Below are 55,777 nucleotides of genomic sequence, written 5' to 3' on the forward strand. Positions count from 1 at the left end.
GCTTGTTCTAACCTCACAGAACACTCCTTATCACGGTTAGGCATCTACATAGGTAGATGCTTTTTTTATGTTGATGACTGAAAATTATTTATCAATATAATGTAGCAAGCATATTAGGACTATTAGGGGAAGATTACTTGTACAAATAACAGTATGCTTAATTAAAACAGTGAAATATAAGGAGTGAGGAATAAGTGCTAAATATTTTAGTGGTTAATTTTCCAGCAGAGGGACATGTAAACCCTACATTAAATTTAGTAAAAGCCTTTACTGAACGAGGGGATCACGTACATTATATTACAACGGCAAACTTTAAGGATAGAATTGAAGATTTAGGAGCTACTGTACATACTCACCCGGATCTATTAAAGGAGATTTCTATTGATGCTGAAACCTCATCTGGGTTAAATGCTTTCTTTCATGTGCATGTTCAAACTGCTTTATATATATTAGAAATTACGAAACAATTATGTGAAAGTATAAATTTTGATTTCGTAATTTATGATATATTTGGCGCGGGAGAGTTAGTAAAGGAGTATTTACAAGTTCCAGGTGTAGTTTCCTCACCTATATTTTTAATTCCTTCAGAGTTTTTGAAGACATTACCTTTTCATCCAAATGCAGATATACCATTCCAACCAGAGGAGATCTCTGAAAAATTACTAAATCAGATGGAACATAAATTTGGAGTAAAACCAAAGAATAATCTTCAATTTATGAATAATAAGGGTGATGTTTGTTTTGTATACACAAGTCGTTATTTCCAACCTAATAGCGAATCGTTCGGAGAAAATAACATTTTTATTGGACCGAGCATTTCAAAGCGTAAAACAAATATAAAGTTTCCACTGGAATCACTTAAAGAGAAGAAAGTTATTTACATTTCAATGGGAACACTGCTTGAAGGACTCGAATCATTCTTTAATACTTGTATTGATACTTTTTCAGATTTTGATGGGATAGTTGTAATGGCAATTGGTGATAGAAATGATATTTCAAAAATAAAGCAAGCGCCAGATAATTTTATAATTGCTCCATACGTACCTCAATCAGAAATATTAAATGAAGCAGATGTTTTTATTACACATGGTGGTATGAATAGCGTACACGATGCCATTCATTATAATGTCCCATTTGTAATAATACCGCATGATAAAGATCAGCCTATGATAGCGCAAAGATTAACTGAGCTTGAAGCGGCACATAGACTATTGAAAGAACATGTTAATGTGCACACTTTAAAAGAGGCTGTAATAGATGTTCTTTCAAATGAAAAGTATAAACATGGTATAAGAAAACTTAATGATAGCTTTTTAGAATGTGGTGGTTCAAAAGAAGCAATTGCAGTTATTGAATCTCTTTTAAATAAAGTAAAACTTTAATCGGTAGGGATTTTACTACCCATAAATAGCGGGATAAATAGTCGTAACTGTATACAAGCATAGAGGTTCTCACCTTTATGCTTGTATATTCTTATCCAGCAAATTGCACAGCAGTATTTGCATGTAAAAAAGCAGTATCAAAAACGGGAACAGTAAGATCATTTTGGGAGATGAGTAAAGGTATTTCAGTACAGCCTAATAATATACCTTCAGCGCCGTTTTGAATTAATGATTTTGTAATTTGTAATAACTTTTCTTTAGATGTTTCTGAAATGATCCCTCTACTTAATTCATCTAATATGACATGGTGGATAAAGGTTCTTTCCTCTTCATTTGGGATAATTGTCTCAATGTTATATTTCGCTAATCGTGATTTATAGAAATCTTGCTCCATCGTTTGTTTTGTTCCTAATAGTCCGATACGTTTTATATTCTGTTCTACCATTTCTTTAGCACTTACATCACCAATGTGAAGAAGCGGGATAGATATTGCTTGTTCTACCTCCTCGGCAAATAGATGTACAGTATTTGAACACATTAATAAACATTCAGCCCCAGATTTTTCAACTTTCTTTGCAACTGTAACTAGTTCATTTTTCACTTCTTCATATTGATGGTTTTGTAATAAAGTAGTTACTTCACCAAAATCCATACTATATAAAACTAACTTTGCATTTTGATCGTATTGAGAGAGTGTAAGTGTATTAATATGTTTATAGTATAATGATGTAGATTCCCAACTTAATCCTCCAATCAAACCAATAACTTTCATAATGCATTCCTCCCGAAACGATTTTGAATTTATTATTTCATAATTCCGATAAGAATACAATGATTTAAATGATCCATTTAACAAAAAATAAAAATAGTAAGAAAAGTGTTGAAATTTATATTCTTTAGTGCCATAATACGAATTACAAATTAATACTTATCCAGAGAGGTGGAGGGAACGGCCCTAAGAAACCTCAGCAACCCCTATGCAATTTTATAGGAAGGTGCTAATTCCGCAGAGGACACGTTGTGTTTTTTGAAAGATAAGAGGATTCTTGAACGTGAAAGAAAATGACCTCTTATATAAGAGGTCATTTTTTGTTGTATAGAAAGGGAGTGTAGATGCATAATTCATTTTTAAATTAAATATAGAGTAATAAAAGTTGACTAATATGAGAGGGGAATTGTAATGAACAAATTATCAACAAAGTTAGTAGTAGCAATCGGTATTGGAGCAGCATTATACGGGATATTAGGACTTTGGGGATTTTCTATTGCACCGAATACATTTATTAAACCAGCATTAGCTATATTAACTGTTTTTGGAGCATTATTTGGTCCAGTGGCAGGACTGTTAATCGGACTTATCGGTCATACCGTAACAGATACGATTGCTGGATGGGGGATTTGGTGGGGCTGGGTTATTAGTTCAGGGATTATTGGTTTTTCGATGGGTCTTATTCAAAAAAGAGTTGGTTTTAGTGTGAAAAACGGGTCGTTTAACAAGGGGGATATTTCTTATTTAGCAATTACTGGGCTAGTTGGTATTGTCATTGCTATTATATTTGCTGGGGCATTCGATATTATTGTGATGGGAGAACCATTTGACAAAATTGTTATCCAAGTATTAGGAGCAACAATTTCCGATGTTATCGTTTTCTTAGTACTTGGATTGCCACTTACAATTGGCTTGGCAAAATCTAATAAGAAACATACACATTTAAAAATTGAAAAGTAGGGATGTTAACATGCAACCAATTATTTCGTTTGAACAATTTACCTTTCAATATGGGCATGCTGCGCAGCCTACTTTAAGTGATATTACCTTTCATATATACCCTGGGGAAAAAGTACTAATTGCTGGACGAAGTGGTTCAGGAAAGTCGACATTAGCTCATTGTATAAATGGGCTAATCCCATTTTCTTACGAAGGGACTAGTACAGGTAACGTTTTAATTGCCGGTAAAGATCCGAGGGAAGGAAGTATTTTTGAACAAAGTAAGCAGGTAGGAACAATTTTGCAAGATCAAGATGCTCAATTTATTGGTCTGACAGTAGAAGAAGATGTAGCTTTTTATTTAGAAAATGAATGTGTAAATCAAGATGACATGAAAAAGATTGTTTCCGACTCATTAAGAAAGGTGAAGATGCATACGTTTCATAAACAAAGTCCACATGAATTATCAGGAGGTCAAAAGCAAACAGTTTCTCTTGCTGGTTTATTAACAACAAATGCGGATATATTATTGTTCGATGAACCGTTAGCGAACTTAGATCCACTAAGCGCCGTACATACGATAGAACTTATGAAAGATATACATGAGCAATATAATAAAACGATTGTTATTATCGAACATAGGATAGAAGAAATTTTAAAGCTGGATTTAGACAAAGTTATATTAATTGATGAAGGTAAAGTCTTTGCAATAGGAACACCAAAAGAAATCTTAGCGTCAAATATATTACCATGTATTGGCTTAAGAGAGCCTATTTACATCGAAGCATTAAAGAGATTACATTTTGATCGTAATAATGACGTAATATATCCAATGGAAAACCTTCAAAAAGAAAAGGTAGGCAACGTTCTAAAAGAGTGGATGGAGAAACAAGTCATATTAAAAGGTAATACTAAAAACAAGGAATTACTTAAAGTGGAGAATTTATCATTTTCATACCCTAATAAACAAAAAGTATTAGAAAATGTAAACCTTTCAATATATGAAGGAGAAATTGTAGCACTGTTGGGACATAATGGAGCAGGGAAATCCACATTAGCTCATAGTCTTATAGGCATAAACAAAATAAAAAATGGGAAAATCTTGTTAGAAGGTGAAAATATTAGTTCTTGGTCTATTCGTAAACGTGGGAAAATCATATCTTACGTGATGCAAAATCCAAATCATATGATTACACAGTCTACTGTTTTTGAAGAAGTTTCATTTACATTAACATTACATAATTTTTCTAAGGAAGAAATTAAGAATAGAGTAGAAAGAACTTTAAAAATTTGTGGTTTATATCCATTTCGTAATTGGCCAATTCAAGCACTAAGCTATGGGCAAAAAAAGAGATTAACAATCGCATCTGTATTAACAACAAATCCTAAGCTTATCATATTAGATGAACCGACAGCGGGACAAGATTATTATCACTATAAACAATTTATGTCTTTTATTAAAAAACTAGCTAAAAAGGGAATTTCATTTGTTTTTATCACTCACGATATGAATCTCGCACTAGAATATGCAGACCGTGCAGTAGTTCTACATGAAGGGAAAATTATTGCGGATAATACAGTGTCTAATGTATTTGGTGATCAAGAAACGTTACAAATAGCTAACTTAAGAGAGAGTTCTTTAACCAAGCTTGTTAAATTTAGTGGGATTGCATGTCCGGAAAAATTTATGGAACTTTATTTAGATAGTAATAGGAGGGAGGAAGGTGCATAGTACATATTTTCATCGTATGGATGGGGTAGTGAAATTGTTTTTATTTATTTTTTGTATGATGCTTACTTTTTTGTTTTTTGATTTTCGGGTGTTGCTAATACTATTTATTATTGGATGTATCGGACTCAGCATTGCTAAAATTCCATTTCGTAAAATTTTAATTGTTTTTAGTGTCATATTTACATTTAGTTTATTAAACTCTGTCATGATTTTATTTATTACACCAACTTATGGATCTGAATTAACTGAATCATATACCGCGTTTTTACATATTGGATATGCAACGATTACATATGAAACATTATTTTATGCAGCTACACTTTCATTAAAGTATTTTACGTTATTACCATTTACACTTCTTTTTATTTACACGACAGATCCAAGCGAATTTGTAAGTAGCTTAAGTAAACTTGGTATTCATTATAAGATTACATATGCAGTAAATATTGCACTACGTTATATTCCTGACATCCAGTCTGAGTATAAAATTATTAAACACGCGCAAGAAGCGAGAGGCGTGGCTTTTGAAAAAGGAGAAGCAAATATATGGGTTCGTATGAAGAACCGTTTTTTAATTTTCTGGCCGCTAATCATTCATTCTCTAGAAAGAATAGATACGATTTCAAATGCAATGGATTTAAGAGGATTTGGAAAGAAGGATAAACGTACATGGTTTTATACAAGTAAGGCGAAACGTGAAGATTTCATCGTTTTATTTGCCGGTGTTTTCATATTCATTGCTGCGGTATATTTAAAATTAAACGTATTTCAAAACTTTTGGTATCCATTTTAAAGCACTCTTTAAACGAGTGCTTTTACTTATTTTTATGTAGACATGCTCAAAAAAGGGATATACACATAATGTATAATACGAACCAGTTAAAATGATCAACTACCTATTAGTTTTCAAACCAAAAGGAGGAAAAAATATGAGTTACGGTGGTTCTTGTGGTTTTGGTGGAGGTTTCGCTTTATTAGTTGTGTTATTCATTCTATTAATAATTGTAGGATGCAGCTGCTGGGGCGGAGGATACTAATTTTTAATTAGTCTTCACAAATGTAAACTAAAAAAACATTGAAGATACTTATGTATCGAAACAAATAAAAAAGGAGCAACTATGCTCCTTTTTTATTTGTTTAAATGCGTATGCTTACTATATTTCGGGAACGTAATCGTTAAAGTCGTTCCTTTACTAACGATACTTCGGATTTTTAAACTTCCATGCATCGTCTCAATAATCTTAACAGCAACCATCGTACCTAAACCAGTTCCTTTTGTTTTTGTACTAAAATACGGTTCACCGAATCGATGTATTTGCTCCTGTGACATTCCAACTCCGCTATCTTCAATTCGTATTTCAACTTTACTATTATTGATAGATGAGGAAATATTTAAGGTACCACCATTAGGCATTGCTTCAATACTGTTTTTTATTAAGTTTAAAAAACATTGTTGAAAGTGCTGTTTATTACCAACAATGGTTGCCTCAGAAAAATCCTGTGTAATATGTATCGTATTCATATTACACAATGGCAATATCATATTAATAACTCGATTTAACTCTTGTTTTACTGAAATTTGATCTAATTTTTCTGGAGCAGGTTTGGCAAACGTTAAGTAATCATCGATAATTTCTTGGGCACGATTTAACTCTTCAAGTATATGTTTAATATATTCGTCTCTTGATTCAGGAGTTAAATTTGGTGTTTTTAAAAGCTGTGTAAATCCTTTTACAACCGTTAAAGGATTCCTTACTTCGTGCGATATACTTGCAGCGAGTTGGCTAACAATCTCCATTTTTTCCATTTTAATTAATTTTGAGCGCATTAATACAGCATCTTTTATAACTTCATTTATATAAACAATAAATAACATTAAAGTAGTCGGTAATACCATGAAATAAATAATATACAAATTATTCACTTCAAAATCTGATAAAGTTAATACAATTACAGTTGTAAATATTGCTAGGAAAAAGGTTAAAAACATGGAAAAAGCTACTTTAAGCTTTCTATTATATGTATTAAATTTTGAAGATGCGAGTGCTGTAACGATGAACATTATTCCGTAAACAACGACTGTCAGCATATTAAAGCCATAAAATATAAATCTTGTAATTAATAAAATTGTAAACAATATGATACCGACAGGGAATCCACCATAAAGCGTACCTATTATGACCGGAATTTGTCTTAAATCATGAATACAACTTTCATCCATATAGATAGGGTATCGCATACATAAAATAAGCGGGATACTAGAACAAAGGGTAATCAGTAATATTTTGTATTTTTTCAAATAATGCCTGCTATCATATATGAAATAAAAAACAAATATACTACATAAAATGTATAGAAGATTATTTAATACGTTTTGATTAATATAAACAAAGTCCATAATATTTGCCTCGTTATTCAAAATTTACTTAACATATGTATTATACATGATAACATATGTTAAAGTGAATAAACCTTGTTAATACAAGATTTGTTTGGCTTTTTGTTATAAAATACAAACAGTTTGCAAACGTTAACTATCCAATGATACTTTTACCAAAATTTTTTACTCCTTCTTCCTGTATGTTCGGTAAAACATGAGAATAAATACTAAGAGTTAATGAAATGTCAGTATGACCTAATCTCTCACTGATAATTTTAGGGTTAACTCCTTGTTTCAATAGTATAGTTGCGTGTGTATGTCTTAAATTATGAGTTTTAATTTTTTTCACTGCTGCATTTTTTATTTCTTTATAAAAATTTCCCTGAAAGCATTTCTGTATAAACCCCCAACCGATTTATTACAATTAATTAAATCTAAATCTTGATAAGCAGAAACCATTCGTAATTAGAAACGTTTGGATGAGATTTTAAATAAATATAAAAATACTAAAGGAGAGTAAGCTATGAAAAAACAGGTGTTGCAAGAAAAGTGGACGAGCTAGGTCGTGTAGTAATTCCAGTAAGGGTTTATTTGGGAAGTGGCTTTAAAACTGATGTTGTCGAGTACATGCGGTAGTAAAAGGGAGAAGGATATTTGAAAAAAGTAGAAATTGATGTTGGTAGCAACAAACTTTTAATAGTGAAGGGCGGAAATGTAACAGTAGTCATCCACCAATGAGTGGATTTGGTGAGCAAGTCGCGGTTTGGATAAACGGTAAAGTTGATCGTGTAGATGTGAAGTGAAAATCGTAATAAAAAAGAGCCATGAGTGGAAAGGCTCATAGCTCTTTGTATAAGGGTAATGATTTTATAGGTAAATATTATCATGTAATTCCAAAAAAACAATTTCAGTAAATTGATTGGTATTTGATTTGGATTTTATAGAAAGAGAGCAGCTAACAACAGCTAGCAGCTCGGCAGGTTCTGTAAGACAAAACAGAAAAGAATATTAACAGAATATAGAGGTTTATCCTGGTTGTTTGAACGTAGTTAAAGAAAGAATATCACATACTATCAATGTTAATAAAAACTATCTGTGGCTTTCATTTATTTATTTATTTTATTCACAAATAGTTCCAGTAGCTATTCCGGTTGGAGCGACACCTACTGGGATATTAGTGATAACAGTATTCGTAGCAATATCAATAACGGAAACAGTATTACTAGCTTGATTTGTAACATATGCTCGAGTGCCATCAGGTATGATAGTTACTTGATCAGGGGATAAACCAACAGAAATTGTATCAATCACAGTATTTGTCGCCACATTTATTACAGATACATTATTGCTAACTTTATTTACAACGTAAATAAGATTTCCACCCGGTGTAATATCTATACCAACAGGTTCGGTACCTACGTTAATTGTATTAATAACTGCATTGGTAGCGGTGTTAATAACAGAAACAGTATTGCTGTTTTGATTTGTGACATAAGCACGAGTACCATCTAGTGTGAAGACGATTATTCTAGGACGAATACCGACAGGAATGGTAGCGATAACTGCATTGGTAGCAGTATTAATAACAGAAATTGTGTTGCTTAATTCGTTTGCAACATATGCAAAGGTCCCATTTGGTGAAACAGTGATTCCTTGTGGAGCGAGGCCAACAGGAATGGTAGTGATAACTGCATTGGTAGCTGCATTAATAACAGAAACAGTATTATTACCATGATTTCCAACATAAACAGTTGTGTTATCTGGAGAAACAGCTACACCGATTGTATCAGTTCCAACGGGAATGGTAGCGATAACAGTATTCGTAGCAGTATCAATAACGGAAACGGTATCAGAAAAAATATTAGTAACATAGGCACGAGCTCCATTTGGTGAAACCGTTACTTCAAGTGGTGCATTACCTACAGTAATTGTATCAACTACTATATTTGTTCCGGTGTTAATTACAGATACTGTATCATTTGTAGGGTCATCTATGAGTCCTGCATTTGTAGCATATACTAGGAAATTACATGCAGGTCCGGTTGGCCCAGTAGGTCCGGTCGGTCCAGTAGGTCCCGGTGGTCCTTCCGGCCCTTCCGGCCCTTGGATTCCTTGCACACCTTGAGGTCCAGTGGCTCCTGGTGGTCCTTCCGGCCCTTGAATTCCTGGCACACCCTGAAGTCCAGTGGCTCCTTCCGGTCCTTCCGGCCCTTGAATTCCTTGTACACCCTGAGGTCCAGTGGGCCCTTCCGGTCCTTCCGGTCCTTGAATCCCTTGGATACCCTGAGGCCCAGTAGTCCAGGAATTCCCATTCCGGTCCCTGAACCAGTAGGCCCAGGTGGTCCTGGTGGTCCTTGAATCCCTTGTACACCTTGAGGTCCTTCCGGTCCTTCTGGTCCTTCAGGCCCCTGAATTCCTTCTACACCTTGAGGTCCTTGAGGCCCTTCAGGCCCCTGAATTCCTTGCACACCTTGAGAACCCTGAGCGCCTCTAGGTCCAGGAAATCCTCTAGGTCCAGTGGCTCCAGTCGGCCCCGGTGTTCCGATGTTACTTAATAGCGAACTATTTAAGATTCCTTGTAAAATTAAGTTGAATGTTTGCTGTAATAAGGGGTCCGATATATTTGAACAACTTATAAGTGAAGACAAGCTTTGGAATAGAAATTGGAATAATGCTGAGATTTGAGTGAGAGATGCGGTAGGTAAAGAATTAATTAATTGATTTATAGTTCTTATAACTAAATTTCTATTTGGTGTATTTGGTTGTACTGCTATTAATAAATCATTTAATGCCTGTAATGCTGATTGGAGTATTTGTATAGTTGTTGGATTTGGTGTTGTGAAAAAAGAAAGGATGGCTTGATTTAATTGATTTATTATTTGCAATAATTCTTGTTGTTGAGCATTCGAGAAAAAAACAGGTGTACAGCAATTACTTTGATCACAAGGGGATATAGAAACAAAGCAGGGTTGCTGAAATTTATCACACGAATTTGATTTTCGATTATATCTTATAAATACCTCCTTTAAAAAATTAAATGTTAAGTAATTTTTGGTAAATTATTAGCAACTGAATTTGTAGGTATATGTTTAATTGAAATGTTTTTTCCTTCAAAGTATATGCCAATAAAATTGAGGTGTTCATATGGGGGATATAGCCAATACTTGGTTGCTAGGAGGAAATTGTAATAGAATAATGCATTAAAAAGAACAAGTAATAAATTAAATAAAAGCTTTATTTTGTTATAGATAAATAGGTGACTCAGCAATTGTGCTAGTCGAGTCACCTATTACTATCGAACCAAATAATGTTCTTTTTCTATATGTAGTTATGTTGAGTTCCTAGAGGCTAACCCAAAAAACAGTTAAAGGACAAAGAAAATCATTGTAGAGAGTTTTACATTTTATTATGTCAATGCTACAACAGCAAGAGTTAAGCCCAATGTATTTAATGTATTAGAATATGGTCCTACATTAACAGTAAGAGTACTTGTTATACCTGGAGGTGTAGTGAAAATTGCGGGGGCTGATACAGAAGTGAATCCGGCTGTATATCCTAGAGAAGTACCTGATCCAATGATTGGATTATTATTCAGATACATAGTGATACCTGCCGAATTACCTCCTGGTTGAATGATAACTTGCACTTCATAGATTGCCAAATAGGTTCTTCCACCTTCAAGTAAAACAGTTGTTGGTGGTGTGAATGAGATTGCCGTACCATTAGAATTTACCACGGTATCTAGTGGAATCGCAGAGTTTACAGAAATTATTGATGGGGTAGTTTGAACAACATTTAAACTGTTAGCCGTGGGAGATGGACAAGAACAAGGTTTGTGAATGTTAGAGTTGTTATCATTTTGGTAATTCACAAATAATCAAGCTCCTTTGCGTAAGATAATTTTTTATCTTATATAAAACGTAGCCTTTTTGTATCTAAGTTATTTTTAATAAGTTTTTAAAGATAAGTCGAATATTGTTGGTCAGTCGACTTTTGAAATTATTTGAAACTCTGGGATTTTAAAGTGCGTTTGATAAATATATATGAAAATTTTTTTAAGGACATTACTGTAAGTTAGGAAACATAATAAAAAACGGGAAAATGAGGGGAGTAAAAGGAAAAGAACCCTTTATATAAAGGGTTTTTCTGGTGATTTAATCTATCAATTACATTCGTGGTAATATTCATCACATGAATCGTTATTATCGTTACAGCATATACAAAATGTTTTTTGAACAAATAAACTAACTACACTAGTAGAACCTTCCTGCTTTGTAAGAGTAAGACTTTGAAAATCTTCAACTTGAAATATTTTTGTTTGAACAGGTTGTAATGTAGTAGTAATTGGTACGCTAGATCTTCTTGTTAGAATAGTTACTTGAACGGGTGCACTCATACCGACAACGAATAACTGAATTAATGTTTTATTATGATTGTTTGTAAAATCCTCAAATACAGTTTGTGGAGCGGTGGTTTCAAGGAAAACTGACACAGGTATATTTCCATTTGCATTTTCTGCAGAACCAGCTATCGTATGAGTTTCAATAAAACAGTTATTTTTTTGATTGTTGGAATGTGATTGGTTTTTATAATATTTTTTACCATCTTTATAAAAGTAATCAGCCATATGAATTTAAAGCTCCCTTCTTTTAGATATCTATATAGTCTATTTAATAAAGTGAAGTAGTGCTTGTACAACATAATAAAATCCGCTCTCGTAATTATCTAAAAATGTTATTTGGAAATTAAAGAGCGCCATTCAAGGCGCTCTCGGATAAACATTAATATTGAAAAAGAATACCACATTATATTTTATGCATGTTCTTAATAAATGTGTAGTTTTTTAGCAAAATCCTTATTTGAAAACAAGAAGCCCTAGAGTTAGGGCTCTAAGGCTTCTTATTTTGGTATTCTCACATGGTTTTTCAAAAAGAATAGAACATATTGAAGATAACATGTGAATGTTTCATAAATGTATCAAAAAAGTGAACAAAATTGCTAGTGGAGAAGAAGCAGAAATGAATTTTCTAATACGTAAGTACGTGAAAGGTATTATTTCCAATGAATAAAATGCGCATGGGACACCTAATCATTATTTTATCGGGGGAAAAGAATATGTTATGAACTTGGTTGAATGAAAAAATGAAAATTTTACTTTTAGAGTGAAACTAAACAAAAACGCTATTTTATTAGAAAAGGAGAATGAAAATGGAGGTCCAGTTAATTCACGAACAAACATATAAAAGTCAGTATGATTTAGAAAGTGCAGTAGAAAAATTCTACGATAGTCTCCGAGAAGAATTCGGAATGGTTGAGGACGAGGATATCAAGCAATTTGACCATATAAGCAGAGTATTTGAGGCGACGGCCGTAATGGAGAATGGTTTCAAATTGAAGGTAGAAATATTCTTTGCGGATGATGCAGACGAAGATGAATCATGGGTTTGTAAAGCTTATCAAGTAGCTTAATAAAAACTTCATTTGAAAGGAAAGTGATCAGGGTGGAAGTTCAATATGATGCGCAGGGCCGAATGAAGTATCATCCTGATTACGATCCGAATCATAAGAAGCCGTATACAACGAAAGAATTAGCCTACATATGTAAGTATTATGGATTCGGAAAGGTGAAGGGAATTGCTTTAGCATTAGGAAGAACGGAATTAACGATAAGGCAGCTAGTAAATACTCTCCGGAAGAATGGAATGTTTGAAAAATATAAAACTATGGGTGAGTAATTACAATAAAAATTTCATTTTATAGAAATCAAAACCCTAGTTTCCTAGGGTAATGGTATAACTGCCAAATATATTTTATTCGTTTATATCGTAACTTAATATTACGTTAAATACATCAGGTAAATGAAACCAATTGTAGAAAATAAGAGCAGTTAGCAAAAGCTAACTGCTCATCTCCAAGGGGGAACAAGGAGAAAATCTAATGTCATATATAGTATTGACGTAATATTTAGTTTTATTCGTGAAGAATTACGTTTAACTTAATGCATAACCAACGATTAAAGTTAGTGTTAAAAACACTGATAATAACAATGTTAGCAGAACTGTTACTATGCTTCTAAGCATTGCTATCCAATTACCTGCTTTAGAGAAGCCTTTAATACCAGCAAAAAAAGTTCCTATTGAAAACATGAGTACAAAAAATAAAGGGTGAAAATAAACGATATTTATAAACGACGCATTCATTTCAGGTGTGCATACTTCAAGATATATAAGAAAAAAAGCAATGCAAATGAATGAAAAAATAAAAGACCATAGATTTATATTATGCTTCATAGGTTGCTCCTTTGTTATCAACATATTTCTATTAAATTGTAATAGAAAATATAGGAAAAATATAGTAGTTATAAATTGGAATGAATTTTTAAACAAAATAAGCCTTTTGTTTAAAGAAAAACAAGCTACCACGTTACAATAATTAGAAATATTTTCTAAGGTATCCTTAAGAGGGTGGGAATAGAAAGAATATCTTCGAGAGGAAAGGAATTAATTTATATTAGGAAATTGGTTGGGTAAATTAAAATAACCTAAATGTATACAAAGATATAAACTTATTAATAGTCATGACAATGAAGATTTTAAAACCGGTAAGATGGGGATATTTAGTTATTGTAAATGTGAAAAGTGCTGGAATTGTTCTAAAGGAAAGAATATCTGAAATATAAATATAATTGAGGGGAGTGAAATAATAATGGAAACTAGTACTTTTTTAGGGCTGTTCTGGGGATGGATGACGGTTATCGTATCGGGAATACTTTTCGTCCGTCCATCGGTGCTACGTGACTTAAAAAAATTAGTGGTTGAAGACAGAGGATTTGGTATTATGTATGGTTTTCTATCGATTTTCCTAGGATTAGGTACTGTAATTCTACATAATGTATGGGTATTCAACTGGCAGGGATTCCTAACGGTTATTGCATGGCTTGCATTATTAAAGGGAATTTACATAATTGCATATCCTGAACCCTCCAAGAAAACAGACTTTGAAGTAAGGATACTATCTACACGTATAGTTCTCGCTATCATTGGTGCTTTGGCTTTATGGATGCTTATAGTAATCTATATAAAATAATCCTTTTTTAATAAATAAAAGAGCCTGATGTGAGAGAAAGGGCCTTTTCAAAAATTGCATATGAGGAAAATCAATATCAATAGTTTAGTACCAATAAATGAGAATTAATTCCAAGTATTAAGTATTGAGAAATAAAAAATATTTAACGCAACAAATTGGTTAACTTTATGAGCTAACCAATTGTTACACAAAAGAAAATTAGGCCCTATAAGTAATAGATGTGTAACTTAAAGTTACAGTTATAGTGTAAGCGAGATTGAAAATGTTATACGAAAGTAATTCTGTTAAAAAGTTTCATTTTGTCATAAATAAAAGAGCAGTTAGCCCACCCTAACTGCTCGATACAGAGGTGATAATCTAACTACATAGATATTATATGCTGAGTTATTGATTTTATTTGTGTAAAACACAAAAGAGCAGCTAACAAAACCTAGCCGCTCTAAACAGTGATGTGTCTCTAGATGTAGTTGTAGTATAAACAGAATGTTGAGTTTTATTCATGGGGAGATAGAAATGGGCTTGAAAATAGAATATAGTCCTGCTAGAAAACTAGAGGACACCAATTTTTAGAGCCGCGATAAAATTGGTGTCCTCTTTATTTTGAAAGGGGATTTTGGAAATGAAGGTATTAGAATAGAAATGTTTAAAAAACGCATAGATTGATAAAAAGTAAAAGGCGAATTTCTTATGAGAATAAGGAATAATATCATTTTTGTTACCATTTTATTCTATATTTATATATAAAATACAAATAAGAACTACATTCGTTATATCCGGGGAAAAGTAGGGCATGATTTAATATTTCTTAATTTTGCTGGAGGTATTGTTTATAACGAACGAAATGAAATTCTTTTACAAAAACGGGGAGATAGAAATGAGTGGGGTCTTCCAGATGGTGCTATGGAACTTGGAGAATCTCTTGAAGAAACCGCTAAACGAGAAATACTTGAGGAGACAGGATTAAATGTTGAGGTTGAACATCTTATAGGTGTCTACTCTAAATATTCTGGTGAGTTTCCGAACGGAGATAAAGCTCAGACTATCACTCATTGTTTTCAATGTAAGCCAATTGGCGGAGAACTTACTGTAGATGGTATTGAGACTTTGGATTTGAAATACTTCCCAATTGACCAAACGACTTAAGAACATAAAATCAAATTTAGATGAGCAAAGCTATTTCAAGTGAATAGAATCCATTCTTTAAGAATACATAAAAAATATATATACAAGCGTAGTCTAATCACTACATCATTGGTGAAAGTAGAATTCTATAAATTTTTTGGAGGAAGAGATATGCAAAAAAAGGTTCTCCTGTTTACAGATTTAGGGATTGATGATGCCTTTGCTATACTGTACATCTTTTTTCGTAAAGACATTCAACTTGTAGGAATTGTGGCCGATTATGGAAATGTATCAAGAGAAAATGTAATAAGAAATATAAACTATTTAAAGTACATTGCGGGAAGAGAAGAAATACCTGTATTCCTTGGTGCTTCTGTACCGTTGACAGGTATATTAATTCAGTATTTCCCTGAGGTACATGGAAAAGTTGGATTAGGACCTATTATTCCACCTGAAATTTCATATCCAGTTTATCCTTTAAATGATATTTATCAAATTATAGAATCAAATTTAGAAGATCTTACCATTATCAATTTAGGAAGACTTTCTTCGCTAGCTACGACTTTTGTATTAAATTTAGAAACAATGCGAAATGTAAGAGAATGCATTTGCATGGGGGGAGCTTTTTTCTATCCAGGTAACGTAACTGCTGTGGCTGAAGCTAATTTTTACGCAGATCCTTATGCAGCAAACTTAATTTTACAGCATGCAAAGAACTTGACGATTATTCCTTTAAATGTGACTCAACATGCGATTGTTACACCCGAAATGGTCCAACAAATTGATGCATTTCATCGGAATACACAGGATCTTGCAGGACTCATCATCAAACCTATGTTAGATTATTATTATAATTTCTACTCCAAGTCTAATCCTGGTATAAGTGGAAGTCCTATGCATGATTTTGTAACGGTGTGGTATTTGCTGAATCAAGAGGCTGTTAGTCTTTCAAGGGTACCCATTAAAGTAATTCCTGATCAAGGGGAAGGATTTGGTCAAAGCATTGCAGACTTTCGTTTTGTTACTAATCCAGGCTATAAAACGCATAATGTAGCTTTTCAGTTTGATTATGAATGGTTCAAGAAGGATATTATGGAAACGTTCCTAAAGAAGAGAGTGTAACAGACTTTATTCACTTTACTTAACGTATAGGAATCCGACTTTTTTAGGTTGAAATTCTCTAACATACAAAGCTTCCTAATTGTTGGTACATTAAACTTTTAACTTGATGACTATGTTATTCTACCCCATTCTATACAGTTACTCATTTTTAATGTGTTGTGTAACTCAAAAGAGGAAGTGTTATGAAGCTATGAATATCAAGGGCTGTAGCATTTAAATTAGTTACACAAAATATAAGATATGGGTAAGTGAAGAAAAGGTATAAAAAAGGAGCGTAGTTTGTCCAATAGATGTAATGCTCTATTACTATTAAGTTAAGAAATTCATTGTTTCCGATTAATTGCATCCGTTTTTTGTGATTGTTATTGATTTTAAAAAATAAAAAATCGCCTTATTAAAGGCGATTCATTTTGCATTCTTTTGATAAATAAATATCTTTTAAAATTAAATACAATGTTCTACATTAACATGTTTCTGGATCTTTGTCTTTTTTTCTAAGACCAAATAATCCTAGTAGTCCCAATAAACCAAGCCCAATTATTATTTTTATTCTGATTATCATTTAAATCATTTGTCGTATTTACATTTCGAGTTCTCACATCATTATTAACTCTATTCATGTTATAGTCATTAACTCGAGTTGTAATTAGTACGAAACGTTCATAAAACCATTTTTAATATACATGATAATAGTATAAACTCTATATTTCTTTTAATAATTTAAGGTTATATATTTTCTGCATTAGCCGCTTTTAACCACGCTTCGTAGAATTCTGTAACTGATGCATACCGTTCTGCTCGATTGTTATTTACAGCACGATACGCTACCTCATATAATTCCTTACTTGCTTCCCATTTTATAAAAGAACGATCTTTTTCACCGCCTAAAAGTGAGAAAGCCATTGCTCCCATATTAAATATATTTGTTCTTTCATCAATTGTTGCGTTTAGTTCAAATTCCTCTGGTGACATAAAACGAGAGGAACCCCATAGCCGGCCCATTTTATTTATGTAAGGTTTCTTACTGTATAAATCTATATCACAAATTTTTGTTTCGTTTGTATTAAAATTATATAAAATACTACCGTCATAAAAATCTATTGCTACATAGTTTTTCTTTTCTACATAAGTATGGAAAGAAAAAAGGGAATGTAAGGAATGAATTCGTTCTATAGCAGATAAATGTCTAAATTTATAAAATGGAGAGTTTGGATTTTTATATTTCTCAGGAGGTGGGAAACTCCAATGCGAATGAAGACATTCACCATCAAACCAATCGAAAATTAATACATATCCAGATTGAGCTGGAAAATGATCAATTAGTCTTATGAGCGATTCATGTTTTAAATCTTCATAGATAGTAACTGAATTTTTTAGCCTTTTAATAGCGTGACCCGTTGTTCCTTCAAATGCAATTGTTTGTGCTCCTGCGTATTTGATAAATTTCTTATGCCCATCTTTTTCTACACCAAAACTTATATTACCTGAGTCTTGCTGGTCAAAAACTGCAAATACGGTTCCTAATTTAATAAGCCAATCAAAATTATGATATTCTTTTAATTGGAATGTTACGTTATTTAACTGAATTTCCACGGAATTATCTTTCATAGATTACCTCACATTTAATATAATTATGTTGTACATTCCACTATTCGACATATTTTATGGAAATCCTATGCTAATAATATAAAATTTTATAAATATAATGATAAACACTTATAAAGAGGTGAATACAATGGATCAACAAATTGTTATTAAAGCATATCAAAAAGACTGGGTTGAAGAGTATATAAAAGAAAAAGAGAAATTCTGTTCCTTGTTAGGACAAGAAATAATTGCTGTTGAACATATAGGAAGCACAGCAGTAGAAGGATTAGGAGCTAAACCTCTTATTGATATGATGATTGGCGTAACAGACTTACAAATTACTGAAAACTGGATTGAAATTCTATCGGAAATTGGATATGAGTTTGTTCCAAAAGATGCAACCAATTGGCGTTTTTTTAGAAAGGGAAAATGGAGAGCGGGTACTCATCATTTGCATATTTATATTTATAATAGTGATGAGTGGAGAAACAATATTTTATTTCGTGACTTTCTAATAAGCCATGAATGGGCACGTAAAGAATATAGAGAATTAAAAGAGAGGCTTGCTATTACATATGCTTTTGATCGTGTTTCATATACAAAGGCAAAAGCGCCATTTATTCGAAAAATATTAGAATTGGCTAGAATTCAATAAATTTATAGATTCTTATCTAACTAGTTTTGAAACCTCTTCCTATACTTTTTATAGGGAGAGGATTTTTTGTTTTTTTCATGACAAAATATATAATTTCTAATTATTGGAGGCAAACTATTTTATTTATTTTGATATTTCTAGTACATTGGAAATATTAAGGGGGTATTAAGCAATGAAAGCTATTGTACATCAATATGAAAAAGGATTAGAGGGGTTAGAATATAAATTTTCACCTGAGATAAGTCCTAATGCAGGTGAAGTAAAAATAAAGTTAAAAGCTGCAGGGTTAAATCATAGGGATTTATTTATTATAAACAATAGAAAAGAAATGGATCTACCATTAGTAATAGGGTCAGATGGCTCAGGAATTGTTACAGAAATAGGAGAAGGAGTTTCAAATATTACACTACATACAGAAGTTATTATTAATCCTAGTATTGGATGGGAACATGCTACTGAAGTACCGGAGTTACCGGAAGTGCTAGGTGGACCGAAAGATGGAACGTTTGCTGAATATGTAATTGTACCGGCTGAAAATGTAGTAGAAAAGCCGGCATATCTTACTTGGGAAGAATCAGGTGTTTTATCTTTATCCGCATTAACAGCATATAGAGCACTTTTTACAAAGGGTAGATTGAAGTGCGGTGAACATGTTTTAATTCCGGGAATAGGAGGTGGTGTAGCTACATTTGCCATGTTATTCGCGAAAGCAATCGGCGCAAAAGTGAGTGTTACTTCAAGGGTAGAGAATAAAAGGGAACTTGCTGAAAAATATGGTGCAGATATTTCTTTTAATAGTACCGGAAATTGGGAAGAGAGCTTACAAGGTGAAAAAGTAGATTTAATAATAGATAGTATAGGCCCGGCAACTTTCTTGAAATATTTTGATGTATTAAAACCAAATGGAAGAATCGTGAATTTTGGTGCAAGCTCAGGAGATAAAATTGAATTACCATTACGCGCATTATTTTATAATCAAATTGATATTATGGGAACATCCATGGGTAGCCGTGAGGAATTTAATGAGATGATAAAGTTTATTGAAAAATATCAAATTAAACCAATTATTGATAAGGTTTACTCGTTAGAAGAAGCAATTCGAGCACTAAGCCGTATGGAACATGGGGAACAATTCGGAAATATTGTACTTCAAATGAATTAAAAAATATGATTTTACAATTAGTATATTTAAATGAACATGTTATGTATTTCAAATATGAAAAAAATACGAACCGCCTTATTATAAAGGCTTACCGGCTTTATACATAAATAGCGTATAAAATTTGTTTTATAATTGTCACATGAGTAATAGTAAAATGAGAATTAGATGAAAAAAGTTTAAGCCTATTTTCATAATGGTATTGTATACTGTGTAAATCAAGAACACTTGTATGTAAGGAGAGAGTTTAATGAATTACACAGTATTTCAGTGGTTTAATAATTTTGCTGATTCATCCAAACTATTAGATACGTTAATGATTGCTATTACAAATAGCGCTGCATACGTAGCCGTTCTATTTATGTTTATCTTATGGTTTAATAATGGAAAGAAAGAAAAGGCAATTAGAAAACAATATACAGTTTTATATACGACGCTTTCGGTTATTATTGCATTATTAGTAAATGTTCTTATACACGCGGTATATTACCATCCGCGTCCATTCGTATCACATGATGTACATCAATTAGTACCACATGCAGCAGATTCATCATTCGTTAGTGATCATTCTGTACTTGTATTTTCAATCGCCTTCGTATTTATTCTTAGAGGAGAAAAACTGAAATATATCGCGCTATTATGGGCAGTACTAGTCGGTATATCACGTATGTACGTAGGTGTTCATTATCCTTTAGATATACTTGGTGCAGCATTCTTAACACTTATTACGAGCGCTTTAGTAATGCAAAGTACACGTATGTTTGAACCAATAGCGAAACTTGTATTCAAAATGTATGCATTAGTAGCGAGACGAATTCCTTTCTTAGCGAAATATAACCATATCGCATAATTTTCCTAAAAAAATTCCCCTTTGGACATCCAGAGGGGAATTTTTTTATAGGAAATACGAAAAGAGTTTAGAGTGCTCTGTAATCAAGTTGTACTAATTAATATTCTGAAATTTCACGCACCGTATTTAAAATATATAAAATAATGACACAAAATAACAACAGTTAGTTTTGCATTGTTTTAAAGGAATTAAAAAGAAAACTTCGAAACATATAGTATCGCAAACAAAAACTACAAATTTTAAAACGGATCTTCGTACGAATCCATTCCAAAAGAGAGGAGATAAGTATGCAAAAACTCCAAACGAATAAAGGCGCTCGATATATGATGATTGCTTTTATTGTTTTGTTTCTTATTATGATTTTGCGTATATTCTATATTCAGGCAGTAGGAGTCGTGCATAATGTGAATGTAAAGGATCTCGCGAATGAACAACATAATAAAAAAGGTGTTTTAGAAGCGAATCGTGGCACTATCTATGATCAAAGCGGAAAGGTGTTAGTACAAGATTCTACAACGTATCGAGTTGTTGTGAATTTAAAAGGAAAAGATAAAGTGAAAAATAAAGATGAAACCGCACAACAATTAGCCGATGCGCTTGGAATTGATAAAGAAGAAGTATTAAAAAACTTTCATGAAGGGCGTACACAAGTTGAAATTGGAAAAATTGGTCGGAATTTATCTAGGGAAACGAAAGAAAAAATTAATAATTTAAAAATACCAGGTGTATCTTTTATGTCGGAAAAAGCAAGAGTGTATCCGAATGAAGACTTCGCATCCTATATACTTGGTTTTGCTAGACCAGATGATAAAGGGAATACGGAAGGAAAGTTTGGACTGGAAAAGAGTTTGGATAAATATTTGCGCTCTACAAACGGGAATATAGAATATGTGGGTACACGAAGGGGAATTCCGCTTACAAATGATATAGGTAAAGTAGAACCAGCTAAAAATGGGAATAACGTATATTTAACGCTTGATAAACAAATTAATAGTTTTTTAGAAGAAGCGATGAACAAAGCGCAAGAACATTATGATCCTTCTATGTTAATTGGAATTATTGCTGATCCAAAAACCGGTAAAGTTTTAGCGATGTCTAGTAAACCTAGTTACAATCCTAATATAGGTGATATCGAATACTTTTTAAATGATCCGATTGCAAATGCATACGAGCCAGGTTCAACAATGAAAGTTTTTACGTTAGCAGCTGCCATTAATGAAGGTGTATATAACGGAAAAGAATATTTTCAATCTGGAAAATATTCCGTTGGTTCATCTGATATAAAAGACCATAATGGTGGATTTGGATGGGGATCAATTACATTTGATGAAGGATTTGAAAGGTCATCAAACGTAGCTTTTTCTATTTTAGAAGATCAGTTACTGAAACCAAATAAATTTAAGCAATATATGAATAAATTTGGATTCAATCAAAAAACAGGGATAGATTTACCTGGAGAAAGGAAAAATACTTTATTATTAAATACGCAAATTCAACAGGTTACAACTTCTTTCGGTCAAGGTTCTACAGTAACTCCGATTCAATTAATCCAAGCGGCTACCGCTATAGCAAATGACGGGAAAATGATGCAACCATATATCGTTGATAAAGTTGTAAATCCAACAAACAAAGAAGTTATTATGGAAAATCAACCGAAAGAAATTGGGAATCCGATAAAAAAAGAAACAGCGGACAAGGTTAGAAGCTTAATGGAGCGTGTTATAACATCTTCAAAAGGAACTGGTACAATGTATAAAGTAGATGGTTATCCAATTGGAGGTAAGACAGGAACAGCACAAATCCCGAATCCTGAAAACGGCCGATATATGGAAGGGAAAGAGAATTACATTTTCTCCTTTTTAGGAATGGCTCCAATTGATGATCCGGAGTTAATCGTATACTTAGCTATTAAGCAGCCAAAGTTAAAAGGAGGTGAGTATGGAGCTCAGCCTCTTGCTGAAATATTTAAACCTGTTATAAAAAACAGCCTTGAATATTTAAAGGTGAAACCGTATACAGAAAAACAAATAGCTGATGCAGCGAAACAATCTCAATTAAAAGTACAAAATTATGTAAATCAATCGATGGATACAATAGAGAAAAGTGTAGAAAAAGAGAAGCTACAGCCGGTAATTTTAGGAGAAGGAAAAATAATAAAACAATATCCACAGTCTGGCGAGGTAATGAGTGAAGGTGATCGTATATTTTTATTAGGGAATAACGCACAAATGCCAAATGTAAAAGGGTGGTCCATGCGTGATGTTATGTATTTCTCTAAACTTTTGAAATTAGATTTGAAAACTTCTGGTACGGGTTATGTAACGAGTCAAAGTATTGAAAAAGGACAAGATTTACAAGAAGGAGATATACTAGAACTAGAATTAGAACCGCCGTTACAACCGTTAACAGAGGCGAATACGAATTAATCCAGGCATTTGGAAGGAGCTGTATGCAAATAGCTCTTTCTTTAGAGTTGTAAGTAATTTCACGCACCGTAATTTTTAGAAAAAATAATAAATAAGAGAACTAACAGTGACACGTTATTAAATATCTGATTATTGTTTATTTACAGTTAAATGTATATGTGATAATATGGAAAAAATAAATGCAGTGAAGAGAAGAGTAAATAAAATGAATTTTTCACAGAGAGCTCCATTTAGCTGAAAAGGAGTAAAAATTCTTTATTGAACCAAGCCTCTGAGCAGCACATCGGAACCTATTATTAGGGGGATGGTGTGACGGGAGCTCTCGTTATAGAGCTAAGGTATAAGCATGAAAATAATGCAGTACCTGATAAGGTTAATATGGCGACATATTAATAAACTAGGGTGGCACCGCGATGATAAATCTCGTCCCTAAGACTAAAAGTCTTGGGGGTGGGATTTTTTTATTGTTTTAAAACAATTTGGAAAGCGGGGGCCAAAAATGAAGAACTTACTTAAAGATTGGAAATATCCTTTATTACTATTGTCCGGAGTTGGTATTGCGAATTTAGGGGCATGGATTTACTTAATAGCACTGAATGTACTTGTCTATAATATGGGTGGCTCAGCCTTAGCTGTTGCTACTTTATATGTAATAAAACCATTAGCCATTTTATTTACAAACGCTTGGTCTGGGAGTATGATTGATCGTTTAAATAAACGGAAATTAATGATTCACCTCGATATATATCGTGTGTTATTTATCGCTATTTTACCTTTACTTCCGTCACTTTGGATTGTTTATGTATTCGTATTCTTTATAAGTATGGCCAGTGCAATTTATGAGCCAACTGCTATGACGTATATGACGAAATTAATTCCAGTAGAGCGAAGACAACGTTTCAACTCACTACGCAGTTTAATAGGATCTGGTGCATCACTAATTGGACCAGCAGTAGCGGGGGGATTATTAATTGCAGGTACACCAGAGTTTGCTATATATATGAATGCTATAGCATTTCTCTTATCAGGATTAATTACATTACTTTTACCTAATCTTGATAAGAAAGAAGCTTCGGATACAACAAGTAATACATTATCTCTTACAGTATTAAAAAAAGATTGGAACACTGTTATAAATTTTAGTAGAAAACATGTGTATGTCGTATGTGTGTATTTCTTATTTCAAAGTATGTTCGTATTAGCAACCGCTACTGATTCACTTGAACTATCGTTTGCGAAAGAGGTATTACTACTAACAGATAGTGAATATGGTTTTCTAGTTAGTATAGCTGGTGCAGGATTTATTTTAGGTGCCATAACAAATACAATTTTGTCAAAGAAATTAGCACCTTCATTTCTAATTGGAATAGGATCATTATTCATCGCAATTGGTTATTTAATTTATGCTTTTTCAAATATATTTTTAATAGCTGCTATTGGATTCTTTATTTTATCTTTCTCTATGGCATATGCAAATACAGGCTTTTATACGTTTTACCAAAATAACGTTCCCGTTCATATAATGGGACGGATCGGAAGTATATATGGACTTGTTATTGCGTTAGTAACAATCTTTATTACAATATTATCTGGTGTTGCGACTCAGTTCATTTCTATACAACTGGTAGTTATTGTAGGTTCATTGATCATGTTATTTATTACTATCGTCTTGTGTGTGTTTACTTTATTCCCATCACAATCTAAGTTGTATTCTACTGAATCAATAAAGTGAAACTTTAATGAGGGGGGCATCCCCCACTGATTATCAGCCCTCACCAATCGGGCTTTTACGGGCAGCAGCGTCCCCACTTAACTTCTTTGCTTTCGCTGAATTTTGAGATGGGGGTCCTACTGCCCACAAATAGCGGAATACATTCGAAATGAACTTTGTGTTCTCATTAACAATTTATCGTATTTAATAAAAGGGTTCTTTCCCCTTTATATGGAAAAATTAATAAGGGTAAAGAACAATACCGAAAGACAAGGGTGGTTGTCGTGATAAAAACAAAAGATGAAATTAATAAAATTGTAAAAGAAATACAAAAGAAAATAGATTTCTCTGGGGTAGTTTTAGTAAAAAAAGAAAAAGACTTAATCTATGAAAAAGCAATGGGTTACGCAAACAAAAGTGAATGTATAAACAATACGATACAAACAAGATTCGGCATTGCCTCAGGATGTAAAATTTTCACTGCAATTGGAATTTGTCAACTTGTTGAAAAAGGTGTTATTTCTTTTCATACAAAATTAAAGGATTGTCTAGAGATAAAACTTCCAAACTTCGATGAAGATATTACAATACATCAACTACTAACGCATAGCTCTGGTATACCAGATTATTTTGATGAAAGTATTATGGATAACTTCGAGGATCTTTGGAAACAAACACCTATGTATCTATTAAAGAGCTTAAAAGACTTTTTACCATTATTCCAAAACAGTAATATGATGTTTGCACCTGGGAGTAAGTTTCACTACAACAACGCAGGTTTTATCATACTTGGATTAATAATAGAAGAACAGACGGGACTTAAATTTACGGAGTATATAGAAACAAACATTTTTAATTCGATTGGCATGAATGATTCTGGCTATTTTTCGTTAGATAAATTACCAAGACATACAGCTCTAGGATATATAAAGGACGAAACCAACCAAAATTGGAGAACAAACGCTTACTCTATACCAATAAAAGGAGGGGCTGATGGAGGTGCATATGTTACTGCACCAGACATGTTGAAATTTTGGGCGGCACTATTTAATAATGAAATTTTAGGAAAGGAATATACAAAGTTACTTTTAACTCCCCACATTCATGTAAATGATAAACAGTCTTACGGATATGGAGTATGGATTGAAACACGAGAAAACAAGGTATTCAAATATCATGTAATGGGATATGATCCAGGCGTCAGTTTTCGCTCGGCCATATATCCAGAATTAGGAATCACTTTAGTTATTCCATCGAATAAAGGGGCAGGACCTGAAAAATTAATGACAGAAATAGAAAGAGCTTTTTAATTATATGGATATAAAAGAAGAGATACGAAAATAATTTAAACGGGTTTATGATTGTTTCTGTTCTGAAAAATATTTTAGTTAACGAGGAACCCTTTATTTATTAAATAAGGGGTTTTTGTAATTCTGCACAATTACATATGTTTATATGGATTTTTAAATTAAAAAACATTACTATATAATTGTAAATTTAAATTATTAATTCATATGAAAGGATGTGTTAACAATTTGTATATGATCAACGGTAGTTTGTTTATTATTTTAGGGGTTATTTGTTATTTAATTGTACGTGGAATATTAATTGGTACCAAAAATAAAAAACATATGATTTGGTGGAAAGAAATAATAAGTTTTTTATTCGTGGTCTACATTTGTATGGTTGTTGCAGTAACTTTATTCCCTTTACCAATCGGTTTTCCTTCTAATATTGAAAATCTGAATCGCTCGGTCAATATAATACCATTTGCATCAATTATTAAAGACATCAATCAAATTGGTAGTGCTTATGATGGGGATGCCCTATTTATGATTGGTCTTATTGTAAGAAATGTAGGCGGGAATATTTTATTATTAATGCCTTTAGGATTTTTAGCACCAATTTTATTGGATAAATATAAAAAGTTCAAAAATACTATTTTATTAGGATTTACTATATCAGTTAGTATCGAATTGCTACAATTAATTCAGTCTTTATTTAGTGGAGTAGGACGAATTACTGATATTGATGATGTGATCTGTAATGTTATAGGTTCTATTATTGGATATTGTATTTATATTATCTTTTTAAAAGCCATTAATAAATTTAACATTCGAGTGTTGGGTAAAACTAATTCTAAAGGTGTGGAATTAGTTGATAAATAGGAGTTTAAACGAGTTATTAAAGGCGTACGAGTAAAAAGTACGTCTTTTTATTTTTATAAATAATGCTTAAGACTGATGAGAAATCACATTTTCCAACTTACACTTAAAAGTAGCTATCGTATTTCAAGTATGGAATGAAAAGAGGAGAATATATTTTTTAAAGATAAACAAGTTTATAGGAGGATTCTAAATGGATATTTTACTTGTTGTTCTTATTATTGTTTTGATGCAAAGTAAAGAACGAAAAGTGAAAATAAACCGTATTTGGCTCATTCCGGCTTTGTTGTGCTTTGTAACAATCCAGTCCATTATTCATATGGGACAAATAACTTTGCTGCAAGGACTACTGTTTGTTGTAATGCTTGGAATTGGCTTAGGTCTAGGGATTATACGGGGAAGAGCTTTAACATTTCGATTTGATAGTAAAACAGGTCATGTACTCCGAAAAGGAAATTGGGTAAGTACAATAATCCTTCTTGTTATTTTAGGAGCAAAAATTATGATTAAACAAAGTATGTTTTCTGGTAGTACGCACCAGACATTAATGGTTGTAACAAATGCCTTTTTATGTATTACATTAGGCACTGTAATTAGTAGACGTTATTATATTTGGAAAAAATATAATGAATTAACACAAAAAACGTAAATGCATTCACCCCTTGTTTAACATTGCTAAGAACGGTAATACTAATTAACATTGAACTTTTACAACAAGGGATGATAATATGATATACATTTACACAGACTTCGGCGGTACTCATACAACTTCACTTGCTGCAGCGTATCATTTAAATAAATTACCAACGGATCGTAAGTTAACGAAAGAAGAAATTTTGAATGTAGATTACTTTAATAAATTGAAAACAGAAGATATGGGAAAAATTATTTTTCATGGAATCGATGAACATGGTCATCCTGTATATACGATTGGATGTGGCGCATCAAAAGTTGTTGTACCAGCGATGAAGCATTTAGGAGAAATCTTGCAAAAACATTATCAAAGCCATGAAAAGATTATATTTTCTAACACATCACCAACAGTGCCTTTACCAATGACTTTCGGTGGGCTGTTTTCTAGAAGGTTCCATATCGATTTTATTGGCGTACCGTTACTCGTATGGGGAGCAAAAATTTGCTGTGATAATATACAAAGACTTGTTAGTTATACAAAAGAAGCTGGAAGATTAACGAATGATTATGTTGTAATTTTAGATAATGAAACTTTTAAATAGTATATGATAAGAAGAAAATCGAGCAAATTCCTTGATTTTCTTTTTTATTTGTGAAATAGACAAGAAATAGTCACATTTAATATACATCTACTATAGCCAAAACAATAAAGTCCTGTTACTATTACAGGGATATTCTCTTTTTATAACATAAATATATAGAAAAATTAGAAAAGAGGAATTGAATTAAGGGAGGAACAACATGAAGCGTGTTGCTTGGATTACTGATAGTACAACTGCGAATTTTAAAACAGAAGGAGATAACTTTGTTATCCCAATCGAAGTTATTATTGATGGAATGTCGTACAAAGATTGTGAAGAAGGTGTACGTGAACGTGTTTATAATGCGTTAAACGAAGGTAAAACAGTCACTACTTCACAACCTAATATTGGGGAAATGGTAGAGTTATTTACGAAATGCAAAGAAGAATATGAAGAAGGATTTGCAGTTGCTATTAGCGGAAAAGTAAGTGGAACCTATCAAAATATGAAGCTAGCTGCAGAAATGGCAGGTTTTCCATTAACGGTATTAGACAGTGAAACAACAAGTTATCCAATGGATGAACTAATTAGAAAAGCGAAATCGTTATACAATGATGGTATGACTTTACAAGATATACACAAAACATTAGTAGATGAAAAAAGAAGACCTTTCCACGTATTCCCGAAAAGTTTAAAAGGCCTTTATGCAAGTGGTCGTGTAAAGGGCATTCAATTTTTACTTGGAAGTTTATTAAGTGTTAACTTAATATTAGAAGTAAAAGGTGGAGAGCTTTTACTTGAAAAGAAAGTTCGTAAAATCCAAAAATGTCGAGAATATATTAAAAATGAACTTGAAAAAGAATTACCAAAAGTACTTCACATGTTCCATGCTAATGATAAAGATGGAGCCGAGGAATGGATTGCAGATATTAGACAAGCATTCCCTGAAATGGATTTCAAATTATATCCATTACCAATTTCATTTGCGGTTCATGCAGGTGAAGGTACAATAGCAATTAGTTATTAAAGTAAAACCCGTGAATTATTTACGGGTTTTTTATTTAATTAAAATGAAATGTGATCTCGACATATCTCCATCGAGGTTAGAAATCGATGGTCGAGCTACCTTCTCATAGATAACTGTGGAATGCCTTTTTTATGACTTATCCAATTATTTCTTACAAGATTTAAGGAGGATTGAGTTGAAAATGAATTGATTAAAGTGTAAAATTACACTAAATAACACATTAGTTACTTTTGAGGGGGAAGTAAAGTGAATAAGGAGCATGCAATTGAACTTATTTCAATGAAAATAAAGTTAATACGCACTGAAAAAAGATATACACAAGATAAAATGGCTGAAGTTCTCGGCATATCAAAAAAAACGCTTGTTCAAATTGAGAAAGGGAGAACGAATGCAGGTTGGACCAACACTGTTGCTATTTGTGCATTGTTTAGAGATAGTGAAGTTTTACAGAATACTCTTGGGGATGATCCATTAGTAGTAATCGAAACAATGGCCCACAATAGCACTAACAACTTCAAAGAAAAAACATTGGGAGGAAAAGTCTGGTGGAAGCAGATTCAAGAAAAAGGGAACTTTCGCTTACAACAAAATCTAATTAGTCAGCATTATCGTATTCTAGACAGACAGGATTACCGTTGGTTTAATTCGTTTGATTTAGAAGAAACGCTAAATCAACTTAATAAATTAGCAACGAATTCAGAACATCAAATAACCAGAACTACAATGAGCGAAAATAAATAGGAGGAAATTACATATGATCATCTTGCATTTTCTTTGGATTTACTTTATGCCAATTTACTGGTTATGTGGATTTATAGGTGGAATCTATTTAATTATTGCAGGTATCAAATATCTTAAATTACTTGTAAGTGTAATGGGATTACTTTGTCTTACCCTTGTCGTGTTACCTATTATTTGTTGGGGGACAGGGATTAATGCGGAATTTCTTCTTACACCCGTTTCCAACTTTTCACTATTCTCTTTAAGTGGGTTAATAGCAGGATTTATTGGATTGTGGTCAAAAATTAAACGCATAAGAAATATGGGATTTACTATTTTTACTTGTGGAGTAATAGGTGCCCTATTCTATTATTTAATGTCTATACCCGATTCATACTATATAGGATAGTTTTTCAAAACTCAGTTCATTTACAAACAAAAGGATAGTGAAACAGGAAAAACATTATTTCTATTCTTTCTGTCTAACTTATTAAATAAAAAGGAGGTGCTATAGAACTGGTAGCGTTTCCTTTTTCACATGAATCATTCACCTATCAGATAGGTTGCGCTCCAGTACGTAGTAGGTAGCATATCAATAACTAGCTATAATTTCTACATTCTCTGACTTTAAATGATAAAGGAGATGTTATCACAGTTGTTCCTGCAAAGAAAAAATGAATAGTTGTAGTAAAAACATTCTAGAATACAGAAGCTTAGGAATATTGGATATAAAATATGATAAATACGAGGCATAAGCCAGTTTACAATTTTTATGTCAACACTACAAACTTGACATGTGTGTATTTCGTTTTGCACTGTAAATCATTCTTATTAAGTAATAGAATTGTAGAAATATATAATAGAATATTCGCACTAATATTTATACAGCTACAATCTATTTACATATAAGGTTATTGGGATTATATTGAAAATGAAAGAGAAAACAATAGATGGAAGGGGATGTTTTTTATGTTTAAAAAAGCAGCACTAGGGATTTCATCGTTAGCAATCACAGCGTTCGTCGGATTAGGAATGGCAACAGAAGCTTCAGCTGGACCAGCAGCACCACTTACTTCACTAAACGTCGTACAAGTAGAGTCTGAGCTAGGCGGGGTAGAAACAATTAATCAGAACAGCTTCAGCACATCGCGTAACCACGGGGGAAAATATTTATATATTACAACGAAAGAAATGGGCTATGGCCAAAACCCATTTGCTAAAATGAATGGTTCTAATGTAAAAAGTATTGATTCCACTATAATTGGCGGAAGACCAATCGTTGGCTGGTATTATAAATGGGATGCTTCTGGACACCAACAAGGAACGTTTGAGTACCAAAAGACATCTATAAATTCACCATTTAATACAATGCGTACATCAATTTATATCCAATAATTTTGAAAGCGTTCGCACATATAGAATAGTAAAAAAGGTACTTCTAGGAGTACCTTTTTTTGATTTGAATCACGTTCATCTATATTTACAATCCTGATTTCACAGCAAAAATACTTACCATAAAACAAAATCCTTAAACGTCTATAAAATTAATATGAACGCGTAGTACAAGTCCGCTACAGTTAAAGTACGTAACTTTACATATTTCAACTCAATGAAGAAGGAAGAAACTGTAGTACTTACGCCACAGTTTTTAATTTATCCATGAACTCATAGTTTAATTTTAAGTTTTTTAGATATATAGACATAACCGTACTACCTGCTACCCTTTTTTTAAATTCAAGATTAAAAAGAGTAGCTAAACTTATATAAGCTTAGCTTGATGGATATGTGGCGGAACTCTAAAATTAATTACATCTTTTTCATAATATAAACAATTTTATATAGGGAGATGAAAGGATTTTTTAAAATAATAAAGAAGTATGTATAAACAAATATATAAATGGTAGTGATTAGGATGAAAATCAGTAAGTTTGCAGAAGTAAATAATGTAAGTGTAGATACGATTAGACATTATATGGACCTCGGACTCGTTATTCCCGAGAAAAAAGGAAGTCACTATTTTTTTGACGAGTATTGTCAAAAGGATATAGAACTTATATTAGAGCACAAATGGCTAGGGTTTAGCTTGTATGAAATTAAAGAACTGTTTCTTTATAAAAATTTAGGGAAATCCTTAGACTATGAAAAGGATAATTTTTATCAATCTTTATTTAAAGTAAAATATGAAAAGATTGAACAAGAAATAAAAACTTTAGAGGAACGAAAATGCAAATTAAAGGAAGCGTTACATAATTTATCTATAGAAACTGAAATTTCGAGTTCAATTTTAGGGGTAGATTTAAAAGTACTTCATTTATTTAAATGTGTTAAGTGTAACGGAAATTTAATTCTTGAAGATGGCATTATTAATAAGAATCAAATTATTGAGGGAAAGTTAATTTGTAATTGTGGTGAAGAATACACGATTATTTCAGGGGTTTTAACAGCTGGCAACTCAGTGAAAGCGTATGAAAAGAAATCACTTGAAGATTCTATTTCGGATTATATTCATGAAACTGATACTGCTTTTTTGGAAAATGTTCAAAGAGGAGGAGAATGGGCGAAAAAGAAACTAATGCAATTAGATTTAAATGAAAAAATACTACTTGATTTAGGGTCTGGTATTGGGTTCTTTTTACGAAATATTTATGAAGAACTACCGGAAGAGTGTTTATATATTGCTGTTGATCGTGATTTGAATAAACTTTTACTTTTAAAAGATGTAATTGAGAGAAGAAATTTGAAAAGAAATATTGTATTTATCTGTGCTGACTTTCTAAACATTCCTATTCAGAATTATTCTGCTGATATTGTAATTGATCAATCAGGTACAAGTAATTATAGTTTTGAACATGAGGAGTTTTTATTACGCGAATTAAATTACCTTTTTAAACCTAATTGTTATTTATTAAGTTCATTTATTTTATTTAATAAATTCAGCATAAATAGCCAAATTGCACCTAGACTCCGAGAGAATTTTACATCTGCAAAAGTAACGAAAGAAATCCAAAATTTACAGTTTCAATCGATTGATGAAAGTACTTCAAATTATTTAAAACGAGGCGGAAAGTACGAGGATTTCTTTGTTCAAGGAGAAGAAATTTATACATATTCATTTTTCGGAAAAAGATGGGGTTAACTCCATCTTTTATTTATTTTCCCTTAAAACTTTTCAAATAGTACATATTGCTATTGGGTTGACCCAAGAACTTACAATGTACGTAACACAAAGTTAGGCAGGGGGAAAAGTGATGGGAAGTTTACGATTACATATAGAAAATAAAAAAAGAAACCAAGAACTAAGAAATATTTGTTTATATTCAATTGCAAAAACAGTATCACTATTTGGTAGCTCTATTTATAGTTTTGCATTAGGATTGTATGTTTTACAAATAACCGGATCTGCGTTAAATTTTGCAATTTCGCTCATATTAGGAACGATTCCAATGATTGTTATGAATCCATTTGCCGGTGTCATTGCTGATAAGGTTGATAAAAAGAAACTGGTTATTTGTATGGATTTACTAAGCGGATGCTTATTAATAACTGTTTATATATTAAGCAGCTATTATGGATTAAACTTATTTATCATTTATACTACTACCTTTCTTATGACAGTATTTACAACTTTTTTTGGAATAGGTTTAGAGGCCGTAAAACCGAATATGGTCACTAAAGAGCGGTTAATGAGTATTAATTCTATAAGTAAAATTATCGATTCTATATCTTTAATTCTAGGCCCTATGTTAGGGGGGATTGTTTTTGCAGTCTTTGATATTAAAATTTTTATAATTATAAATGGTATTTCATTTATCCTTTCGACTATTTCCATATTGTTTATTAACTTTAAATTGTTTGAGCAAAACATAAATGAGGAATGTTCAATTAGAGAAATTAATTTTATTGAAGATATAAAGGAGGGATACTCTTATTTATTGGAGCGGAAACGCTTAAAAAATACTTTTAGTATTTTAATTTCTCTTAATTTCTTTTTAGGCTTTGCTGTAACTGTTCCGTTGCCATACATTATTAACACAGTTCTTAATCTTAGTTCTAAGCAATTTGGTATGATTCAAGGGACTTTCCCGATAGGTATGATAGTTGGTGCAATACTAGTAAAAAAGATAACTGATTGTTTTTCTTATTCTTATCTATTGAAAAAAATAAGTTTTATGTTGGCGATTTTTATGATAGTTTCAGGAATACCTGTTTTATTTAAACCTATTGTAGTAAATAATTTGGTATATGTTACTACGTATTGCATGATTATGTTCTTTTTAGGATTTATGATAGCACAAATTGATATTCCTTTAATGTATTTCATGCAAAATGAGATTCCTGAAGAATATAGAGGAAGAGTTCTTAGTATTGGATTAAGCTTAGGTAAAATAATGCAGCCAATAGCACTTGCAATATCAGGACTATTATTAAATTTCATTCCAGCCTACACGCTTCCCATTGCAGGGGGGATTGTATTTTTTACTTTGAATAAAATTTTAGCAAATAAGTTAAATTTAGAAATTCATTCAAAAGATTATAGTGTTTAACGTAACTTAAAAAGCGCAGGATGCTGATCCTGCGCTTTTTTATCGTAATTCAGCGGTTTTTCTAATGACAATCTTATCAATATCATCTTCTTCATCACCAATAAATAATCCGCGTTCTTTTAAATACGCTTCAAAATATAAATCTGCTTCAGCGCGTTCGTCATATGGCTTTACAGAGAGAACGAAACCTAATTTGTTTTGTTCTTCTAAATGGGAAGTGGAGATGTAAGCCGGTACATTATGGCGTAAAAAGAGTTCTTTAACTGGAATAATCATATCTTTCATTAATTTCGTTAGCATACCCATTTCAAACTCGAAATTAAAGCGATCTATACTAGATAAATCAGCGAATACTACACCGATAAAACCTGTATTAAATACTTCTTGATATTCTACATCTTCATCATGGCCGCCATAAAAATTCTTTTCGATTAAATAATTTACAAAATAAGCAACGCCATCACTTTGTTCAAATGGTTTCGTTGAAAGAACAAAACCAATTTTCTTTTGTTTATGTAAATACACACATGACATGTATGCTGAAATGTTATGTTCTTTAAATAAAGCACTTGTTGCTCCAGAGAGACCATCTAGTACGTGATGAACAATTTGAAGTTTTTTACGAGCGAAATAATAGGATTTCTTTTGTAACTCCAATGTATCAATAAAGACAGAGCCGATAAAGCCTGTATTTGAAATAATAGGTGCTTGCTTTTTTCTTCCTCTGCGCTTTAATGGAGCCATTGTTAAAATCATCCCTTCATGTACGTTTAAAATAAAAAGAACGTTTGTTCGTATATTTATATTTTACTATTAAAACGCTATAAAGTAAAGGGTTTTTGATGAAAATATAACAAAAAAGACACCTTATAAAAGGTGCCTTAAACGCTGTAAGGAATAGGGTTTACCCTAACTATTTATATTATGATACAGAAACAATCTCTTCTGTATCTTCTACATCTAAATGACAGTCCATAGTACGAACATCTTGATCTTCATGACTTCCGAAATAAATAGTAATTTTCATATGTATCGCTCCTTTATTCTAGGAATACCTAAAATAATTACTAGTAATGTTAATATTTATTATATACCACTTTTTTCATTCCGACAACGTTATATCATTTTTAATTATTTTAAACTATAGAGCACAATTTAAAGAGGTACTTTTTATAGAAAATGGTAAATTTCTAATATGTTATATTTAATATAGAAAAATTCGAGTGTTACTTTTTATGAAAAGGAGAACTATTGATGAATTATAAACAACAACTACTAGATAACTTTGCATTTAAAACTTCATATATTGCACAATTTGTGCCCGGAATGAGTATAAAAAAAACGAAAGATTATATTGCTGTTGATTGTGGATTACCTGCCGATACATTTAATATCATCACTCTACTAAACAATAATTTAACGGAAGGGATTGAGAAATTATATAAAGAGGTAGAATACTATTATCAAAGAAATTTTCCAATGAGTGTTTGGTTATGGGATGAGGAGCAAGAGCGGGATATAAAAAGTGAGTTAATTAAAATCGGTTTAAAAGAAGTGGAACAGAATATTGCGATGGTAGCAGACTTAAAAACAATTTCCCCAACAATAAACATGCCAGTAAGTTTTACTATTCAACAAGCATCTTCACCTGGACAAATAAATAAATTTGGAGAAACGTTAGCTGATCTATTCGGCACATCAGAAGAAGGTATACATGTACAAGCATTCTATAATCAAATTTCTAATCTTGATATATGTAACAGTGAGAATCTGAAATTATTTTTAGGGTTATATGAAGGTGAAGTCGTAACTGTTGGTTCATTGATATGTTCAAAAGATAGTATTGGTATTTATGACATAGCAACTAAAGAAGGAATGAGAGGACGAGGGTTCGGATCTGCTATGTTCAATTTCCTGCTGCAAGAAGCACATAAATTTAAAAATACGTATTGTGTATTACAAGCTTCACCCGATGGAATCAATATTTATAAAAAATCGGGATTTCAAGCTATCGGCAAAATGACTGTATTGGAAAATCGACATTTAATTGAGTAAATCATTCAAGTTAAATCGTCTTTATATAGGAGCTTATAAATCGTTATAAAAAAGATATATCTCGTTACAATAATTTGTACCTTTATAGTAATAAGTATCTTTGTTTTTCAGAAAATAAATGAACATAAGTATACTAAAGCTATTAATCAATCAAATCATATAAAAAATATCGCACATAGAGGTGCTTCTGCATATGCGCCTGAACATACAATAGCAGCATATCAATTAGGCCAACAAATGAATGGAGATTATATAGAAATCGATCTTCAAATGACAAAAGATGGACATATAGTGGCTATGCATGATGAAACCTTAAACCGTACAACAAATGGTACAGGGCTAGTGAAAGAGCATACATTAGAAGAAATAAAGCAACTAAATACAGGTTCTTTTTTTAATGAAAAATATCCGAACTTAGCAAAGAAAGAATTCGAAAATGCTAAAGTCCCAACATTAAAAGAAATTATTGAAACGTTTGGGCATAACGCAAGCTATTATATTGAAATAAAATCACCTAATGAATATCCAGGAATGGAAGAAAAATTATTAGAAATTATTCATCACTATGGAATACAGGATAAAGTTATTATTCAATCGTTTAGTGAAGAAAGTCTGCAAAAGATTCATAGCTTAAATAGTCATATATTCTTAGTACAATTATTACCTTATAAAAAAGCAGTTCAATTAACAGAATTAGAGATAGAAAAGTATAAAACGTACTGCATAGGTCTTGGTATGAATTACAAATATATTGATTCAGATTATGTAAATAAAATAAAGAAAAACGGATTAGAAGTTCATCCATTTACAGTAGATAATGAAAAAGATATGAAAAAGTTACTTTCATGGGGAGTCGACGGGATGTTTACTAATTATCCGGATCGTTTACATTCCATATTGGATTTGAAAAGTCATGAATAAGAAGTGTTATTCATAAAGGGAAAATTTACACAACCTATATATTAGGATTAATAATGCAAGATGGCATGTTGCATATAAAAAGAAAATACCAAAAACCGCAACTAGAAGACCTGGGTTGCGGTTTTTTTATTGCTTCGATTTCAGTTTACAAAGTTTGAAGCTAGAAATGAAAATCTTGTTAGATGAATTGGCTTCTTGTGTATTTGTACTTCGTTTCGTTCTAGGTATATGTACAACCCATGAGACGAGTTTTGCATATGATAATAGAAAAGGAGATGTTGCATATTGAAATACCACACTAGAAATGTAAATAATCTGAATAACTTAGCGGATAATACGAAAGCTGCAGCTTTTAAGTGGTATCAGTACTGTATCGACAATGGAATTGAAGTATTAATTTATGAAACAATCCGTACGGTCGAGCAACAACGTGAATATGTTCGTAAAGGAGCATCACAAACGATGCGCTCATATCACTTAGTAGGACAGGCATTAGATTTTGTTCCAATTCAGTCGAATGGTACAGAAGATTGGAATGGCTATAATAAAGAACCGTGGGCATCAGCAATTCGTTATGCTAAACAAATTGGCTTTGAATGGGGCGGTGACTGGAAAGGATTTGTGGATAGCCCGCATTTGCAATATAACTACAAAGGGTATGGAACGGATACTTTTGGAAAAGGTGCTCAAAACGTAGTGACTCCTCCCACGTCGAATGATAATGTAGGGGTTGCTTATATTAACGGTAGTAATGTAAATTTACGAAAAGGACCTAGTACTGGATATGGCGTTATTCGTCAATTAGGGAAAGGAGAGTCCTACAAAGTATTTGGACAATCAAATGGCTGGTTAAATCTAGGTGGCGATCAGTGGGTTTATAACGATCCATCATACATTCGTTATACGGGAGGAAATGTACCAGCAACTTCACAATCATCAAACGATGGTGTAGGTGTAGTTACTATAATCGCGGATGTATTGCGTGTTCGTACCGGCCCTGGAACAAATTACGGCATTGTGAAAAACGTGTATCAAGGTGAAAAATATCAATCGTTTGGATATAAAGATGGTTGGTATAATGTCGGTGGAAATCAATGGGTTTCTGGTGAATATGTTACGTTTGTAAAGTGAAAATAAGAGCCGTCCTGTTGGGCGGCATTTTATTTTAAATATTCATAGGACGAGCATTCATAATATTATTTGTAATACATAGAGTATAATTTTTCATTCTAATAATCAGAAAGTAATCAAAATGTAATTAATTTCAACTACGCTTTTTATATTTTTTTGATACACTGGCTACGAGGGGGATACCAATTAATGTCGGTAAAAACCAAAACCATATTGGCGGAAGTAAATTTAAAATGGGAATATGGATGCCGATATTTACTAAAAGTGCGGTGACTGCACCAATATAAGAACCTAGCATACCTCTAATGTGGTGATGGAGCCAATTTTTCCAACGTTTTTTTCGTGCAAGGTATCCATAAATCGCAAATGAATAAGAGAAGATTGCTACATAAAATAAATATGCGATTTTATCCCAGTTGATAATGGATAATATTATTGCCGTAAGGGTGATGACAACATAGGATGCATGATATATTTCGCCCCATTCGGTATGTTTTCCTTTCTTTTTTTGGGCAACCATCGCTACAATTCCAGTGATTAAGCATATTGTTCCAAATAGTATGTGTATGGTTAAAAGAATGTTAAAAATGCTCATAATAATTCCTCCCTTTTTATTTTTATAGTATTGCAGTATAGGAGAAAAGTTGAAAAATATAGTTAGTTCGGCTTAATATATTGAAATAAAGGTATTCCTAGAACAAAACCCAATGATTTAAATGTTTTCTCAAATTTAGTGAGATGATTATTATGTTAAATGAAGGAGAGACTTCTATGTTTACATCTATTACATATTTACAATCGGGCAATGACAAGCAACAAAAAATATATGATGTTTTGAATAGCCTAAACATAATGGAGGATTTAGCTTTATATAATCCCGTTCTTTGCGGGACAATCCCTATAAGAATTGATACTCCTCAATCTGACTTAGATATTGTAATGGAAGTATATAACTTTGATGTTTTTGAGCAGGAAATGAGATCTTTATATGGTTCTTATGGAGGGTTCAACATAAAAAAGAAAAAAATTAAAGGTACTGAATCGATAAAGGTGAATTTTGAATTCGAAGGTTTTGAATTTGAATTATTTGCTCAACCGAAGCCAGTGCGTAATCAAAATGCATATAGACATATGATAGTGGAACACATGTTATTAATGCAGCATCCCCATATAAGGGAAGAAGTTATTCGCTTAAAGGAACAAGGTTTAAAAACAGAACCTGCTTTTGCTCAAGTATTAAATATTGACGGAGATCCTTATGAAGAGCTTATTTTATTAGGGCAGGAAATGAGATTGTGGTAAATAAGATACGTAAAAAATCCTCCAAAAACAAAAGAGGATTTTTTTATGCTGTTAACTTACGAATTAATTCACTGAGCAATTTAATCCCGTTAGTCATTTGTTCTGGAGAAGCATATCCATATGATAAACGAATGTACTGATCTGATTCTTCTTCATAAATACGTCCCGGGTTTAAAAGAATTCCTTTTGATAGTGCCTCTGAAAATAGTTTTTTCATCGGAATGTTATGTACAATCTTTAGCCATATAAAAAATCCACCACTAGGAATATCCCACGATGCAACATCTGCACAATATTTATTTAAAGCTCGTATCATTATTTGTCTTCGTTCTTTTAGGTGCATTCTTACGTTCGCTACATGTTTTTCATAAAAACCTTCATTTATCCATTCAGCAGCTACTCTTTGAGATAAAGAACTCGATCCATAGTCTGTTTGCATTTTTATATCTGACAATCTATCAATAACAGGTTCTGGTCCGATTATCCATCCAATTCTAAGTCCTGGGCTAAGTGTTTTAGAGAGACTACCAATATATAATACATGTCCATGTTTATCCATCGACTTTAAAGGAGCTGGAGGTGATTCATCAATCCATAACTCTCGGTATATATCATCCTCGATGATAGGCAACTGCTCTTTTTTACATATTTTTAATATTTCTTTTCTTCGCTCTTTGGACATCAATACCCCCCTTGGATTTTGAAAACAAGGGATTGAATATAAAATATTATTCTTTTGACTATATTTAATTCGTTTTAATAAGTCGTTAGGTAAAATACCGTGATGATCCATTGATATACCGGATAAATTTATATTTGCTGATTGAAAAACATGAAGTGAATATAAGTAAGAAGGTTGCTCAAGTAAAACAGTTGACTTTCTATGTAGAAGACCAATTGATATTAATTGTAATGCTTGGAGTGCACCAGACACTATTAATATAGAACCCGGTGATGCATGTATTCCAAATGATCTTACATATTTGCTTATTGCTTCCCGTAACGGATAAAAACCTTTTTGTTCTTCGTATCCGAAATAATCTAATTCCTCACTGACTTTTTTTATTATAGATTGCATAGTTTCGAGCGGAAAAAGATGAGGTGCAGGTTCACCTTTACTAAGATGGATAAGCTTTTTATTTGCTTCTGCTTCATTTATTTCTCGAACCATTAACTTACTTGGTTTATGAATACCGGCTTTTACATATTCACTCCAATCGGGCGGAGGATTAGTTGCTAATAATGACCATGTATTATTCATTATAATTGTTCCTGCTCCGATTTGTCCTTGAATTAAACCATCTGCCATAAGTTCATCTAGCGCAGTAATTACAGTACTTCGATTTACATGAAATAATTTTGCTAACTGCCGCTGACTAGGGATTTTACTTCCAATTGGCCATTCTCCGTTTTCAATTTTTTCTTTCATATAGTCTATTATCTGCCGATATTTGGGCACTTTTTTATCGATTGTCATATAAAAAACTCCTTCGTTTATTTAAAAAATTCAAAGTGGTTGGTTTTTCCGATAAATAACTGGTTGAAGACATTGTATCAACTATTAAATATGATGAAAAGAAATAATTGGTAATTTAAAAATGGCTGGTTTTTTAGGGAAGGAGAGAAAATATGCATAATAAAAAATGGGATTTACGCATTATATGTGCTCACGCTTTTACAATTCTTATATGGGGAACTGCTTTTCCAGCAATTCGTATGGGGCTTGAATCTTATACGCCTGAACACCTTACTTTACTACGCTTATTAATCGCCTCATTTATACTTTTGTTATTTTCATTTATATACAAACTACGACTACCGGATTTAAAGGATATCCCAGCAATTTTTATATTTGGTGCTCTAGGATTTACTATTTATCAAATCGCATTAAACTACGGCGAAAAAACAGTAAATGCTGGATCTGCAAGTTTAATAATTTCAGTCACTCCAATAGTGACGGCAATTCTTGCTTCTGTTTTTTTGAATGAAAAAATGAAATTAAATGGCTGGATCGGTGGTTTCATGAGTTTTGCAGGAATTGCCTTAATTTCATTTAGCCAAGGCGACGCTTTTCAATTGAATAGCGGGGGATTATTTATATTATTAGCGGCGATTTCAGAAAGTCTATTTTTCGTTTTCCAAACATCTTACTTAAAAAAATACGGCTTCTTACCATTTACCATATATACAATTTTGTCTAGTACTGTATGCATGCTTATGTTCTTACCCGGAGTTTATCAAAAAATACTAGCAGCTCCTCCTGAAGTTAACTTGAGCGTTATATATTTGGGTGTCTTTCCAACAGTACTTCCGTATATAGCATTGGCCTATATTATATCTCGTGCTGGTGCTTCTGAAGCAACAAGTTCTCTATATTTAACGCCAATAACTGCGTGTTTCATTGCTTGGATATGGTTAGGAGAAGTGCCAACCTTAGTTTCGATAATTGGCGGAGGAATTACTATACTTGGAATTGTGATTGCTCATATACCAGTATTAAGAAAAGAAAAACATAGGAATTTAGCAAATAATCAATCCGTATAATGTAATTCAATAATGATTTTATGATACTTTTTTATATAGTTTCTTTCTTATGTTGATAAATATAATATTTTGTATTTCAGTTAAATATTGTATGTTACATTTTATGTAGTAAGCATTTTAAAAGGAGCTGACAACATAATGAATGGAAAAAGAAAAATTTTCACATGTATTTCTATTGTAGGAATCGGACTAGCTAGTTTTTCTAATTCTAGTTTCGCAGCAAGTATAACGGACAATTCAATACAAAATTCTATTCCCATAGTTAATCAACAAGTAGCTGCTGCAAAGGAAATGAAACCATTTCCCCAGCAAGTTAATTATGCAGGTGTTATAAAACCGAATCATGTTACACAGGAAAGTTTAAATGCTTCTGTAAGAAGTTACTACGATAATTGGAAAAAGAAATATTTGAAAAATGATTTATCTTCTTTACCTGGTGGTTATTACGTAAAAGGAGAGATTACAGGTGATGCGGATGGGTTTAAGCCACTTGGAACTTCAGAAGGTCAAGGGTATGGGATGATAATTACAGTATTAATGGCTGGTTATGATTCGAATGCTCAAAAAATCTATGACGGTTTATTTAAAACAGCAAGAACTTTTAAAAGCTCTCAAAATCCTAATTTAATGGGATGGGTTGTCGCAGATAGTAAAAAAGCACAAGGTCATTTTGATTCTGCTACTGATGGGGATTTAGATATTGCGTATTCTCTTCTTCTTGCTCATAAGCAGTGGGGATCTAATGGAACAGTTAATTATTTGAAAGAAGCACAAGACATGATTACAAAAGGTATTAAAGCTAGTAATGTTACAAATAATAACCGACTAAATTTAGGAGATTGGGATTCTAAAAGTTCACTTGATACGAGACCATCTGATTGGATGATGTCACACCTTAGAGCATTTTATGAATTTACAGGTGATAAAACTTGGCTTACTGTTATTAATAATTTGTACGATGTTTATACGCAATTTAGTAATAAGTACTCTCCAAATACAGGACTTATTTCAGATTTCGTTGTAAAAAACCCACCACAACCCGCACCTAAAGACTTCTTAGATGAGTCAGAATATACAAATGCCTATTATTACAATGCTAGTCGGGTACCATTGAGAATTGTAATGGACTATGCGATGTACGGCGAGAAAAGAAGTAAAGTCATTTCTGATAAAGTCTCTTCATGGATTCAAAATAAAACGAATGGAAATCCTTCTAAAATTGTGGATGGTTATCAATTAAACGGATCCAATATTGGGAGTTATCCAACTGCTGTATTCGTTTCACCATTTATTGCTGCAAGTATAACGGATAGCAATAATCAAAAGTGGGTAAATAGCGGTTGGGATTGGATGAAGAATAAGAGAGAAAGTTATTTTAGCGATAGTTATAATTTATTAACTATGTTATTTATTACAGGAAACTGGTGGAAGCCTGTACCTGATGATAAAAAAACACAAAATCTAATAAATGATGGAATTTATGAAGGATACGATAATTAATTAAATTTGAGAATGGTTACTGAAGAAAGGAATTAGCATACGCTAGTTCCTTTTTAATATTTTGTAAAACATTATCCATTCTAAAATTCGCATAGATATACTTGCTTTTTTCATATACATAGTTATTGATGACTCTATGTTTTTATGAGGGGAGAGTATTTCTTGGAAAAAGTATTATTTTTCGGAGACCCAGGTATTGATGACTCATTTGCCATTATGTATGGTTTACTGCATCCTGAAATTGAAATTGTAGGTATTGTAACTGGATACGGAAATGTTGAACATATACATGCTGCACATAATGCAGTGTATATTTTACAGTTAGCAAATAGACAAGACATTCCTGTCATTAGTGGTGCAACAAAACCACTGACAGAAGAAATCACTACGTACTATCCTGAAATTCACGGAGCAGAAGGATTAGGGCCCATCCATGTTCCGGAAAATGTATTATCTATTCCAATATACAATTTTGGTAGTATTGCTGCGATTCTTATAAAGCACGGAAAAGATTTAACGATTTCATATGATAATGAAACCAATGTATGATTACTATCTATCCGCATACCAAAAGCTTAATCCATCTATGGAAGGACCTTTGCTACATGATGTGGTTGCAATAAGTGGATTAGTAAATCCAAGTTTTTTTGAATTTGTGCATCGTACAGTAAATGTAGATACATACGGAGATACGAAAGGACAAACATTTGCTGATTTTCGCCCTAGCTCTATATCTGATGGAGCCCATATAGCATTAGAAATAGATGAACAAAAATTCATTCAAGATTTTATAAAAATCATGTTATAAGTTGTAGTCGAAAAAGGGAATTATTTCACTACGTTGAATATAAACATACATCCTCTATATAAGGGAGCTTACAATATTGAATGTCCAGTTAAAGGTTGTTACGAGAGAAAATTGGGAAGAAGCATTAAAGCTACAAGTGAAAGGAAATCAGTTGAAATTTGTTCCATCCGTAGCAGTTTCGCTTGCTAAAGTATATATAAAACCAGATGGTGACAATGTAGAGTACATACCATTCGCTATATACGATGGTGACCTTATGGTTGGTTTTGTTATGCATGCTGTTGTAATAGAGACATCGGATATGTATTGGATTAACGGATTTATTATTGATCAATTGCAGCAAGGTAATGGTTATGGAAAAGCAGCATTACAAGAAAGTATTGATATAATAAAAAATACTTTTAAATCGTGTAAAGAAATAAGATTAACCGTACATAAAGATAATCTCTCTGCAAAGAAATTATATGAACGATATGGTTTCCAATCATTAGGACATGAGTATGATGGTGAGCAAGTATACCGTTTATTCGTTTAATTATTATGAAGTAAAGGTGTGAAATTTGAACAAGTATAGATTGAATGACTAGGAGGAATATCAAATGAAAAGTAAATTCCATCATATTGTACGAGCAGTCATGATAAAAGATGAAAAATTATTAGTTGCTGAATACATTGGCCAACATTATTTTTTACCTGGTGGCCATATTGAAATCTGAGAATCAGCAGAGAATGCATTAATAAGAGAGTTAAGAGAAGAACTTGGAGTAAACTGTAGTATACAACAATTTTTAGGCGTCATAGAAAATCAATGGCAAGATAAAGAAGTGCTTCATCATGAAATTAACCACATTTTTGAAGTAGAGTCACAAGATTTACATACGGACTTAACACCGAAATCTAGTGAGTCTCATTTAGCATTTCACTGGATAGATTATAATAAAGAAGCTTTAAATCGTTATGAAATCATGCCAATGCCTTTAGTGAAGGAATTACTAGAAAGAAAGTTAAGTGATGAACTACTAAATTGTTGGATTAGTAATTTTTAAATCACTTTATTTATAGTAAATACGTCCATCGAATGAATATAAAGAAAATAGGCTAAAAAACAAGGTACATCACCTAGTGTAAGTTCATATTTTGTTGATGTACGCATTTAGTCTATAGTCTTGTTTCTACTTTGTTTACAAGAATTTATTAACTTTAATATTTGGACGGAATTTACATTTATAAATGGAGGGGTTCGTAATGAATCAGTTTCAACATGAACTACAAACATTAAACCTTAATGATTATCAAACTGGTAATGTTGTGTATTGGGATCAACAACAAAGTCAATATCCATACTACTACATTCAAGACGATGCACGTCGTTGCGGCGGATGCGGAGGTTGTGGTGGACGTTGCGGTGGATGTGGCGGTAGATGTGGAGGTTGTGCAGGTCGTTGCGGCGGATGCATAGGATGCGCAGGATGTTTCAGTTGCTTTAATTGCTGGAACTGGTGGATTATTTAAGTGTAGAAAATCCAAGTTATTTTATATGAAAGAAAGGTGTAAAAACTATTTTGCACTTTTCTTTCATGTTGTAATTTTCGAACGTATTAAGGGGGATTTATTTGTATACATATGATAAGTTGATTTCTTGGGTAGAGAATATAAAAGAAAAAAATCATAGTTCTGCTACAGCACTTTGTATTATAAAAGATAATAAAATCGTACTAGAGCATTATAGTGGTTATCACTCAAATACATCTACAACCAAGAGAGTAACAGCATCTTCACAATTTAACGTTGCTTCTGCTAGAAAAAGTTATTTAGGATTAATGATAGCGTATGCGCTTTACGAGGGGAAAATAAACTCTATCGATGATGAAGCGATAAAATATTTTAAAGACTTTGATCCTGTATTGCTTGGTAAAACGACGATAAGACATTTAGTAACACATTCGCACGGATTAGAAGAAACGAATGACGGGACAATTTTTCGTGAATTTGAACCGGGACAATCATGGGCGTATAGAGATATTAATGTAAGAATGATGACACGTCTTATTTATCAGCTATATAACAAAAGTTTTCCTGAATTGTTAAAGGAGCGTGTGTTTAAACCTGCTAATTTTCAAGAAACAGGTTGGAGAGTTCAGCAAGATGAAAATTTAGTTGACGTTGTTAATAATCCAAATGAAGACGCAATTAGTGAAATTGGTACGGTAGATGACGGTACTGAAAAAAATTTATTTGTCTCAGCTAGAGAATTTGCGCAGTGGGGCAATCTTCATTTGAATCAAGGTATGATAGATGATGAACAAATTGTTCCAAAAGAAGTTATAAAAATCGCTACGAGTTTGCAGAGTCCAACATATATAAACAAAGAGCTACCACAAAATGGATTGTTTTGGTTCATCCAAAATGAGCCTGCACAATTAAGCGAACTTGGTGAACGTGTTCCAAAAGGGTCGTATCAAATATTAGGGATTACTGGACCTACTATTTTAGTAATACCTGAATATAATGTAGTTGTTGCAAAAATGTATAATAAAAGATATAACTACGGTGGTGATAATTACTTATATTATTTACGTGAATTTAGTAATTTAGTCGTTGATACATTTAGTAACGGTAATAGGGCATAATTACTCCTATAACAAAAAGGAGTGATTGAAAATGAAAGATAAAGTGAACAAAAATAAAAAGCAAAATATAAAAGATGTAAATACAGAGCAAAATGCAATTTATAGCGATCCTAAAGATGCAGCTAATATGCAAACTGTACCGCAGCCGAAAGATTTTGATGAAATCGAATATTAATTTTTCATCCGACTATATGATGAATGAAAAATACGTCTTAAGTCTCATAACATTTTAGAAATTATTTGATAACATGTATACATAAGCATTTGAAAATGTCTTATCTTAACAAAGCTTTCTTTAGAAATATCTGATATAACCTGCAAAAGACACTTCTTTATGAAGTGTCTTTTTGTGTATATGAACTTAATTACCATTTTCCGTACAGTATCTTGTAATTTATGATGGATATACTAACTGTGAAAATTCATGTCAAGATAAAAGAAGGGGACAGTTAGTATGAAACAAAGTTCTATAAATCCGTTACTAATTGTTCTAGGTACAATCATTGTTCAAATTGGCCTTGGAACAATTTATACATGGAGTTTATTTAATCAACCCCTTGTAAGTAAGTTTGGATGGAATCTTAATTCAGTAGCGATAACTTTCTCCATAACTAGTTTTTCTTTATCATTCTCAACTTTATTTGCAGCCAAGTTGCAGAAAAAATTAGGCCTTCGGAAACTTATTGCTACTGCAGGAATTGTTTTAGGACTCGGCTTAATACTTAGTTCACAAGTTTCTTCCTTACCACTATTATATTTATTAGCTGGTGTCGTTGTTGGTTATGCGGATGGAACAGCTTATATTACATCACTATCTAATTTAATTAAATGGTTTCCAAATCGGAAAGGGCTTATTTCAGGTATATCTGTATCAGCGTATGGAATGGGCAGCTTAATCTTTAGATATATAAACGGAAATCTTATCGATAACCTTGGTGTATCACAAGCATTCTTATATTGGGGTATTATCGTGTTACTTTTAGTGTTAATCGGATCGTTCTTCTTACGTGAGGCAATTGTAAGTAATGCTGTAACTGAAACATTACACAATGACTATACTCCGCGTGAAATGATGCGAACGAAACAAGTATATCTGCTATTTTTTATGTTATTCACCTCGTGTATGGGTGGTTTGTATTTAATCAGTATGGTAAAAGATATCGGCGTACAACTTGTTGGACTTAGCGCAGCAACCGCTGCAAACGCCGTTGCTATGATTGCAATCTTTAATACAGTAGGTAGAATCATTCTTGGGACGTTATCAGATAAAATCGGGCGAATGAAAATTGTCTCTGCAACGTTTATTATTATAGGTTTGTCAGTCTTTACTTTAAGTTTTATTCCGCTAAATTACGGGATCTATTTTGCTTGTGTAGCAAGTGTCGCCTTTTGCTTCGGCGGTAATATAACTATATTCCCAGCTATTGTCGGAGATTTCTTTGGATTAAAAAACCATAGTACAAATTACGGGATTGTCTACCAAGGTTTCGGATTTGGTGCGCTTGCAGGATCATTCATTGGAGCGATACTTGGAGGATTTCAACCAACTTTCATTATAATTGGTGTTTTAAGTGTTATTTCCTTCATTATTTCAATATTAATCCGTCCACCAAATGTAGAAAAGAAAAAGGAACTAAAACATTTACATCGGAAAGTAGCTTAATTTTAAAAAGAGTCCTCATACTAGGGCTCTTTTTTATTCCATTAACTTTGCTTCTTTACCAACTCATTAAAGACAGGACAATATCATTTTAAAATTGAATAGATAAGTAAAAAGGAGCGTGACACTTAAAATGAAAATAGTACAGCAGTGGGTACAAGAAGATAGTGATTACATAAGAGAGAAAGTAATTGAATATAATCAAAAATATCTCGCAGATGAAGAAAAAACACCTTCAGAAAAGGTTAGTTTCATAGTAAGAAATGAAAAAGAAGAAATAGTAGGTGGGGTAACAGCAATAACTTTTTGGCACCATATACACGTTGACTTTCTATGGGTTTCTGAAGAGTATAGGCATGAAGGTTACGGAAGCAAGTTAATAAAGCTTATTGAAGAGTTTGCAATTGAAAAAGAGTGCAGGTTAATCAATTTAGATACTTTTAGTTTTCAGGCACCTGATTTTTATAAGAAGCATGGATATAAAGTAATCGGAGTAAGTGAAGATCATCCGAAAGGACATAATCATTATTATTTAGAAAAACGGCTAAAAAGTATATAGAATTTGTTAACATTAGTATTTGGAATACACATGCAATAAGGGCGAGGTTATTATTAATTTCAGTATTAATTGAATCAATTTTTATTCTAAAACTGCAAGAACGTACTTTGGATAATCTTCCTAAGGTACGTTCTTTTTTTATATCAGTAGCCTATTCTTATTAATTCCACCAATACTGGTAAAGGCAAGACTTAACTAACTTATATATATTAAAAGGAGTTAATGGTAAAATGAATAGAAGACAGAAAATTCCTTTTATTAAAAATAGAGGAGGTACATATGAAAAAAGTAAATGTTACATATGCACTTTTATACGATAAAACAAACGAAAAGATCTTAATGGTAAAAAACAAAGGAGAAAATGGTTCTTATTATACATTACCAGGTGGCGCAGTTAAATTAGGAGAAACATTGGAAGAAGCAGTAATTCGAGAAGTAAAAGAAGAAACAGGGTTACATATAAACGTAAAAGGGATTTGTTCTATCAGCGAAGCCTTTTTCGAGGAAAGAGATCATCATGCAATTTTCTTTAATTTTCTAGGCGAAATAATTGGCGGGGAGACATATATATCAAGACCAAAAGAAATCGAAGAGATTACTTGGATGGAATTACATATAGCAGCTCCATATTTACGCATACCAGAACATTTACTAGATTTATTACAAAGGAAAGAAACAGTACCGTACTTTTTTAACGGAACAATCGTTCATCAATCTTCATAAAAATATTATCTCATGTAAGGTGGGGAAAACATGGAGTTCATCGTTAATCACAAACAATTTACTCAAGCACTTTCAGAAGTTAACAAAGCGATATCAACAAAATCTTTAATTCCTATATTATCTGGTATAAAAATAACTGCAGATCAATCTGGAATTACTTTAATTGCAAGTAACTCGAATATTTTTATCGAAAAATTCATTCCTGTTTCAATTGAAGACGAAAAGATTGCAACTATTTTAAAGGCAGGAACTATTGTTGTACCTGCAAAGTATTTCATTGAAATAATAAAGAAAATGCCAAGTGATATAGCAATAAAAAGTAAGAATGAGCAATTAATTACGATACAATCAGAAGAAATCACATTAAGTTTAAATGGATTTCCTGCAGATGAGTTTCCGAATGTACCGCTTATAGACAATCATGCAGAAATCAAAGTAGAGACAGAGCAATTGATTGAAGTATTTAAACAAACAGTCTTTGCGGTAGCGAAAAATGAATCTAGACCTGTTCTTACTGGGGTGCATATAGAGTTATCTAATAATAAGTTAATTTGTGCTGCAACTGACTCACATAGACTAGCGATACGTGAAACGCGACTTTCCTCAGATATAAAAGTAAATTGTATTGTACCAAGCGCAACCATTAGTGAACTTCTAAAATTAATGAACAGCAATTCGGAATTCGTATATATTTACCTTTCAGAGAGTCATATTATATTTACGCTCGGAACAACTACATTATATTCAAGACTAATTGAAGGGAAATATCCTAATATTTCTAACCTTATTCCAAATGACTTTAAAACGATTATTAACATAGATAGAAAAAAGATATTACAAGGTGTAGACCGATCAAGTTTATTAGCAAGTGAATGGGCCAATAACAATGTTAACTTAGAAATCATAAACGAATCTACAATTAAAATTTCTTCAAACGCTTCTCAAATTGGGCAAATATCCGAAACGCAACAAATAGATGCGATTCAAGGTGAAAAACAATTAAATATATCTTTCGATGGGCGTTTTATGGTTGATGCTTTAAGAGCAATAAAAGAAGAAACGATTACTTTAAGCTTTGGCGGTTCTATGAGACCGATATTGATTGAAGCAGGAGAGCAATCTGCAGCAGTACATCTTATATCACCAGTAAGAGCTTATTAGGGATAGAGGAAGGGATTACATAATGATGTATTAGTATAGCAAACAGTTTACTAAATCCTACATAATATAATTCAATCATAGACAAAGCAGCAATGGTAATCTGAAATACAAAGCAAAATAATAATAACCTAAATATAAAAGCATAGATTAATCGATATGGGGTGAGTACGATGAAGAAAGTAATTGTTTTACTCATTGGTATAGTTTTAATTATTTTTGCTTTTTATCAATACAACAAAAAAGACTATGCAGCTAAAAGTACTAACTTGTATGTAGAAGACTTTAAAGGGGCAAATGATTCAATAAAAATACAATCTGCTATTAATAAAGCAGCGTCTAGTAAAATAAAAACCGTATTGCTTGATGATAAAAAGTATAAAATCACGTCACCAATCACTGTTAAAAAAGGTGTGAAATTATTATTTGGTTATGGATCACAATTTGTGGTTGAGGGAAACTTTAGAGTTCTAGAACTAGAGAAAAACGCATCCATTGAAGGAGCGTATATAGCTATTGACGATCCTAAATTTAACTCTGAAGTTATTTATTTAGACGGTAAAAATAAATATTATAACACTTGGAACAAAACGCAAATAAAAGATATAAATATTATTAATTGGACGGAAACGAATAAAGGTACCGGAATTTCTTTATACTCTGCTGGAAAAGAAAATGAAATTTCGTTTGTTAACTTCGAAAACATTAAAATTGTAGGAATGGAAACCGGACTAAAATTAGTAGCAAAAAAACCGAGCACCGGACAAGCTTGGATAAATGCCAATCGTTTTATGAACTTTTCTTTAGAAGACTGTGTAAAAATGATTTATATGGATAGTCAAGTAACTACGCCAAATGAAATTAGTGGGAATCAATTTACAAATCTTCAAATACAGCCTTCAAATAAAACAAAAAGCATTATACAGGTAAGTGGTCAGCATAATGAATTTCATGGGATGGTGTGGGATTTAAATAAAATAAAACATGAAAACGAACTCATTGAACTGACTGATAAGAGTATGAATACAGTGGTTGAAATGTCCAGTGTACCAACAAATAGAGTTTTAGATAGTGGGAAATCCAATATAATAAAGTAATATTTTTATTTATGAATTCACTTCTAAAAGCAGATAGAAATAAAAATTTTAGACAGGAGATTCAATATGTGGAAAACAAATATTATCAAAACTACTAGAGGGAAATTTGAGTATTTTGTGAAGGGAGAAGGGCCGCCTTTATGCGTTACACATATGTATAGTGAATATAACAATAATGGAAATACTTTTGCAAACCCATTCACTGATTTTTATAGCGTATATTTAGTTAATTTAAAGGGTTGTGGGAATTCAGATTTAGCAAATAGCGATTCCGAATTTAGTATGACGGAAACGGTTAAAGATTTAGAAGCGATTCGGGAAGCTTTATATATTAATAAGTGGGGATTTGCTGGTCATTCAACAGGAGGGATGTTAGCTCTTGTATATGCGACTGAAGCACAAGAAAGTTTAACGAAAATAATTGTTGGTGGCGCAGCGGCGAGTATGGAATATGCATCCCATAAAGATAGTATATACTGTAGTAAAAATGAAAAATTTAATAGAATCGTATCAATTATGAATACATTAAATGATGATAGTATAGTACAAGAAGAAAGAAAAGCATTAAGTAGAGAGTGGGCACTTATGTCTTTTTATTCTGAAGAAAAGCTTGAAGAGGCATTAAAATTGCCGAATAGCGGAAAGACAGTTGGCAATCGGTTAAATTATTTTAGACAAGTTGAATATAAAGATTATGATGTTCGTCAGAAACTTAAATTCGTAAAAATCCCAAGTTTTATATACTGTGGTAAGCATGATGCGCAATGTCCCTACATATTTTCTCGTGAAATAGCAAATTTAATCCCGAACGCAGCATTAACTAAATTTGAAGAAAGTAATCATAATCCATTCGTTGAAGAAATAGACAAGTTTAATCAGTTTGTAAACGATACATTATAATCAATAAGTAAAAAGCGAATCTTCTATATAAGACAGATTCGCTTTTTACTATAATTAGACTTTTCGCCACCAAGCATACCTAGGATAGTCTGTAGATTTCAACGTAATAGATTCGCCAATTTGAGGCGTTGTAATTTTAACACCTAAACGGTTGGCTTCTTTCGTAACACGTTCTATCGGGTCACTCCATTCGTGTAATGCTAACGTAAAAGCACCCCAGTGAATTGGAAGAAGTAATCCTCCTTTAACATCAATATGAGCTTGTACAGTTTCTTCAGGCAACATATGAATAGCAGACCACCTCGAATCATATTGCCCGCATTCCATTAATGTAAGATCGAATGGACCGTATTTATCACCAATTTCCTTAAAGTGAGGGGCATAACCGCTATCACCACTAAAGAAAATTTTAGTCTCTTGACCAAGAATAAGCCATGAACACCATAATGAACGATCTCTATCTGTCATACCACGTCCCGAGAAATGCCTTGCAGGCGCACATACTAACTTAATATTATCAAACGTAATTTCGTCCCACCAATTATGCTCACTAATTTTACTAGGTGAAACACCCCATTTAATAAGATATTGTGCAACTCCAGTTGGAACATAAAAGTGCTTTGCGCGATCTTTTAACTGCATAATACTTTTGTAATTCAAATGATCATAGTGATTATGAGAAATGATAATCGCATCAATTTCTTGAAGGTCATCACGTTCTAAAGAAAAAGTACCACTATAGCGTTTACTATTAAACAAAGGAAATGGGGAAGAGGCATCTCCAAACATAGGGTCTAATAATAGTTTTTTACCTTCTATTTTCAAAAGAGAAGCAGAATGGCCAAACCATGTAACACTCTCTAACGATTCATTATCTTTATTTGATAAAACGATAGGCAAATCCTTTATAGGACGCAGCTTTGATTTTATTTTAAAGTAATCCGTCATTAAACTTATAATATCTTTCGGTTTAAAACTCATATCAGTATGAATTTGATTTGTATATTTCTTATTCATTCGTTCTCCTTTTTACGATTAACAATTTACGTATGTTGTTATTGTAGCTATTTGTAGTTTAAACTATATTATTTTACCTTTCATCTAAAATGCCTTGTATTTCATAAATCCGTCAAATTCATTATTTGTATCTATAAAGTACAAATCGCACAGCAGCTAAGACAAATATTAAGTACATGTAAATTGTTTTTATTTAGTAAATTCCTTCTTATACGTAACAAAGAACATATGTTTCGTTGTATGTTATAGAAGAAGATAAGTCTCAAATTATTAAAAGGAAGGAGAGGATGTAAGTGCAAATAGAAAGAAAAAAGAACTCAAAATGTAAACTATCAAAATCGGAAATAACGCAGCAATATGCAGAAGGGAAGAGTACTTCAGAAATAGCTACACTTGCTAATGTATCTGCAAGGTATATTCGTATGGTTTTATCAGACAGCAACGTTCCAAGGCGCGCTATAGGGAGTTGGAAGAGAAAGTATGACATAACAGAAAATTATTTTAAAACGTGGTCAAATAACATGGCTTATATTTTAGGGTTTATAGCAGCAGATGGTGTTATACAGAAAGAAAATCAATGTGTCAGTATATCTCAAAAAGAAAGTTATATTTTAGAAAATATAAAAAAAGAACTAAAAACAAACCAGCCACTTTATCAAAACAAAAAAACAGGCGTATACATGCTAAATATTAATAGCAAAACAATAAAAGACGACCTTATGAACATACACGGAATTATGCCATGTAAATCATTTAACATCGAATTTCCTTTTGTACCAGAAGAATATTTGCATCATTTTGTTCGTGGATATTTTGATGGGGATGGTTACGTCAAGTATGAAACTTATACAGTAAGCTTTGTAGGAGGATCATATAACTTTATGAATTCTTTAAATCAGGTACTACAAAATCATAATTTACCAGCCGATTTACTAAATCAAAATAAACATTATCGCGTCATTTTAACCGGAAGAAAACCAATACAACTATTTTCAAAGTGGATTTATAAAGACAAAGATATTTATCTGCATAGAAAATATGAAGAATTTCAGAAAGAAAGTCTAAGTCTAGATCAATTAAAAGATCGAAAGCTAAAAAGAACTCAAGCTGCTGTTAAGCAGAGAAAACAAAATTTCCTTAAGGAATATATGAAAAATAAATGTATCGCTAAAACTTGTTCCA

The 55,777-nt window shown here is 32.2% G+C and carries 51 protein-coding genes, 7 pseudogenes, 1 riboswitch and 1 other annotated feature; of the genes and pseudogenes, 45 read left to right on the forward strand and 13 right to left on the reverse strand.

From position 1 onward, the window contains the following. Positions 1–194: 194 nt before the first annotated feature. On the forward strand, positions 195–1,382 hold the full coding sequence (locus tag ACO6VI_RS19795; RefSeq protein ID WP_063547417.1) for a macrolide family glycosyltransferase: 1,188 nt from the start codon (positions 195–197) through the stop codon (positions 1,380–1,382). A 91-nt stretch (positions 1,383–1,473) separates the two neighbouring features. Here ACO6VI_RS19795 and ACO6VI_RS19800 read toward each other — a convergent pair whose 3' ends face one another. Continuing rightward, positions 1,474–2,154 (reverse strand): aspartate/glutamate racemase family protein, encoded by a 681-nt coding sequence (locus ACO6VI_RS19800; RefSeq protein ID WP_063547418.1) that lies wholly within the window; start codon positions 2,152–2,154, stop codon positions 1,474–1,476. A 153-nt stretch (positions 2,155–2,307) separates the two neighbouring features. Beyond that, positions 2,308–2,423, forward strand: a riboswitch (SAM riboswitch). A gap of 139 nt (positions 2,424–2,562) precedes the next feature. Between ACO6VI_RS19800 and ACO6VI_RS19805 the strand changes: the two genes are divergently transcribed. The 4 genes from ACO6VI_RS19805 (at position 2,563) to ACO6VI_RS19820 (ending at position 5,859) form a co-directional block, all read left to right on the forward strand. Beyond that, positions 2,563–3,111, forward strand: a complete 549-nt coding sequence (locus tag ACO6VI_RS19805) for an ECF-type riboflavin transporter substrate-binding protein (RefSeq protein WP_001038210.1) — start codon at positions 2,563–2,565, stop codon at positions 3,109–3,111. 10 nt (positions 3,112–3,121) lie between these two features. After that, entirely contained in the window at positions 3,122–4,822 is a 1,701-nt protein-coding gene (locus tag ACO6VI_RS19810; RefSeq protein ID WP_161520531.1) for an ABC transporter ATP-binding protein, read from the forward strand. Next, the gene (locus tag ACO6VI_RS19815) at positions 4,815–5,615 is read left to right on the forward strand and encodes an energy-coupling factor transporter transmembrane component T family protein (RefSeq protein WP_063547420.1); all 801 of its coding nucleotides are present in this window, start codon (positions 4,815–4,817) and stop codon (positions 5,613–5,615) included. Before ACO6VI_RS19810 ends, ACO6VI_RS19815 begins: the two co-directional genes overlap by 8 nt. Positions 5,616–5,751: 136 nt before the next feature. Continuing rightward, the gene (locus tag ACO6VI_RS19820) at positions 5,752–5,859 is read left to right on the forward strand and encodes a YjcZ family sporulation protein (protein WP_000120182.1); all 108 of its coding nucleotides are present in this window, start codon (positions 5,752–5,754) and stop codon (positions 5,857–5,859) included. Between the two features lie 92 nt (positions 5,860–5,951). Here ACO6VI_RS19820 and ACO6VI_RS19825 read toward each other — a convergent pair whose 3' ends face one another. Together ACO6VI_RS19825 and ACO6VI_RS19830 are read right to left on the reverse strand one after the other, a co-directional pair. After that, on the reverse strand, positions 5,952–7,220 hold the full coding sequence (locus tag ACO6VI_RS19825) for a sensor histidine kinase (RefSeq protein WP_016081432.1): 1,269 nt from the start codon (positions 7,218–7,220) through the stop codon (positions 5,952–5,954). Between the two features lie 136 nt (positions 7,221–7,356). Beyond that, a pseudogene (locus ACO6VI_RS19830) lies at positions 7,357–7,667 on the reverse strand (tyrosine-type recombinase/integrase); the annotation flags it as partial. Between the two features lie 189 nt (positions 7,668–7,856). Here ACO6VI_RS19830 and ACO6VI_RS19835 point away from each other — a divergent pair. Then, positions 7,857–8,005 (forward strand): annotated as a pseudogene (locus ACO6VI_RS19835) (DUF3954 domain-containing protein). 316 nt (positions 8,006–8,321) lie between these two features. Here ACO6VI_RS19835 and ACO6VI_RS19840 read toward each other — a convergent pair. From ACO6VI_RS19840 to ACO6VI_RS19850, 3 genes and pseudogenes are all read right to left on the reverse strand, one after another. Beyond that, positions 8,322–10,216, reverse strand: a pseudogene (locus ACO6VI_RS19840) (beta-propeller fold lactonase family protein). A gap of 392 nt (positions 10,217–10,608) precedes the next feature. Then, positions 10,609–11,073 (reverse strand): hypothetical protein, encoded by a 465-nt coding sequence (locus tag ACO6VI_RS19845; protein WP_025710270.1) that lies wholly within the window; start codon positions 11,071–11,073, stop codon positions 10,609–10,611. A gap of 291 nt (positions 11,074–11,364) precedes the next feature. Further along, positions 11,365–11,829 carry a hypothetical protein gene (locus ACO6VI_RS19850; protein ID WP_003318888.1) on the reverse strand — a complete coding sequence of 155 codons (465 nt, stop codon included), beginning with the start codon at positions 11,827–11,829 and terminating at the stop codon, positions 11,365–11,367. Between the two features lie 581 nt (positions 11,830–12,410). Between ACO6VI_RS19850 and ACO6VI_RS19855 the strand changes: the two genes are divergently transcribed. After that, positions 12,411–12,671: a hypothetical protein gene (locus ACO6VI_RS19855; protein WP_161519879.1), complete on the forward strand. Its 261-nt coding sequence runs from the start codon at positions 12,411–12,413 to the stop codon at positions 12,669–12,671. A 32-nt stretch (positions 12,672–12,703) separates the two neighbouring features. Further along, the gene (locus ACO6VI_RS19860; RefSeq protein ID WP_000453747.1) at positions 12,704–12,937 is read left to right on the forward strand and encodes a hypothetical protein; all 234 of its coding nucleotides are present in this window, start codon (positions 12,704–12,706) and stop codon (positions 12,935–12,937) included. Between the two features lie 255 nt (positions 12,938–13,192). On the opposite strand, the gene ACO6VI_RS19865 is transcribed toward ACO6VI_RS19860, so the two are convergent. Beyond that, positions 13,193–13,492 (reverse strand): hypothetical protein, encoded by a 300-nt coding sequence (locus ACO6VI_RS19865; protein ID WP_161519878.1) that lies wholly within the window; start codon positions 13,490–13,492, stop codon positions 13,193–13,195. 415 nt (positions 13,493–13,907) lie between these two features. Between ACO6VI_RS19865 and ACO6VI_RS19870 the strand changes: the two genes are divergently transcribed. From ACO6VI_RS19870 to ACO6VI_RS19880, 3 genes and pseudogenes are all read left to right on the forward strand, one after another. Then, on the forward strand, positions 13,908–14,288 hold the full coding sequence (locus ACO6VI_RS19870) for a hypothetical protein (protein ID WP_000450247.1): 381 nt from the start codon (positions 13,908–13,910) through the stop codon (positions 14,286–14,288). 762 nt (positions 14,289–15,050) lie between these two features. Beyond that, positions 15,051–15,422, forward strand: a pseudogene (locus tag ACO6VI_RS19875) (NUDIX hydrolase); the annotation flags it as partial. A gap of 159 nt (positions 15,423–15,581) precedes the next feature. Next, positions 15,582–16,532 (forward strand): nucleoside hydrolase, encoded by a 951-nt coding sequence (locus ACO6VI_RS19880; RefSeq protein WP_001170283.1) that lies wholly within the window; start codon positions 15,582–15,584, stop codon positions 16,530–16,532. Positions 16,533–16,995: 463 nt separating this feature from the next. Here ACO6VI_RS19880 and ACO6VI_RS19885 read toward each other — a convergent pair. Together ACO6VI_RS19885 and ACO6VI_RS19890 are read right to left on the reverse strand one after the other, a co-directional pair. Further along, a pseudogene (locus ACO6VI_RS19885) lies at positions 16,996–17,179 on the reverse strand (GNAT family acetyltransferase); the annotation flags it as partial. Between the two features lie 79 nt (positions 17,180–17,258). After that, positions 17,259–18,140 carry a protein kinase domain-containing protein gene (locus ACO6VI_RS19890; protein WP_098033255.1) on the reverse strand — a complete coding sequence of 294 codons (882 nt, stop codon included), beginning with the start codon at positions 18,138–18,140 and terminating at the stop codon, positions 17,259–17,261. Positions 18,141–18,267: 127 nt separating this feature from the next. Here ACO6VI_RS19890 and ACO6VI_RS19895 point away from each other — a divergent pair, with 127 nt between their 5' ends. From ACO6VI_RS19895 to ACO6VI_RS19965, 15 genes are all read left to right on the forward strand, one after another. After that, positions 18,268–18,774 (forward strand): GrpB family protein, encoded by a 507-nt coding sequence (locus ACO6VI_RS19895; protein WP_000372677.1) that lies wholly within the window; start codon positions 18,268–18,270, stop codon positions 18,772–18,774. A 172-nt stretch (positions 18,775–18,946) separates the two neighbouring features. Next, positions 18,947–19,936 carry a zinc-binding dehydrogenase gene (locus ACO6VI_RS19900; RefSeq protein ID WP_000644511.1) on the forward strand — a complete coding sequence of 330 codons (990 nt, stop codon included), beginning with the start codon at positions 18,947–18,949 and terminating at the stop codon, positions 19,934–19,936. A 247-nt stretch (positions 19,937–20,183) separates the two neighbouring features. Beyond that, entirely contained in the window at positions 20,184–20,783 is a 600-nt protein-coding gene (locus tag ACO6VI_RS19905; protein WP_001110124.1) for an undecaprenyl-diphosphatase, read from the forward strand. Positions 20,784–21,070: 287 nt separating this feature from the next. Continuing rightward, positions 21,071–23,209 (forward strand): penicillin-binding protein, encoded by a 2,139-nt coding sequence (locus ACO6VI_RS19910; protein WP_098033254.1) that lies wholly within the window; start codon positions 21,071–21,073, stop codon positions 23,207–23,209. A gap of 175 nt (positions 23,210–23,384) precedes the next feature. After that, positions 23,385–23,643, forward strand: a binding site (T-box leader). Positions 23,644–23,708: 65 nt separating this feature from the next. Further along, a complete protein-coding gene (locus tag ACO6VI_RS19915; RefSeq protein WP_023522087.1) occupies positions 23,709–24,941 on the forward strand; it encodes an MFS transporter in 1,233 nt (410 codons plus the stop codon). A gap of 263 nt (positions 24,942–25,204) precedes the next feature. After that, positions 25,205–26,230, forward strand: coding sequence for a serine hydrolase domain-containing protein (locus tag ACO6VI_RS19920; protein ID WP_023522088.1), 1,026 nt, complete (start codon positions 25,205–25,207; stop codon positions 26,228–26,230). Between the two features lie 225 nt (positions 26,231–26,455). Continuing rightward, complete coding sequence (locus tag ACO6VI_RS19925; RefSeq protein WP_141435880.1) at positions 26,456–27,088, forward strand: VanZ family protein; 633 nt, start codon at positions 26,456–26,458, stop codon at positions 27,086–27,088. Between the two features lie 190 nt (positions 27,089–27,278). Further along, a complete protein-coding gene (locus ACO6VI_RS19930; RefSeq protein WP_000353711.1) occupies positions 27,279–27,734 on the forward strand; it encodes a DUF1453 family protein in 456 nt (151 codons plus the stop codon). A 79-nt stretch (positions 27,735–27,813) separates the two neighbouring features. Beyond that, positions 27,814–28,320 (forward strand): DUF3189 family protein, encoded by a 507-nt coding sequence (locus ACO6VI_RS19935; protein ID WP_000639421.1) that lies wholly within the window; start codon positions 27,814–27,816, stop codon positions 28,318–28,320. Positions 28,321–28,519: 199 nt separating this feature from the next. After that, positions 28,520–29,326 carry a DegV family protein gene (locus ACO6VI_RS19940; protein ID WP_000831923.1) on the forward strand — a complete coding sequence of 269 codons (807 nt, stop codon included), beginning with the start codon at positions 28,520–28,522 and terminating at the stop codon, positions 29,324–29,326. Between the two features lie 246 nt (positions 29,327–29,572). Then, complete coding sequence (locus ACO6VI_RS19945) at positions 29,573–30,067, forward strand: helix-turn-helix transcriptional regulator (RefSeq protein WP_001031006.1); 495 nt, start codon at positions 29,573–29,575, stop codon at positions 30,065–30,067. Positions 30,068–30,080: 13 nt separating this feature from the next. After that, positions 30,081–30,455 (forward strand): ammonia permease, encoded by a 375-nt coding sequence (locus tag ACO6VI_RS19950; protein ID WP_422423900.1) that lies wholly within the window; start codon positions 30,081–30,083, stop codon positions 30,453–30,455. A gap of 560 nt (positions 30,456–31,015) precedes the next feature. After that, positions 31,016–31,441 (forward strand): DUF4879 domain-containing protein, encoded by a 426-nt coding sequence (locus tag ACO6VI_RS19955; RefSeq protein ID WP_000472917.1) that lies wholly within the window; start codon positions 31,016–31,018, stop codon positions 31,439–31,441. Between the two features lie 517 nt (positions 31,442–31,958). Then, entirely contained in the window at positions 31,959–33,182 is a 1,224-nt protein-coding gene (locus ACO6VI_RS19960; RefSeq protein ID WP_161519876.1) for a MerR family transcriptional regulator, read from the forward strand. 112 nt (positions 33,183–33,294) lie between these two features. Further along, positions 33,295–34,590: an MFS transporter gene (locus tag ACO6VI_RS19965; protein WP_161519875.1), complete on the forward strand. Its 1,296-nt coding sequence runs from the start codon at positions 33,295–33,297 to the stop codon at positions 34,588–34,590. 39 nt (positions 34,591–34,629) lie between these two features. Here ACO6VI_RS19965 and ACO6VI_RS19970 read toward each other — a convergent pair whose 3' ends face one another. Continuing rightward, positions 34,630–35,334 carry a hypothetical protein gene (locus ACO6VI_RS19970; RefSeq protein ID WP_000035355.1) on the reverse strand — a complete coding sequence of 235 codons (705 nt, stop codon included), beginning with the start codon at positions 35,332–35,334 and terminating at the stop codon, positions 34,630–34,632. A gap of 510 nt (positions 35,335–35,844) precedes the next feature. Here ACO6VI_RS19970 and ACO6VI_RS19975 point away from each other — a divergent pair. The 3 genes from ACO6VI_RS19975 (at position 35,845) to ACO6VI_RS19985 (ending at position 38,697) form a co-directional block, all read left to right on the forward strand. After that, complete coding sequence (locus ACO6VI_RS19975) at positions 35,845–36,645, forward strand: GNAT family N-acetyltransferase (RefSeq protein WP_001107101.1); 801 nt, start codon at positions 35,845–35,847, stop codon at positions 36,643–36,645. 45 nt (positions 36,646–36,690) lie between these two features. Further along, positions 36,691–37,566 carry a glycerophosphodiester phosphodiesterase gene (locus tag ACO6VI_RS19980; protein WP_161519883.1) on the forward strand — a complete coding sequence of 292 codons (876 nt, stop codon included), beginning with the start codon at positions 36,691–36,693 and terminating at the stop codon, positions 37,564–37,566. Positions 37,567–37,851: 285 nt separating this feature from the next. Next, positions 37,852–38,697, forward strand: coding sequence for an SH3 domain-containing protein (locus ACO6VI_RS19985; RefSeq protein ID WP_161519874.1), 846 nt, complete (start codon positions 37,852–37,854; stop codon positions 38,695–38,697). A 133-nt stretch (positions 38,698–38,830) separates the two neighbouring features. On the opposite strand, the gene ACO6VI_RS19990 is transcribed toward ACO6VI_RS19985, so the two are convergent. Next, complete coding sequence (locus ACO6VI_RS19990) at positions 38,831–39,292, reverse strand: DUF2306 domain-containing protein (protein ID WP_053564312.1); 462 nt, start codon at positions 39,290–39,292, stop codon at positions 38,831–38,833. A gap of 176 nt (positions 39,293–39,468) precedes the next feature. Between ACO6VI_RS19990 and ACO6VI_RS19995 the strand changes: the two genes are divergently transcribed. Next, positions 39,469–39,999, forward strand: a complete 531-nt coding sequence (locus ACO6VI_RS19995; protein ID WP_161519873.1) for a DUF4269 domain-containing protein — start codon at positions 39,469–39,471, stop codon at positions 39,997–39,999. Positions 40,000–40,042: 43 nt separating this feature from the next. Here ACO6VI_RS19995 and ACO6VI_RS20000 read toward each other — a convergent pair whose 3' ends face one another. Then, complete coding sequence (locus ACO6VI_RS20000; protein WP_422423904.1) at positions 40,043–41,476, reverse strand: PLP-dependent aminotransferase family protein; 1,434 nt, start codon at positions 41,474–41,476, stop codon at positions 40,043–40,045. 152 nt (positions 41,477–41,628) lie between these two features. Here ACO6VI_RS20000 and ACO6VI_RS20005 point away from each other — a divergent pair, with 152 nt between their 5' ends. The 14 genes and pseudogenes from ACO6VI_RS20005 to ACO6VI_RS20070 all read left to right on the forward strand — a co-directional run bounded on the left by ACO6VI_RS20005 (position 41,629) and on the right by ACO6VI_RS20070 (position 53,578). Then, on the forward strand, positions 41,629–42,543 hold the full coding sequence (locus ACO6VI_RS20005) for a DMT family transporter (protein WP_161519871.1): 915 nt from the start codon (positions 41,629–41,631) through the stop codon (positions 42,541–42,543). Between the two features lie 138 nt (positions 42,544–42,681). After that, positions 42,682–44,043: a glycosyl hydrolase family 8 gene (locus ACO6VI_RS20010; RefSeq protein WP_422423906.1), complete on the forward strand. Its 1,362-nt coding sequence runs from the start codon at positions 42,682–42,684 to the stop codon at positions 44,041–44,043. Positions 44,044–44,205: 162 nt separating this feature from the next. Continuing rightward, positions 44,206–44,851, forward strand: a pseudogene (locus tag ACO6VI_RS20015) (nucleoside hydrolase). A gap of 76 nt (positions 44,852–44,927) precedes the next feature. Beyond that, positions 44,928–45,386, forward strand: coding sequence for a GNAT family N-acetyltransferase (locus tag ACO6VI_RS20020; RefSeq protein ID WP_161519869.1), 459 nt, complete (start codon positions 44,928–44,930; stop codon positions 45,384–45,386). Between the two features lie 64 nt (positions 45,387–45,450). After that, positions 45,451–45,897: pseudogene (locus ACO6VI_RS20025) on the forward strand (NUDIX domain-containing protein). A gap of 199 nt (positions 45,898–46,096) precedes the next feature. Next, entirely contained in the window at positions 46,097–46,363 is a 267-nt protein-coding gene (locus ACO6VI_RS20030; protein WP_147801767.1) for a heterocycloanthracin/sonorensin family bacteriocin, read from the forward strand. A 101-nt stretch (positions 46,364–46,464) separates the two neighbouring features. Beyond that, a complete protein-coding gene (locus ACO6VI_RS20035) occupies positions 46,465–47,481 on the forward strand; it encodes a serine hydrolase domain-containing protein (RefSeq protein WP_161519868.1) in 1,017 nt (338 codons plus the stop codon). 31 nt (positions 47,482–47,512) lie between these two features. Further along, entirely contained in the window at positions 47,513–47,656 is a 144-nt protein-coding gene (locus tag ACO6VI_RS20040; RefSeq protein WP_000653680.1) for a hypothetical protein, read from the forward strand. A gap of 279 nt (positions 47,657–47,935) precedes the next feature. Beyond that, positions 47,936–49,144 carry an L-lactate MFS transporter gene (locus tag ACO6VI_RS20045; protein ID WP_161519867.1) on the forward strand — a complete coding sequence of 403 codons (1,209 nt, stop codon included), beginning with the start codon at positions 47,936–47,938 and terminating at the stop codon, positions 49,142–49,144. Between the two features lie 130 nt (positions 49,145–49,274). Continuing rightward, positions 49,275–49,700, forward strand: coding sequence for a GNAT family N-acetyltransferase (locus ACO6VI_RS20050; RefSeq protein ID WP_076876064.1), 426 nt, complete (start codon positions 49,275–49,277; stop codon positions 49,698–49,700). Between the two features lie 279 nt (positions 49,701–49,979). Beyond that, positions 49,980–50,423, forward strand: coding sequence for an NUDIX hydrolase (locus ACO6VI_RS20055; protein WP_065483848.1), 444 nt, complete (start codon positions 49,980–49,982; stop codon positions 50,421–50,423). Positions 50,424–50,453: 30 nt separating this feature from the next. Further along, positions 50,454–51,584 (forward strand): DNA polymerase III subunit beta, encoded by a 1,131-nt coding sequence (gene dnaN, locus ACO6VI_RS20060; RefSeq protein ID WP_161519866.1) that lies wholly within the window; start codon positions 50,454–50,456, stop codon positions 51,582–51,584. A gap of 170 nt (positions 51,585–51,754) precedes the next feature. Continuing rightward, positions 51,755–52,678, forward strand: coding sequence for a hypothetical protein (locus ACO6VI_RS20065; RefSeq protein ID WP_153218013.1), 924 nt, complete (start codon positions 51,755–51,757; stop codon positions 52,676–52,678). Between the two features lie 66 nt (positions 52,679–52,744). Then, on the forward strand, positions 52,745–53,578 hold the full coding sequence (locus ACO6VI_RS20070; RefSeq protein ID WP_000266020.1) for an alpha/beta fold hydrolase: 834 nt from the start codon (positions 52,745–52,747) through the stop codon (positions 53,576–53,578). A 54-nt stretch (positions 53,579–53,632) separates the two neighbouring features. On the opposite strand, the gene ACO6VI_RS20075 is transcribed toward ACO6VI_RS20070, so the two are convergent. Beyond that, positions 53,633–54,595 carry an MBL fold metallo-hydrolase gene (locus ACO6VI_RS20075; protein WP_161519865.1) on the reverse strand — a complete coding sequence of 321 codons (963 nt, stop codon included), beginning with the start codon at positions 54,593–54,595 and terminating at the stop codon, positions 53,633–53,635. 293 nt (positions 54,596–54,888) lie between these two features. Here ACO6VI_RS20075 and ACO6VI_RS20080 point away from each other — a divergent pair. After that, positions 54,889–55,777 (forward strand): LAGLIDADG family homing endonuclease (locus ACO6VI_RS20080; protein WP_422423911.1); only part of this gene is annotated, 889 nt, incomplete at its 3' end.

It is taken from the genome of Bacillus sp. PSXD-155 (assembly GCF_049310765.1).
In the GTDB taxonomy this organism is placed as follows: domain Bacteria; phylum Bacillota; class Bacilli; order Bacillales; family Bacillaceae_G; genus Bacillus_A; species Bacillus_A cereus.

Excerpts from the sequence above, each read along its gene's own strand:
- ACO6VI_RS19940 (WP_000831923.1), top strand. The coding sequence starts at position 28,520 with ATGAAGCGTGTTGCTTGGATTACTGATAGTACAACTGCGAATTTTAAA.
- ACO6VI_RS20000 (WP_422423904.1), bottom strand. The coding sequence starts at position 41,476 with ATGACAATCGATAAAAAAGTGCCCAAATATCGGCAGATAATAGACTAT.
- ACO6VI_RS19935 (WP_000639421.1), top strand. The coding sequence starts at position 27,814 with ATGATATACATTTACACAGACTTCGGCGGTACTCATACAACTTCACTT.
- ACO6VI_RS19810 (WP_161520531.1), top strand. The coding sequence starts at position 3,122 with ATGCAACCAATTATTTCGTTTGAACAATTTACCTTTCAATATGGGCAT.
- ACO6VI_RS19950 (WP_422423900.1), top strand. The coding sequence starts at position 30,081 with ATGATCATCTTGCATTTTCTTTGGATTTACTTTATGCCAATTTACTGG.
- ACO6VI_RS19905 (WP_001110124.1), top strand. The coding sequence starts at position 20,184 with ATGAATTACACAGTATTTCAGTGGTTTAATAATTTTGCTGATTCATCC.
- ACO6VI_RS19930 (WP_000353711.1), top strand. The coding sequence starts at position 27,279 with ATGGATATTTTACTTGTTGTTCTTATTATTGTTTTGATGCAAAGTAAA.
- ACO6VI_RS19955 (WP_000472917.1), top strand. The coding sequence starts at position 31,016 with ATGTTTAAAAAAGCAGCACTAGGGATTTCATCGTTAGCAATCACAGCG.
- ACO6VI_RS20045 (WP_161519867.1), top strand. The coding sequence starts at position 47,936 with ATGAAACAAAGTTCTATAAATCCGTTACTAATTGTTCTAGGTACAATC.
- ACO6VI_RS19900 (WP_000644511.1), top strand. The coding sequence starts at position 18,947 with ATGAAAGCTATTGTACATCAATATGAAAAAGGATTAGAGGGGTTAGAA.
- ACO6VI_RS20005 (WP_161519871.1), top strand. The coding sequence starts at position 41,629 with ATGCATAATAAAAAATGGGATTTACGCATTATATGTGCTCACGCTTTT.
- ACO6VI_RS19820 (WP_000120182.1), top strand. The coding sequence starts at position 5,752 with ATGAGTTACGGTGGTTCTTGTGGTTTTGGTGGAGGTTTCGCTTTATTA.
- ACO6VI_RS19855 (WP_161519879.1), top strand. The coding sequence starts at position 12,411 with ATGGAGGTCCAGTTAATTCACGAACAAACATATAAAAGTCAGTATGAT.
- ACO6VI_RS19910 (WP_098033254.1), top strand. The coding sequence starts at position 21,071 with ATGCAAAAACTCCAAACGAATAAAGGCGCTCGATATATGATGATTGCT.
- ACO6VI_RS20010 (WP_422423906.1), top strand. The coding sequence starts at position 42,682 with ATGAATGGAAAAAGAAAAATTTTCACATGTATTTCTATTGTAGGAATC.
- ACO6VI_RS19960 (WP_161519876.1), top strand. The coding sequence starts at position 31,959 with ATGAAAATCAGTAAGTTTGCAGAAGTAAATAATGTAAGTGTAGATACG.
- dnaN (WP_161519866.1), top strand. The coding sequence starts at position 50,454 with ATGGAGTTCATCGTTAATCACAAACAATTTACTCAAGCACTTTCAGAA.
- ACO6VI_RS19865 (WP_161519878.1), bottom strand. The coding sequence starts at position 13,492 with ATGAAGCATAATATAAATCTATGGTCTTTTATTTTTTCATTCATTTGC.
- ACO6VI_RS19870 (WP_000450247.1), top strand. The coding sequence starts at position 13,908 with ATGGAAACTAGTACTTTTTTAGGGCTGTTCTGGGGATGGATGACGGTT.
- ACO6VI_RS19895 (WP_000372677.1), top strand. The coding sequence starts at position 18,268 with ATGGATCAACAAATTGTTATTAAAGCATATCAAAAAGACTGGGTTGAA.
- ACO6VI_RS19965 (WP_161519875.1), top strand. The coding sequence starts at position 33,295 with ATGGGAAGTTTACGATTACATATAGAAAATAAAAAAAGAAACCAAGAA.
- ACO6VI_RS19995 (WP_161519873.1), top strand. The coding sequence starts at position 39,469 with ATGTTTACATCTATTACATATTTACAATCGGGCAATGACAAGCAACAA.
- ACO6VI_RS19880 (WP_001170283.1), top strand. The coding sequence starts at position 15,582 with ATGCAAAAAAAGGTTCTCCTGTTTACAGATTTAGGGATTGATGATGCC.
- ACO6VI_RS19850 (WP_003318888.1), bottom strand. The coding sequence starts at position 11,829 with ATGGCTGATTACTTTTATAAAGATGGTAAAAAATATTATAAAAACCAA.
- ACO6VI_RS20055 (WP_065483848.1), top strand. The coding sequence starts at position 49,980 with ATGAAAAAAGTAAATGTTACATATGCACTTTTATACGATAAAACAAAC.
- ACO6VI_RS19915 (WP_023522087.1), top strand. The coding sequence starts at position 23,709 with ATGAAGAACTTACTTAAAGATTGGAAATATCCTTTATTACTATTGTCC.
- ACO6VI_RS19825 (WP_016081432.1), bottom strand. The coding sequence starts at position 7,220 with ATGGACTTTGTTTATATTAATCAAAACGTATTAAATAATCTTCTATAC.
- ACO6VI_RS19990 (WP_053564312.1), bottom strand. The coding sequence starts at position 39,292 with ATGAGCATTTTTAACATTCTTTTAACCATACACATACTATTTGGAACA.
- ACO6VI_RS19805 (WP_001038210.1), top strand. The coding sequence starts at position 2,563 with ATGAACAAATTATCAACAAAGTTAGTAGTAGCAATCGGTATTGGAGCA.
- ACO6VI_RS19800 (WP_063547418.1), bottom strand. The coding sequence starts at position 2,154 with ATGAAAGTTATTGGTTTGATTGGAGGATTAAGTTGGGAATCTACATCA.
- ACO6VI_RS20030 (WP_147801767.1), top strand. The coding sequence starts at position 46,097 with ATGAATCAGTTTCAACATGAACTACAAACATTAAACCTTAATGATTAT.
- ACO6VI_RS20075 (WP_161519865.1), bottom strand. The coding sequence starts at position 54,595 with ATGAATAAGAAATATACAAATCAAATTCATACTGATATGAGTTTTAAA.
- ACO6VI_RS20050 (WP_076876064.1), top strand. The coding sequence starts at position 49,275 with ATGAAAATAGTACAGCAGTGGGTACAAGAAGATAGTGATTACATAAGA.
- ACO6VI_RS19975 (WP_001107101.1), top strand. The coding sequence starts at position 35,845 with ATGAATTATAAACAACAACTACTAGATAACTTTGCATTTAAAACTTCA.
- ACO6VI_RS19970 (WP_000035355.1), bottom strand. The coding sequence starts at position 35,334 with ATGGCTCCATTAAAGCGCAGAGGAAGAAAAAAGCAAGCACCTATTATT.
- ACO6VI_RS19890 (WP_098033255.1), bottom strand. The coding sequence starts at position 18,140 with ATGAAAGATAATTCCGTGGAAATTCAGTTAAATAACGTAACATTCCAA.
- ACO6VI_RS20065 (WP_153218013.1), top strand. The coding sequence starts at position 51,755 with ATGAAGAAAGTAATTGTTTTACTCATTGGTATAGTTTTAATTATTTTT.
- ACO6VI_RS20040 (WP_000653680.1), top strand. The coding sequence starts at position 47,513 with ATGAAAGATAAAGTGAACAAAAATAAAAAGCAAAATATAAAAGATGTA.
- ACO6VI_RS20070 (WP_000266020.1), top strand. The coding sequence starts at position 52,745 with ATGTGGAAAACAAATATTATCAAAACTACTAGAGGGAAATTTGAGTAT.